Annotated in this window: 37 protein-coding genes, 5 tRNA genes and 14 pseudogenes (2 of these 56 only partly in view); 16 read left to right on the forward strand and 40 right to left on the reverse strand. The window is 64.3% G+C overall.

The window, feature by feature from the left end; translation table 11 throughout:
* The 6 genes and pseudogenes from ACSJDS_RS15345 to hemA all read right to left on the reverse strand — a co-directional run.
* Positions 1 to 40: the beginning of an NAD(P)/FAD-dependent oxidoreductase gene (locus ACSJDS_RS15345; protein WP_473034026.1), read on the reverse strand. Its footprint begins 1,253 nt before the window's first position; the window shows 40 of its 1,293 coding nt (coding positions 1–40); the start codon lies at positions 38 to 40; its stop codon lies off the left edge, out of view.
* 96 nt (positions 41 to 136) lie between these two features.
* Positions 137 to 891 (reverse strand): annotated as a pseudogene (locus tag ACSJDS_RS15350) (HesA/MoeB/ThiF family protein).
* Positions 892 to 896: 5 nt separating this feature from the next.
* Positions 897 to 1,396 (reverse strand): annotated as a pseudogene (locus tag ACSJDS_RS15355) (Lrp/AsnC ligand binding domain-containing protein).
* A gap of 439 nt (positions 1,397 to 1,835) precedes the next feature.
* Positions 1,836 to 2,680, reverse strand: a pseudogene (gene prmC / locus ACSJDS_RS15360) (peptide chain release factor N(5)-glutamine methyltransferase).
* Positions 2,680 to 3,770: pseudogene (gene prfA, locus ACSJDS_RS15365) on the reverse strand (peptide chain release factor 1). Before prfA ends, prmC begins: the two co-directional pseudogenes overlap by 1 nt.
* An 11-nt stretch (positions 3,771 to 3,781) precedes the next feature.
* Positions 3,782 to 5,046, reverse strand: a pseudogene (gene hemA, locus ACSJDS_RS15370) (glutamyl-tRNA reductase).
* Positions 5,047 to 5,544: 498 nt separating this feature from the next.
* Between hemA and ACSJDS_RS15375 the strand changes: the two are divergent.
* The 8 genes and pseudogenes from ACSJDS_RS15375 (at position 5,545) to ACSJDS_RS15410 (ending at position 12,603) form a co-directional block, all read left to right on the forward strand.
* Positions 5,545 to 7,053, forward strand: a complete 1,509-nt coding sequence (locus ACSJDS_RS15375; RefSeq protein ID WP_473034027.1) for a tetratricopeptide repeat protein — start codon at positions 5,545 to 5,547, stop codon at positions 7,051 to 7,053.
* 41 nt (positions 7,054 to 7,094) lie between these two features.
* Complete coding sequence (gene lolB, locus ACSJDS_RS15380; protein WP_473034028.1) at positions 7,095 to 7,715, forward strand: lipoprotein insertase outer membrane protein LolB; 621 nt, start codon at positions 7,095 to 7,097, stop codon at positions 7,713 to 7,715.
* 73 nt (positions 7,716 to 7,788) lie between these two features.
* Positions 7,789 to 8,593: pseudogene (gene ispE / locus ACSJDS_RS15385) on the forward strand (4-(cytidine 5'-diphospho)-2-C-methyl-D-erythritol kinase).
* A 91-nt stretch (positions 8,594 to 8,684) separates the two neighbouring features.
* Entirely contained in the window at positions 8,685 to 9,626 is a 942-nt protein-coding gene (locus ACSJDS_RS15390; protein ID WP_473034029.1) for a ribose-phosphate pyrophosphokinase, read from the forward strand.
* Positions 9,627 to 9,724: 98 nt separating this feature from the next.
* On the forward strand, positions 9,725 to 10,363 hold the full coding sequence (locus ACSJDS_RS15395) for a 50S ribosomal protein L25/general stress protein Ctc (RefSeq protein ID WP_473034030.1): 639 nt from the start codon (positions 9,725 to 9,727) through the stop codon (positions 10,361 to 10,363).
* Positions 10,364 to 10,634: 271 nt separating this feature from the next.
* The gene (gene pth / locus ACSJDS_RS15400) at positions 10,635 to 11,252 is read left to right on the forward strand and encodes an aminoacyl-tRNA hydrolase (RefSeq protein ID WP_473034031.1); all 618 of its coding nucleotides are present in this window, start codon (positions 10,635 to 10,637) and stop codon (positions 11,250 to 11,252) included.
* A gap of 126 nt (positions 11,253 to 11,378) precedes the next feature.
* Positions 11,379 to 12,470, forward strand: a complete 1,092-nt coding sequence (gene ychF, locus ACSJDS_RS15405) for a redox-regulated ATPase YchF (RefSeq protein ID WP_473034032.1) — start codon at positions 11,379 to 11,381, stop codon at positions 12,468 to 12,470.
* A gap of 56 nt (positions 12,471 to 12,526) precedes the next feature.
* A tRNA-Met gene (locus ACSJDS_RS15410) sits at positions 12,527 to 12,603 on the forward strand.
* 229 nt (positions 12,604 to 12,832) lie between these two features.
* Here the strand turns inward: ACSJDS_RS15410 and ACSJDS_RS15415 are convergent.
* Positions 12,833 to 14,052 (reverse strand): annotated as a pseudogene (locus ACSJDS_RS15415) (M18 family aminopeptidase).
* Positions 14,053 to 14,256: 204 nt separating this feature from the next.
* Here ACSJDS_RS15415 and ACSJDS_RS15420 point away from each other — a divergent pair.
* Positions 14,257 to 16,311 carry a carboxy terminal-processing peptidase gene (locus ACSJDS_RS15420; RefSeq protein ID WP_473034033.1) on the forward strand — a complete coding sequence of 685 codons (2,055 nt, stop codon included), beginning with the start codon at positions 14,257 to 14,259 and terminating at the stop codon, positions 16,309 to 16,311.
* Positions 16,312 to 16,545: 234 nt separating this feature from the next.
* Here the strand turns inward: ACSJDS_RS15420 and ACSJDS_RS15425 are convergent.
* From ACSJDS_RS15425 to ACSJDS_RS15440, 4 genes are all read right to left on the reverse strand, one after another.
* Positions 16,546 to 16,621 (reverse strand) — tRNA-Asn (locus ACSJDS_RS15425).
* Between the two features lie 52 nt (positions 16,622 to 16,673).
* A tRNA-Asn gene (locus ACSJDS_RS15430) sits at positions 16,674 to 16,749 on the reverse strand.
* Positions 16,750 to 16,779: 30 nt separating this feature from the next.
* A tRNA-Asn gene (locus ACSJDS_RS15435) sits at positions 16,780 to 16,855 on the reverse strand.
* Positions 16,856 to 17,010: 155 nt separating this feature from the next.
* Positions 17,011 to 17,087 (reverse strand) — tRNA-Met (locus ACSJDS_RS15440).
* A gap of 188 nt (positions 17,088 to 17,275) precedes the next feature.
* Between ACSJDS_RS15440 and betI the strand changes: the two genes are divergently transcribed.
* From betI to ACSJDS_RS15460, 4 genes and pseudogenes are all read left to right on the forward strand, one after another.
* Positions 17,276 to 17,881 carry a transcriptional regulator BetI gene (gene betI / locus ACSJDS_RS15445; protein WP_473034034.1) on the forward strand — a complete coding sequence of 202 codons (606 nt, stop codon included), beginning with the start codon at positions 17,276 to 17,278 and terminating at the stop codon, positions 17,879 to 17,881.
* A 12-nt stretch (positions 17,882 to 17,893) separates the two neighbouring features.
* Positions 17,894 to 19,362 (forward strand): annotated as a pseudogene (gene betB, locus ACSJDS_RS15450) (betaine-aldehyde dehydrogenase).
* A 242-nt stretch (positions 19,363 to 19,604) separates the two neighbouring features.
* Complete coding sequence (betA, locus tag ACSJDS_RS15455) at positions 19,605 to 21,296, forward strand: choline dehydrogenase (protein WP_473034035.1); 1,692 nt, start codon at positions 19,605 to 19,607, stop codon at positions 21,294 to 21,296.
* Positions 21,297 to 21,715: 419 nt separating this feature from the next.
* Positions 21,716 to 24,111, forward strand: a pseudogene (locus ACSJDS_RS15460) (acyl-CoA dehydrogenase).
* A gap of 618 nt (positions 24,112 to 24,729) precedes the next feature.
* On the opposite strand, the gene ACSJDS_RS15465 reads toward ACSJDS_RS15460, so the two are convergent.
* From ACSJDS_RS15465 to ACSJDS_RS15505, 9 genes and pseudogenes are all read right to left on the reverse strand, one after another.
* Positions 24,730 to 25,527, reverse strand: a complete 798-nt coding sequence (locus ACSJDS_RS15465) for a PoNe immunity protein domain-containing protein (protein ID WP_473034036.1) — start codon at positions 25,525 to 25,527, stop codon at positions 24,730 to 24,732.
* 2 nt (positions 25,528 to 25,529) lie between these two features.
* Entirely contained in the window at positions 25,530 to 26,282 is a 753-nt protein-coding gene (locus ACSJDS_RS15470) for a PoNe immunity protein domain-containing protein (protein WP_473034037.1), read from the reverse strand.
* 1,103 nt (positions 26,283 to 27,385) lie between these two features.
* Positions 27,386 to 29,390: pseudogene (locus ACSJDS_RS15475) on the reverse strand (type VI secretion system Vgr family protein); the annotation flags it as partial.
* Between the two features lie 156 nt (positions 29,391 to 29,546).
* The gene (locus ACSJDS_RS15480; protein WP_473034038.1) at positions 29,547 to 30,065 is read right to left on the reverse strand and encodes an Hcp family type VI secretion system effector; all 519 of its coding nucleotides are present in this window, start codon (positions 30,063 to 30,065) and stop codon (positions 29,547 to 29,549) included.
* A gap of 310 nt (positions 30,066 to 30,375) precedes the next feature.
* Positions 30,376 to 32,285 (reverse strand): annotated as a pseudogene (locus tag ACSJDS_RS15485) (SLC13 family permease).
* A gap of 356 nt (positions 32,286 to 32,641) precedes the next feature.
* Positions 32,642 to 33,460, reverse strand: coding sequence for an enoyl-CoA hydratase-related protein (locus ACSJDS_RS15490; RefSeq protein ID WP_473034039.1), 819 nt, complete (start codon positions 33,458 to 33,460; stop codon positions 32,642 to 32,644).
* Complete coding sequence (locus ACSJDS_RS15495; protein ID WP_473034040.1) at positions 33,457 to 35,646, reverse strand: acetate--CoA ligase family protein; 2,190 nt, start codon at positions 35,644 to 35,646, stop codon at positions 33,457 to 33,459. The genes ACSJDS_RS15490 and ACSJDS_RS15495 overlap by 4 nt, the downstream gene beginning before the upstream one ends.
* Positions 35,647 to 35,733: 87 nt before the next feature.
* On the reverse strand, positions 35,734 to 36,528 hold the full coding sequence (locus tag ACSJDS_RS15500) for an enoyl-CoA hydratase/isomerase family protein (RefSeq protein WP_473034041.1): 795 nt from the start codon (positions 36,526 to 36,528) through the stop codon (positions 35,734 to 35,736).
* Positions 36,529 to 36,821: 293 nt separating this feature from the next.
* Positions 36,822 to 36,983, reverse strand: coding sequence for a hypothetical protein (locus ACSJDS_RS15505; RefSeq protein ID WP_473034042.1), 162 nt, complete (start codon positions 36,981 to 36,983; stop codon positions 36,822 to 36,824).
* Between ACSJDS_RS15505 and ACSJDS_RS15510 the strand changes: the two genes are divergently transcribed.
* Positions 36,972 to 37,418 carry a MurR/RpiR family transcriptional regulator gene (locus ACSJDS_RS15510; protein ID WP_473034043.1) on the forward strand — a complete coding sequence of 149 codons (447 nt, stop codon included), beginning with the start codon at positions 36,972 to 36,974 and terminating at the stop codon, positions 37,416 to 37,418. The genes ACSJDS_RS15505 and ACSJDS_RS15510 overlap by 12 nt on opposite strands.
* Positions 37,415 to 37,759, forward strand: coding sequence for a MurR/RpiR family transcriptional regulator (locus tag ACSJDS_RS15515; RefSeq protein WP_473034044.1), 345 nt, complete (start codon positions 37,415 to 37,417; stop codon positions 37,757 to 37,759). The genes ACSJDS_RS15510 and ACSJDS_RS15515 overlap by 4 nt, the downstream gene beginning before the upstream one ends.
* A gap of 337 nt (positions 37,760 to 38,096) precedes the next feature.
* Here the strand turns inward: ACSJDS_RS15515 and ACSJDS_RS15520 are convergent, their stop codons facing one another.
* Positions 38,097 to 39,074 carry an NADPH:quinone reductase gene (locus ACSJDS_RS15520; protein WP_473034045.1) on the reverse strand — a complete coding sequence of 326 codons (978 nt, stop codon included), beginning with the start codon at positions 39,072 to 39,074 and terminating at the stop codon, positions 38,097 to 38,099.
* Positions 39,075 to 39,190: 116 nt separating this feature from the next.
* Complete coding sequence (locus ACSJDS_RS15525; protein WP_473034046.1) at positions 39,191 to 39,724, reverse strand: hypothetical protein; 534 nt, start codon at positions 39,722 to 39,724, stop codon at positions 39,191 to 39,193.
* Between the two features lie 175 nt (positions 39,725 to 39,899).
* On the opposite strand from ACSJDS_RS15525, the pseudogene ACSJDS_RS15530 reads away from it, so the two are divergent.
* Positions 39,900 to 40,633 (forward strand): annotated as a pseudogene (locus ACSJDS_RS15530) (glycerophosphodiester phosphodiesterase family protein); the annotation flags it as partial.
* A 91-nt stretch (positions 40,634 to 40,724) separates the two neighbouring features.
* On the opposite strand, the gene ACSJDS_RS15535 reads toward ACSJDS_RS15530, so the two are convergent.
* From ACSJDS_RS15535 to ACSJDS_RS15620, 18 genes and pseudogenes are all read right to left on the reverse strand, one after another.
* Entirely contained in the window at positions 40,725 to 42,170 is a 1,446-nt protein-coding gene (locus ACSJDS_RS15535) for a xanthine/uracil/vitamin C permease (RefSeq protein WP_473034047.1), read from the reverse strand.
* 586 nt (positions 42,171 to 42,756) lie between these two features.
* A pseudogene (locus ACSJDS_RS15540) lies at positions 42,757 to 44,222 on the reverse strand (cobyric acid synthase).
* Between the two features lie 1,015 nt (positions 44,223 to 45,237).
* Entirely contained in the window at positions 45,238 to 46,596 is a 1,359-nt protein-coding gene (locus tag ACSJDS_RS15545) for an IS1380 family transposase (RefSeq protein ID WP_473034048.1), read from the reverse strand.
* A gap of 83 nt (positions 46,597 to 46,679) precedes the next feature.
* On the reverse strand, positions 46,680 to 47,504 hold the full coding sequence (locus ACSJDS_RS15550; protein ID WP_473034049.1) for a hypothetical protein: 825 nt from the start codon (positions 47,502 to 47,504) through the stop codon (positions 46,680 to 46,682).
* Positions 47,505 to 47,548: 44 nt separating this feature from the next.
* A complete protein-coding gene (locus ACSJDS_RS15555) occupies positions 47,549 to 48,586 on the reverse strand; it encodes a hypothetical protein (protein ID WP_473034050.1) in 1,038 nt (345 codons plus the stop codon).
* A gap of 103 nt (positions 48,587 to 48,689) precedes the next feature.
* A complete protein-coding gene (locus ACSJDS_RS15560) occupies positions 48,690 to 48,923 on the reverse strand; it encodes a DUF2326 domain-containing protein (RefSeq protein ID WP_473035046.1) in 234 nt (77 codons plus the stop codon).
* Between the two features lie 20 nt (positions 48,924 to 48,943).
* A complete protein-coding gene (locus ACSJDS_RS15565) occupies positions 48,944 to 50,386 on the reverse strand; it encodes a hypothetical protein (RefSeq protein ID WP_473034051.1) in 1,443 nt (480 codons plus the stop codon).
* Positions 50,373 to 50,606, reverse strand: coding sequence for an ABC-three component system middle component 6 (locus ACSJDS_RS15570; RefSeq protein WP_027854179.1), 234 nt, complete (start codon positions 50,604 to 50,606; stop codon positions 50,373 to 50,375). Before ACSJDS_RS15570 ends, ACSJDS_RS15565 begins: the two co-directional genes overlap by 14 nt.
* Complete coding sequence (locus ACSJDS_RS15575; protein ID WP_473034052.1) at positions 50,593 to 51,141, reverse strand: hypothetical protein; 549 nt, start codon at positions 51,139 to 51,141, stop codon at positions 50,593 to 50,595. The genes ACSJDS_RS15570 and ACSJDS_RS15575 overlap by 14 nt, the downstream gene beginning before the upstream one ends.
* 4 nt (positions 51,142 to 51,145) lie before the next feature.
* Positions 51,146 to 51,400 (reverse strand): hypothetical protein, encoded by a 255-nt coding sequence (locus ACSJDS_RS15580; protein WP_473034053.1) that lies wholly within the window; start codon positions 51,398 to 51,400, stop codon positions 51,146 to 51,148.
* A 124-nt stretch (positions 51,401 to 51,524) separates the two neighbouring features.
* Entirely contained in the window at positions 51,525 to 52,037 is a 513-nt protein-coding gene (locus ACSJDS_RS15585) for a DUF4145 domain-containing protein (protein WP_473034054.1), read from the reverse strand.
* 295 nt (positions 52,038 to 52,332) lie between these two features.
* Entirely contained in the window at positions 52,333 to 52,566 is a 234-nt protein-coding gene (locus ACSJDS_RS15590) for a hypothetical protein (RefSeq protein WP_473034055.1), read from the reverse strand.
* Between the two features lie 460 nt (positions 52,567 to 53,026).
* The gene (locus ACSJDS_RS15595; protein WP_473034056.1) at positions 53,027 to 53,278 is read right to left on the reverse strand and encodes a hypothetical protein; all 252 of its coding nucleotides are present in this window, start codon (positions 53,276 to 53,278) and stop codon (positions 53,027 to 53,029) included.
* Between the two features lie 75 nt (positions 53,279 to 53,353).
* A complete protein-coding gene (gene cobO, locus ACSJDS_RS15600; RefSeq protein ID WP_473034057.1) occupies positions 53,354 to 53,965 on the reverse strand; it encodes a cob(I)yrinic acid a,c-diamide adenosyltransferase in 612 nt (203 codons plus the stop codon).
* Positions 53,966 to 53,975: 10 nt separating this feature from the next.
* Positions 53,976 to 55,307, reverse strand: coding sequence for a cobyrinate a,c-diamide synthase (locus ACSJDS_RS15605; RefSeq protein WP_473034058.1), 1,332 nt, complete (start codon positions 55,305 to 55,307; stop codon positions 53,976 to 53,978).
* A 1-nt stretch (position 55,308) separates the two neighbouring features.
* A complete protein-coding gene (locus ACSJDS_RS15610) occupies positions 55,309 to 56,076 on the reverse strand; it encodes an ABC transporter ATP-binding protein (RefSeq protein ID WP_473034059.1) in 768 nt (255 codons plus the stop codon).
* 82 nt (positions 56,077 to 56,158) lie between these two features.
* Positions 56,159 to 57,165 (reverse strand): annotated as a pseudogene (locus ACSJDS_RS15615) (FecCD family ABC transporter permease).
* Positions 57,146 to 57,671: the 3' portion of a cobalamin-binding protein gene (locus ACSJDS_RS15620; protein WP_473034060.1), read on the reverse strand. It continues 170 nt past the right edge of the window; only the last 526 of its 696 coding nucleotides appear in the window; its start codon lies off the right edge, out of view; it ends in the stop codon at positions 57,146 to 57,148. The pseudogene ACSJDS_RS15615 and the gene ACSJDS_RS15620 overlap by 20 nt, the downstream one beginning before the upstream one ends.

Genomic DNA, 57,671 nt, shown 5'->3' on the forward strand with positions numbered 1-57,671 from the left:
AATAGGACGCCGCGGACGCAAAGGGTGACGTGACGGTCATGAGCCCATCCTAACCGCGACGGGTCGCCCCCGCCCACGGGTAGTATGGCTCAGCGAGGCGATCGCGCAGCGCGACGGCATGCCGGCCATGGCGGGCTCAGGACGTGGCGCAGACCGGGCAGCCCGGATCCCGCGGCACCTTGAAGTGGCGCCACTGGCCGGAGAGGCCATCGAAGCTCGACAATCCCCGGTGGGGCGTGCCGGCACCGCTGAGCAGCTTGATCGCCTCCAGGGCCTGGAAGCTGCCGATCAGCCCCACCAGCGGCGCCACCACGCCGCTCTCGGCGCAGGAGAGCGCCTCGTCGCTCTCGCCGTGCTCCCCGGGGGATAGAGACAGGCGTAGCAGGGACTCTCGCTGTCGCGGGGATCGAAGACCGCCAGCTGGCCGGAGAAGCGAATAGCCGCCCCGGAGATCAGCGGTGTGCCTGTCGCCAGGCAGGCGCGGTTGATGGCGTAGCGGCTGGAGAAGCGGTCGGTGCAGTCGAGCACCAGGTCCGCCGCTGCCGCCGCCACTTCCAGCGCCGCAACGTCCAGGTGTTCACCGAGCACCTGGATCTCACAGCCGGGATTGAGCGCCAGCGCCGCTTCCCGGGCCGACTCGGCCTTGTTGCGCCCCAGATCGGCCATGCCATGGGCGATCTGGCGCTGCAGGTTGGAGAGCTCCACCGCATCGGCATCGGCCAGGGTCAGATGGCCCACCCCGGCGGCGGCGAGGTAGAGCGCCACCGGCGAGCCCAGGCCGCCGGCTCCCACCACCAGGGCACGCGAGGCCAGCAAGCGCTCCTGGCCGGCGATGTCGATCGGCTCGAGCATGATCTGCCGGCTGTAACGCAGCAGCGCCTCATCGTTCATGGTGATCACTTGCCTTCCAGCTCCTCGATATCGGGCACATAGAGGGAGAACTCCTCCTTGACCTCCTCCATGACCACATAGCTCTTGGATTCCTTGACGCCCGGCAGGGTCAACACCACGTCGCCGAGCAGCTGACGGTAGGCCGACATCTCGGGGATGCGGCACTTGAGAATGTAGTCGAACTGCCCCGAGACCAGGTGGCACTCCTGGATCTGCGGCAGCCGGGCCACGGCACGACGAAACTCATCGAACACCGCCGGCGACTGGGTCTCCAGGCTGATCTCCACGAACACCAGCAGGTTGGCCTTCAAGGCCCGGGGATCGAGCACCGCCTTGTAGCCGCGGATGACTCCGCCCGCTCGAGTCGCTTGACGCGCTCCAGGCAGGGAGTGGTGGAGAGGCCCACCTGCGCGGCCAGATCCACGTAGGAGATGCGGGCGTTCTCCTGCAGGGAGCGCAGGATCTTGAGGTCGATACGGTCGAGGGAGCGGGTCTTGGCTTTCATTATCGTATTGGGCAAACCGATCAGGATGAACGAAAGATGTCGACATGGCAGCAAATCGAACTGAAAAACAGCGGCAATCATCCTTGCTGCTGGTGTTCGGTCTCACAAAGCCGGCGACTATCGGAATTATTTCCTGAATAGGTGTACCACAGCGAGCGCCACGGCCTCCAGTCAAGCGCCCTCAACGCGAGGACTATCGCAGATAGCTTGCGTCGCTCGGGGCTGACCTGTCGGCAAGCCTGCGCGGAGGCGCTGTGAACCCCTCCCTGGGCGCTACCGGCGCCCAGCTGCGCTCCCGCATCCTGCTCCGCTTGCTGGACCGGGGCTGGCCATCCATGGCCAGCCCGTTCGGAGCAGTGCTCCTCACCCCTGGCGCAGGACCTCCTCTTCGACTTGCCCCCAGCGCCCCTCGCTTTTCGTGACTGTGCTAGCCCTTCCCTCAACGCGGCGCTGGCATCCGCCCCAGGGTTACCCGCTCATGCCAGGCCAGGTCGCGCCGGCTCGCCACCTCGCGATAGCCGGCCGAGCGCAGCAGCGCCCTCACGGCGTCCGCCTGGTCATGGCCATGCTCCATGGCCAGCCAGCCGCCGGGCACCAGGTAAGCCGGCGCGGCTGAGACCAGGTGGCGAAGATCGGCCAGGCCGCCGCCATCGGCCACCAGGGCGCTGCGCGGCTCGAACCGCACGTCGCCCCGGGTCAGATGAGGGTCGCGCCCGTCGATATAGGCGGATTGGCCACGATCAGCTCGAAGGCCTCACCGGCAAGCGCCGAGAACCAGTCGCTCTCGATGAACCGCACATGGGACATCGCCAGGCGTCGGGCATTGGCCGCGGCAAGCGCCACCGCACGGGGCTCCCGGTCGACCCCGGTCACCGCCCAGCCGGGTCGCTCGCTGGCAAAGGCCAGGGCGATGGCGCCGGTACCGGTCCCCAGGTCGAGCAGGCGGCCGTGAGGCGCCTCGGCCAGGGCCAGGGCCGCTTCCACCAGCGTTTCGGTATCGGGTCGCGGTATCAGGGTGCTGGGGTCGGTGGCAAGGCCAAGCCCCCAGAACTCCCGCTCGCCGCAGAGATAGGCCACCGGATGGCCGGCCGCGCGCGCCGCCACCAGCGCCTCGAACCGCGCCCGGGCGTATCGCGGCGCCTGCCGGTCCCCCCAGGTATAGAGCCAGGTGCGATCGCGGCCGAGCACGTGGCACAGCAGTACCTCGGCGTCCAGCCGGGCGCTCGGCGAGCCCGCCTGCGTCAGCCGCTCGGCGGCCCGCGCCAGCAGCCGGTCCAGGCGCATCAGGCGCTCTGCTGCAGGGCCGCGAGCTGTTCGGCCTGATGCTCGTGGATCAGCGGCTCGATCACCTCGTCAAGCTGCTCGCCGCTGACCACCTCGCCGAGCTTGTAGAGGGTCAGGTTGATGCGGTGGTCGGTGAGCCGCCCCTGGGGAAAGTTGTAGGTGCGGATGCGCTCGCTGCGATCCCCCGACCCCACCAGGGAGCGCCGGGTATCGGCCTGCTGCTGACGCTGACTATCCACCGCGCCCTGCTTGAGGCGCGCGGCCAGCAGCGACATCGCCTTGGCGCGGTTCTTGTGCTGGCTGCGCTCCTCCTGGCACTCCACCACCGTGCCGCTGGGCAGGTGGGTGATGCGAATGGCCGAGTCGGTGGTGTTGACGTGCTGGCCACCGGCACCGCTGGAGCGAAGGTGTCCACCCGCAGGTCGGCGGAATTGATCTCGATGTCGCCCACGGCGTCGGCCTCGGGCATCACCGCCACGGTGCAGGCCGAGGTGTGGATGCGCCCCTGGGATTCGGTGGCGGGAACACGCTGGACGCGATGCGCCCCGGACTCGAACTTGAGCCGCGCATAGACGCCTTCGCCCTTGATCCGGGAGATGATCTCCTTGTAGCCGCCCTGCTCGCCGTGGCTGGCGCTGACCACCTCGACCCTCCAGCCGCGCTTCTCGGCATAGCGGGAGTACATGCGGAACAGGTCGCCGGCGAACAGCGCCGCCTCGTCGCCGCCGGTTCCCGCCCGGATCTCGAGAAAGACGTTGCGATGATCGTCGGGGTCCTTGGGCACCAGCAGCTGCTTGAGCCGCACCTCGAGCTCGGCGAGCCGGGCGTGGCTCTCATCGCGTTCCAGCTCGGCCAGCTCGCGCATGTCGGCGTCGCTGTCGGAGGCCAGCTGTTCGGCGGTCTCCAGATCGCCTTCGGTGGCGCGATAGTCGCGCCAGGCCTCAACCAGCGGCTCGAGCTCGGCATATTCACGGGAGTAGTCGCGGAAGCGGGCCTGATCGGCGATCACCTCGGGCTCGGCCAGCAGAGCGGCAAGCTCCTCGAAGCGCTCGACGAAGGCATCGAGACGCTGGCGCAGGGTCGCTTTCATGGCGTGTCCTGTCAGGGTTTCGTTAACGGGGGGTCGAGCAGCAGCGTTTCGGCGGCGGTCAGCAGATCGCGACGCTCGCCGCCGGATGCCTCGCGCATCGCCACCGTGGGGCGATGCAGCAGGCGGTTGGTCAGCTGATGCGCCAGCAGCCGAATCACCGTTTCCGGGTCTTCGCCGCGCGCCAGCCGGGCCAGGGCCTGGCGTTCGGAGAGCGCGCGCAGGCTCTCGGCCTGGCCACGATAGCGGCGAATCAGCTCGCCGCCGCTGCGGATGCGACGCTCCTGGAGCCAGACGCCGACGCCGTACTCGATCAGGGATTCGGCCTGGTCGGCCGCCGCCTGGCGATGCCGGCGGTTCTCCTGGATCACCTCGTGGAGGTCATCGACGGTGTAGAGGAAGACGTCGTCCAGGTCGCCGACCTCCGGCTCGATATCCCGCGGCACGGCGATATCCACCATGAAGATCGGCCGATGGCGGCGCTTCTTCAACGCCCGCTCGGCCATCCCCTTGCCGAGGATCGGCAGCGGCGCCGCGGTGGAGGAGATGACGATGTCCGAACGCTCCAGGGCGGTGGGAATCTCGTTGAGCGAGATGGCCTCGGCGTTGAACTCGCCGGCCAGCAGCTCGGCCCGCTCCCGGGTGCGGTTGGCGACGATCATCTCGCGCACTCCGGCCTCGCGCAGGTGGCGCGCGACCAGCTCGATGGTCTCGCCGGCGCCGATCAGCAGCGCGCGCGAGCGGCCGAAATCGTCGAAGATACGGCTTGCCAGACTCACCGCCGCATAGGCCACCGACACCGGATTCTGGCCGATGCCGGTACGCGTACGCACCTGTTTGGCCACCGAGAAGGTATGCTGGAAGAGCAGCTCGAGCTCGCCGCCGAGCCCGCGCGCCTCGCGCGCTGACTGATAGGCCTCCTTGAGCTGGCCCAGTATCTGCGGCTCGCCCAGCACCATGGAGTCGAGCCCCACGGCCACCCGCATCAGGTGGCGGGCGGCGTCATTATCGAGATAGTGGTAGGCGCAGGAGGTCAGATCATCCACCGGCAGGCCATGAAAATGGCTCAGCCAGTCGAGAATCACCCGCTCACCGCTGGACTCGGTCACGCAATAGAGTTCGGTCCGGTTACAGGTCGACAGCACCGCGGCCTCCTGCACCTGGGGATATGGCGCAGTTCGCCCAGCGCCGACTCCAGCTGAGCAGGCGTGAAGGCGACCCGTTCGCGCACCGCGACGGTCGCGGTCTTGTGATTGATTCCGAGGGCAAGCAGCGTCATGCGTTAGGCGTCTTCGCGTGATGTCGTCAGGCGGCACCGAAATAAAGCCCGCCTCTGCGGCGCCAGATTCTACCACAGCCTTGCCCCCCGGCGCCATGTGCATGACAGGCCACACTATTGACGCACGACAAGAGACAGCGCCTTGGCCTTGCCCGCCCCCGGGCCGTCGACACAGCAGGCGATCCCTTTGCCCGCCGGCCGCGAGCCGGTATGCTGGCGACTTGGCATTCCTGACGAGATTCGCATGCCCTCACCCCTCCGCTGTCGCCTCCTGACTCCTCATCCTCGCCATGGGCTGGCAGGCCTTGGCCTGGTGCTGCTGCTGGCCGGCTGTCAGACGCTGTCCCCCGGGCCGAGCCTGCGACCGTCGAGGATCCTCTCGACTCGGCCCCCGCCATCGTCCAGGGCCTGGACGCCGGGGGGCTGGCCACCCTGCTGACCGCCGAGCTGGCCGGTCAGCGCGGCGACTATCGCCGTGCCGCCAGCGGCTACCAGGAGATGGCCGAACGGTATCGCTCTGCCGAGCTGGCCGAGCGGGCCACCCTGGCCGCACGCTTCAGCAGCGACCCGCTGCTGCTCGAGGAGGTCGTGCAGCAGTGGCAGCGGCTGGCCCCGCAGTCGGAGGCGCCCAGTCGCCTGCTGGCCAGCCTGGCCATGCAGCGCGGCGACTGGATCTCCGCACTGGAGCAGCGCCTGCAGCTGGCCGCGCGCGGTGGCCAGGGCGATCTGGCCGGCTTCGTGGAGAGGGCCCTGGAGGCCAATGCCGACCCCCTACCCCTGCGCGAACGTCTTGGCGAACATCTGGCCCGATCCACCGACGGCGCCCACCGGCACGACGCCGAGCTGGCCATGGCCATGCTCGAGGCCGCCACCGGACAGACGCGGCGCGCCGAAGCGCGACTCGACGCCCTGGCCCGTGAGCACGCGGAGCTGCCGGCCCTGTGGCTGACGCGGGCCCAGCTGGCGCTGGACGCCGGCCGGGCGGCGCGCGCCCGTGACGATGCCCGCCGCGGGCTGGAAGTCGCCCCCCAGGATCCACGTTTCATCCTGCTGCTGGCCCAGGCCGAGCTGGCGCTGGGCAACGTGGCCGCCGCCGAAGCCGGCACCGACGCGCTGCTGGAGCGCCACGAAGGCGGCCACGAACTGCGCATGGCGCTCGCCAATCTCTACCTGGAGAGCCACCACCCGGAACCGGCGCGGCGCCTCCTGGTGCCGCTGGTCAGCGAGGAAGAGACGCCCGCCATGGCCTACTTCCTGCTCGGCGCCATCGCCGAACAGGAAGGCGAGGTCGACAACGCCCTGCTCTACTATCGCCAGGTCGCACCGGGTGGCGAATTCCTGATGGCCCGGCTGCGTGCCGCCCGCATGCTGATCGAGGACGATCGGCTGCTGGACGCCCGAGCTTTCCTGCGCATCGAGCGCCTGCGCCACGACGAGCAGATCAGCGAGCTGGTCGCCCTCGAGGTGGAGTTGCTCGACGAGCTTGGGCTGGACGGGGAAGCCGAGGACCTGCTCGACCGCCAACTCGAGCGCACCCCCAACGACGAGCGACTGCTCTATCAGCGGGGCATGCGGGCCTGGCAAAGCGGCGACGTCGAGGCCATGGAGCGCGATCTGCGTCGCATTATCGAGCACAACCCGGATAGCGCCATGGCGCTCAATGCCCTGGGCTATACGCTGGCCGACCTCAATATCGAGGGGCGACTCGAGGAGGCACGCGAACTGATCGAGCGCGCTCACGCACTCGATCCCGGCAACGCCGCCATCATGGACAGCCTGGGCTGGGTCTACTTCCGGCTCGGCGAGCCCGAGCGCGCCCTGCCCTGGCTGGAGCGCGCCTACGCCGCTATGCCCGACCCGGAGATCGCCGCCCATCTCGCCGAGGTACTCTGGGCGCTGGATCGCCCCGACGAAGCCCGGGCCAGGGTCGAGCTGGCCCTCGAGCGCTACGAGGACCGTACTCACCTGGACGAACTGCTCGAACGCATCCCTGAACTGGCTCCCTGAGCCGAAGTCCAACCTCCCTGCACACCCGACGAGACGCCGCCATGATGCCCCACGCCACCGCCCTGCGCCTGCTCCTGATCGGCCTGATCCTGGCCCTGCTCGCCGGCTGCGCCCCCCGCCTGCCGACCCCCGACGGGGAGCGGCAGGCGGGCCAGTGGGAGGCCCAGCAGGAGCGCCTGGCGGAGCTGCAGACCTGGATGCTGGCCGGCAAGGCCGGGCTGCGCACTCCCCAAGAGTCGACCAGCGCCAACCTCGACTGGAGCCAGCACCCCCACTACTACCGGCTGCTGATCAGTGGCCCGTTCGGCAGCGGCCGTAGCACCCTCGAGGGTCGCGAGGGGCGCTTTTCGCTGACCACCTCGGAGGGCCGCTTCGAGGCCGAAACTCCCGAGGCCCTGATGCAGCAGCAGCTCGGCTGGTCGCTGCCGGTCAGCGCCCTCGCCGACTGGATTCGCGGCCTGCCCGCCGACGACAGCGCCCACCGGCTGGAAAGCGACGAGCTGGGCTTCCCGCAGCGCCTCGAACAGGATGGCTGGGAGATCGCCTATCGCGACTGGACCCAGGTCGAATCGCTGTGGCTGCCGCGACGCCTGATCATGAACTACGACGACCTGCGCGTGACCCTGGTGGTCACCGAGTGGCGCCCCCAGCTCGACGACTGACGACGCGACATGCCCGACACATTCCCCCCGCTCCGACACGCTGTCGCTGCCGGCGCCGGCCAAGCTCAACCGCATGCTGCATATCGTCGGCCGTCGTAGCGACGGCTACCATGAGCTGCAGACGCTGTTCCAGTTCCTCGACCACGGCGACAGCCTGGAGGTCACCCTTCGCCAGGATGGCGAGATCCGCCTGACTCCGTCCATTGCCGGCCTAGCCACCGAGGACAATCTGGTGATCCGCGCCGCTCGGCTGCTGCAGGCCGCCACCGGCTGTCGGCTCGGCGCCGACATTCGCCTGACCAAGCGCCTGCCCATGGGCGGCGGACTCGGCGGCGGCAGTTCCAATGCCGCCACCGCGCTGCTCGGCCTCGACCGGCTGTGGGGGCTCGAGCTCGGGCTCGATGCCCACGCCGAGCTCGGCCTGCAGCTAGGCGCCGACGTGCCGGTCTTCGTCCACGGCCGGGCCGCCTGGGCGGAGGGCGTCGGCGAGCGCTTGATCCCGGTGACGCTCGACACCCCCTGGTTCCTGGTGGTGCACCCCGGTGTCTCGGTGGCCACCCCCGCGGTGTTCGGGGCGGCACAATTGACACGCAACACCCCCCGATTACCATGGCGCGCGCACTGCAGGGGGAGCGCCCAGCTGGCGCAACGACTGCGAAGCCACGGTCAGGTCACTCTATCCGCAGGTCGCCGAGGCACTCGACTGGCTTGGCGCCCGGGCACCGAGCAGGCTGACCGGCACCGGCGCCTGTATCTTTGCCTGGACCGCCACGCGCGCCGAAGCGCAGCGAATCGCGGCCGATCTGCCCGGGCATTTCACGGCCTTTACGGCCCGCGGCGTCAATGCCTCCCCGCTACATGCCGCCCTGGGTCGATGACGCTGGCGCCCCACCGGGCCGCAAGCATGACGGCCTTTCGGCCAGGAGCCGGACCCCCGAATGACCCCCAACACTGCATAGGTGGATGCGCGTGTCGAAATTGATGGTTTTTGCCGGGAATGCCAATCCCGAACTCGCCCAGAAGGTCGCCGACAGCCTGGATAGCCGCATGGGCAACGCCACGGTTGGCCAGTTCAGCGACGGCGAGATCGCGGTCGAGATCAACGAGAACGTTCGCGGCAAGGACGTCTTCATCCTGCAATCCACCTGTGCGCCGACCAACGACAACCTGCTCGAGCTGATCCTGATGGTGGACGCCCTGCGCCGGGCCTCCGCCACGCGAATCACCGCCGTGGTGCCCTACTTCGGCTATGCCCGCCAGGATCGCCGGGTGCGCTCCGCCCGGGTGCCCATCTCGGCCAAGGTGGTGGCCGACATGATGGTCAAGGCCGGCGTCGACCGGGTGATGACCATGGACCTGCACGCTGACCAGATCCAGGGCTTCTTCGACGTGCCGGTGGATAACGTCTACGGCTCACCGATCCTGCTCGACGACATCGAGCGCCAGAACTATGACGACCTGGTGGTGGTCTCGCCGGACGTCGGCGGCGTGGTGCGGGCACGCGCCATTGCCAAGCAGCTCAACGCCGACCTGGCGATCATCGACAAGCGCCGCCCCCAGGCCAACCAGGCCCAGGTGATGCACATTATCGGCGAGATCGAGAATCGTACCTGCGTGGTAGTGGACGACATGATCGATACCGCCGGCACGCTGTGCAAGGCCGGCGACGCGCTCAAGGCCCACGGCGCGCGCCGCGTGGTCGCCTACGCCACCCACCCGATCCTGTCCGGCCCGGCGGTGGACAACATCACCAACTCGGTGCTCGACGAGGTGGTCGTCGCCGACACCATTCCGCTGTCCGACCTGGCCCGCCGCAGCGGCAAGATTCGCCAGCTCAGCGTAGCGGGCCTGATCGCCGAAGCGATCCGCCGGGTCAGCAACGAAGAATCCGTCAGCGCCATGTTCCACTAAGAGCAGGCGCCGGAAAACCGCCCTGCGGGGCTTCCGGAAACGTCACGGTCAGGTCGCGGGCCGTGGCGCTTTCCTTACTTCAAGCAAGAGGCAACATCATGTCCGATTTTACCCTTAACGCCAGCGTTCGTAACGACCTGGGGAAAGGTGCGAGCCGCCGCCTGCGTCGTGCGAACCTCGAGGTGCCGGCCATCGTCTACGGTGGCGAGTCTGCGCCGCAGCCGATCTCGCTGGAGAAGTCCGCCTTCTACAAGGCCATCGAGAGCGAATCCTTCTTCTCTTCCGTGATCGAGCTGGTCATCGACGGCAAGCGTGAGAAGGTCGTGGTGCGCGACCTGCAGCGCCACCCCTACAAGCCGCTGGTGACCCATGCCGACTTCATGCGCGTGGATGCCACCCACGAGATCACCATCAACGTGCCGCTGCACGTGGTGGGCGAAGAGAAGTCCAAGGGCGTCAAGGACCAGGGCGGTGAGCTGCACGTGCTCTCCAACGAGATCCAGATCAGCTGCCTGCCCAAGGACCTGCCCGACTTCCTCGAGGTCGACATCACCGACGTCGAGCTGGGCACCACCCTTCACCTCTCCGACCTCAAGTTGCCGGCCGGCGTGACCCTGGTCGACCTGACCCACGGCGAGGATCACGACAACGCCATTCTGAGCATCTCCAAGCCCAAGGTCCGCGGCGGCGAGGAAAGCGAAGAAGGTGGCGAGGAAGGCGAAGAGAGCGCCGAATAATCGCGCCCGCTTCGGGGCCGTGCCTGGCACGGCCCTCCCGGTTCCGATCAAGCGCCCCGGCGCTTGATTTTTTTTGGGTTCTTCGCACTTTAGCGTGAACATGTTTGGCAGGTTTTATGGTGGGAGGCCGGCTCTGCCGGCGGTTCGACGCTTCGACGAAGGCGCCGCAGGCGCCCCATGGGTAGCGCTGCGCGCTACTTCGCGAGCTGAAGCTCCCTCCCACAGGGCAAGTTCACACCAGTCTGCGATGAACCTTTTTATGGAGGCACCCATGAGCCAGCTCAAGGCGATCATCGGACTGGGCAACCCCGGTCCCGACTACGCAGCGACGCGCCACAATGCCGGCGCCTGGATGGTGGAAGCGCTGGCGCGCCGCTCGGGCACCGAGCTGCGCCCGGAGAAGAAGTTTCTCGGCCTCTACGCCAAGGTTCAGCTCGACGGCCATGACCTCCACCTGCTCGAGCCCACCACCTTCATGAATCGCAGCGGCGCTGCCGTAGCGGCCCTGTGCCAGTTCTTCAAGCTGACCCCAAGCGAGCTGCTGGTGGCCCACGACGAGCTGGACATCGCCCCGGGCACCGCCCGCTACAAGACCGGCGGCGGCCACGGCGGCCACAATGGGCTGCGCGACACCATCAGCGCCCTGGGCAACGACAAGGGCTTCCACCGGCTGCGCATCGGCATCGGCCATCCCGGCGAGGCCCGCCAGGTGACGCACTATGTACTGAGCCGTCCCGGCAAGACCGAACTCACCGCCATCGAGGCGGCCATCGACGAGTGCCTGGCCACCCTGCCCCTGGCCGTTACCGGCAACTGGGCGCAGGCCATGAACCGGCTGCACAGCTTTCTGCCTCCGGCTGAAAAGCCAGCCATAAGCTTGAAGCTATAAGCTGTAAGTCACCCCCACTGCTGGCCGGGATGGGTTTTCTTACGGCTTACGGCTTATGGCTTACAGCTCGGTCGAGTAGAATACCGGCCAATCGCCATTCTCGAACTCGCTTTCCAGGAAGATCCCATGGGTTTCAACTGCGGTATCGTCGGCCTGCCCAACGTCGGCAAGTCCACGCTTTTCAATGCACTGACCAAGTCCGGCATCGACGCCGAGAACTTCCCCTTCTGCACCATCGAGCCCAATGTCGGCATCGTACCGATGCCCGACCCGCGCCTCGACAAGCTGGCCGAGATCGTCAAGCCCCAGAAGGTCCTGCCCACCACCATGGAGTTCGTGGACATCGCCGGGCTAGTGGCCGGTGCCTCCAAGGGCGAGGGCCTGGGCAACAAATTCCTGGCCAATATCCGCGAAACCCAGGCCATTGCCCACGTGGTACGCTGCTTCGACAACGACAACGTCATCCACGTGGCCAACCAGGTCGACCCGCGCACGGATATCGAGACCATCAACCTGGAGCTGGCGCTGGCCGACCTCGACACCGTCGAGCGCGCCATCCAGCGCCTGGTGCGGGTAGCCAAGGGCGGTGACAAGGAGGCCATCGCCACCAAGGCGATCCTGGAGCGCATTCAGCCGCACCTGGCCGAGGGCCTGCCGCTGAGAAGCTTCGGCCTCGACGACGATGAGAAGAAGCAGCTCAAGAGCTTCGGCTTCTTGACGCTCAAGCCGACCATGTACATCGCCAACGTCAATGAGGACGGCTTCGAGGACAACCCCTACCTGGAGGTGGTCAATGAGATCGCCGCCGAGGAGGGCGCCGTGGTGGTGCCAGTATGCAACCAGATCGAGGCCGAGATCGCCGAACTCGATGACGAGGAGCGCGCCATGTTCCTTGAAGAGATGGGCATGGCCGAGCCGGGGCTCGACCGGGTGATCCGCGCCGGCTACGCCCTGCTCGACCTGCAGACCTACTTCACCGCCGGGGTCAAGGAAGTGCGCGCCTGGACGGTCAAGGTGGGCGCCACCGCCCCCGAGGCCGCCGGGGTGATCCACACCGACTTCCAGAAGGGCTTCATCCGAGCGGAAGTCATCGCCTATGACGACTTCGTGACCCTGGGCGGCGAGCAGGGCGCCAAGGACGCCGGCAAGTGGCGGCTGGAAGGCAAGGACTACGTCGTTCAGGACGGCGACGTTATCCACTTCCGCTTCAACGTTTGATGCCCAGGCCACTTGACGCGACCCCGGCAAGTCCGTAAACTTCGCCCCCGTTGCACGGCTACGTAGCTCAGCTGGTTAGAGCACATCACTCATAATGATGGGGTCCCCTGTTCGAATCAGGGCGTAGCCACCAGAGATCGAAAAAAAAACCCGTCGCCTCTGGCGCCGGGTTTTTTATTGGTTCATCGCAGACTGGCGTGAACTTACCCTGTGGGAGGGAGCTTCAGCTCGCGAAGTAGCGCGCAGCGCTACCGATGGGGCGCCTGCGGCGCCTTCGCCCGGCAGAGCCGGCCTCCCACCATAAAACCTGCCAAACATGTTCACGCTAAAGTGCGAAGAACTTTTTATGCCCGCCGGGTGGCTCAGGCCAGCTCGGCGCGGTTGACGAAGGCCGCCAGCGCGCGGGTCAGGTGGTCGACGTCCCCGGCGCCCGCAGTCTCGCGAATCGAGTGCATGGCCCACTGGGGACCCCCACGTCCAGGGTTGGCACGCCGAGCTCGGTGGCGGTGATCGGCCCGATGGTGCTACCGCAGGCCATGTCGGCCCGGGTCACGAAGGTCTGCACCGGCGCCCCGGCCTCCTGGCACAGGTCGCGGAACAGGGCCGCGGTGGCACTGTTGGTGGCGTAGCGCTGATTGGCGTTGACCTTGATCACCGGCCCGCCGTTGAGCGCCGGACCATGGGCCGCATCGTGCTTGTCTGGGAAGTTGGGATGCAGCGCATGGGCGTTGTCGCAGGAGATCATGCGCGATGCCTGAACCAGGCGCACCACGCCCTCCTCCCCTTCGGCGCCCAGCTGCTCGGCGACCCGCCGCAGCACGTCGCCGAGGAAGGGTCCCTGAGCGCCGCAGGCGCTCGCGCTGCCGACCTCCTCGTGGTCGTTGGCCACCAGCAGCGCCCCCTGGCGCCCATCGCTTTCCAGCAGCGCCTCGAGCCCGATGAAGCAGGAGAGCAGATTGTCCAGCCGCGCGCTGGCGATCAGCTCCCCCGCGACGCCGAGACGCGCCGGAGGCTGGGTATCATGGAAGGCCAGCTCGAAATCGAGGATCTCGACACCCTCCAGACCGTGCTGCTCCGCCAACCAGCCGGCGAGCAGGCGCTGCAGATCGGGCGCCTCACCGCCCTGAAGGAGCACCGGCGCCATCTCCGTCTGGGCGTTGATGGCACGGCCGTTGTTGGCCTCCCGATCCAGATGGATCGCCAGGCTCGGCACGATCGCCACCGGCCGATCGACGTTGAGCAGGACGCCCTCCAGGCGCCCGTCGGGATGGCGCACGTGGACCCGACCGGCGATCCCCAGGTCGCGATCGAACCAGGGAGCCAGCAGCACACCGCCATAGACCTCCACCCCCAGCTGCAGCCAGCCGGCCGCGGTCTGCGCCGCATTGGGCTTGAGCCGCAGCCCGGGGCTATCGGTGTGAGCGCCAATCATGCGCAGCGCCTCCAGCCCCTCTGCAGGTAGCTGAAGGGCGATGATCGAGGAATCGTTGCGGGTCACATAGACCCGCTCACCCGGGGTCAGCTGCCAGGGGTGCGTCTCTTCGAGACGCCGGAAGCCGGCGGCCTCCAGGCGTTCGACCATGACGGCCACGGCGTGCCAGGGGGTGGGAGATCGCTTCAAAACTCGAGCAGTCGCTCGATACGGGCTTCCCGGGACATGAGGATCCTCTTCAAGGGGCTGTGGATAACGTAACAGCTGCTACAATGCGCCATCGGCCTTCGCAACTCGCCAGCCTTGCGCGTGTCTAGGGAAGGAAGTGTACACGAAACCGGGAGTGCTTCATTGATGAGCCTGTTAGCCGTTGTTCGGCGCTCGGCCCTGCTGCTGGTACTGCTGATGCTGACCTGCACCGTGGCCCTGGCGCAGATTCACCCCAGCGAAGCCCAGCGTCAGGTCGCGGCGGAAGTCGCCGAATCCCTGCGCTATGGCCACTACGCCGACATCGACCTCGACGATGAGTGGTCAAAGATCGCCTTCGAGCGCTACCTGGATGTGCTCGACGGCCAGCGTGCCTTCCTGCTCGACCGCGACGTCGAGGCCTATCGTCACCTGGAGACGCGCTTCGACGACATCCTCTTTGACGGCGACCTGGAACCGGCTTACGCGCTCTATCGCCGCTATCACGAGCGTGCCGAGGCGCGCTACGAGTGGCTACTCGAGCATCTCGACGCCGGGCTGGACTTCCAATACGACAACCAGAAGCGGCTCGAGCTGGACCGTAAGGAGAGCCCCTGGGCCAGCAGCGAGAGCGAGCTGGACGAGCTGTGGCACAAGCGGCTCAAGAATGCCGCCCTGACGCTGGACATCAGCGGCCAGGACAGCGAGCAGATCGAGGCCAACCTGCGCCAGCGCTACGAAGGCCAGCTCACTCGGCTGCGGCAAACCAACGGCGAGGACGTGTTCGGCCTGTTCATGGCGGCAGTGACCAGCAGCATCGACCCGCACACGGAATACCTCTCGCCGCGCCAGGGCGAATCCTTCGACATCCAGATGCGCCTGTCGCTGGAAGGCATCGGCGCCATGCTGCAGTCGGACGGCGAATACGTGAAGGTGGTCAGCCTTGTGCCCGGCGGACCGGCAGACCGCGCGGGCGTGCTGGAACCCGCCGACCGCATCGTCGGCGTCGGCCAGGAAGAGGGTGAGATGGTCAACGTGGTGGGCATGCGCCTGGATGAAGTGGTCGAGCTGATTCGCGGCCCCAAGGGCTCCACGGTTCGCCTCGATGTGGTGCCGGCCGAAGCCGTGGACATGACCCGCTCCCGGGAGGTCGCGATCACCCGCGACACCGTGGATCTGGAGGAGCAGGCCGCACGCAGCGAGGTCATCGAGATCGACCGCAGCGAAGGGACCAAGCGTATCGGCGTGATCACCATCCCCACCTTCTATGTCGATTTCGATGCCTGGCAGGCCGGCGAAGAGGAGTTCCGCAGCACCACCCGCGACGTCGCCCGCCAGGTGGAACAGCTCAAGGAAGAGGGGATCGACGGCATCATGCTCGACTTGCGCAACAACGGCGGCGGCGCCCTGCAGGAGGCCAACTCGCTGATCGGCCTGTTCATCGACCGCGGCCCCACCGTCCAGGTGCGCGACGCCCGCGGCCGCATCAGCCTGTATGGCGACACCGAGACCGGCACCCTCTATGACGGCCCCCTGGCGGTGCTGGTCAACCGGCTATCAGCCTCCGCCTCGGAAATCTTTGCCGGCGCCATTCAGGACTATGGCCGCGGGCTCGTGCTGGGCAACGCCACCTTCGGCAAGGGGACGGTGCAGACCCTAAGCGATCTCAGCCATGGGCAGATCAAGCTCACTCGCGCCAAGTTCTACCGCATCTCCGGCGACAGCACCCAGCACCGCGGCGTCGAGCCCGACATCCTTTTCCCCAACCTGGTGGACCCCGAGCGGATCGGTGAGAGCAGCCTGGATAACGCCCTGGAATGGGATACCGTCCAGGAAGTGCAGTACCGCCACTACGGCGAGCCCTGGGAGTACATGGAAACCCTTAGGTCACGTCACCGCGAGCGGGCCGACACGCGCCCCAACTTCGTCTACCTGGAGCGCCGCGCCGACCTGGCTCGCCAGCTGCGTGAGGAACATACCAGCGTCAGTCTCGACCGTGAGCAGCGCCAGCAAGAGGCCGAAGCGCAGGAGGCCGAACAGCTGGCCCTGGAGAACCAGCGACGCGAGGCCCTCGGCCTCGAGCTGCTCGAGGAGTGGATCGATGCCCGCGGCGAGGATGCCGACGAGGAGGAGCCCGTCGAGCGGGTGCAGGTCATCGAGGCGGCTGAGATCCTCGCTGACTACGCGGAACTCAGCCAGCAGCGGCTGGCCGCACGCCGCTAACCCCTCTCGCCACCACCGGCCCTTGCTTCGGCAGGGGCCGGCTTCGTGGCGCTGCCACTCAGGCGCGCAACAGGCCGGGCACGCAAGCAAGCGGCGCCGTCGTCACACTCGAAGCACGGACAAATCACGCGGGAAAACTGCTAGACCTGTGGAGGCAGTCTGCCGGAACGGATCTCAGCATCACATCGGAGCAGAAGAAAGAAGCCGATGCGAAAGGACGGAATCGCAGGAAGATGGCTCCCGGAGCAGGACTCGAACCTGCGACCCAGTGATTAACAGTCACTTGCTCTACCAACTGAGCTATCCGGGAACAAGGTGGCACAACGGCACGAGACCGATGCTGCCTGGCAGGGGGATGCCGATGGCTCCTCGAGCAGGACTCGAACCTGCGACCCAGTGATTAACAGTCACTTGCTCTACCAACTGAGCTATCGAGGAATGGCACCGAAAATCAGCATCCGCGTTGTTTGGCTCCCCGAGCAGGACTCGAACCTGCGACCCAATGATTAACAGTCATTTGCTCTACCAACTGAGCTATCGGGGAACGACCGCGAACACGGGGCGTAGTATACGTAACGCGGCGACAAGGTCAAGTCCCGGGAGCCACAACCTAGCCCTACCGCCCCTGCGCTCGACCACCTCACCCCGCAACGCAAGGCGCCCACCCGGTTGGACCGAGTGGGCGCCTTGTTGCGAGTCTGGTGGCTACGCCCTGATTCGAACAGGGGACCCCATCATTATGAGTGATGTGCTCTAACCAGCTGAGCTACGTAGCCTTTATCGAAGCGGTCACAGCCTGTGTGAGCGTCGACGGAGCGAGATTATGCCCGAGGCATGCCTCACTGGCAAGTCGGCGACGGCAGCGAGTTTTTATTGATTGAACGTTCAATAAAAAAATGGCATTCTGGTCGCCATCGATCCGGCAACGCCGGAACAGGGCCAAGCATGCACAGGAGTCTTCACGGTGCCCAAGGTTGGAATGGAACCGATTCGCCGCCAGCAGCTGATCCGGGCCACCATGGCCGCCATCGACGAGGTCGGCCTCGCCGATGCCACGGTAGCGCGCATCGCGCGTCACGCCGGCGTCTCCGCCGGCATCATCAGCCACTACTTCGGCGGCAAGGACGGACTGCTCGAGGCCACCATGCGACAGATCCTAACCGATCTTGGCGATGCCGTGGCGGTGCGGCGACGCGCCTTGGCCCATGGCTCGCCGCGGGCCCACCTTGGCGCCATCATCGACGGCAACTTCGACAGCAGCCAGGTGACCGGGCCCGTGGCTAAGACCTGGCTGGCGTTCTGGGCCAGCAGCATGCACGCACCACAGCTGGCCCGCCTGCAGCAGGTCAATGATCGCCGCCTCTACGCCAATCTCTGCCATCAGTTCCGCCGCCTGATGCCACGCGAGGATGCGCGGGACGCCGCCCGCGGCCTGGCGGCAATGATCGATGGCCTATGGTTGCGCGGCGCTCTCACTCCCGAGGGGCTGGATGCCGACCGGGCAAGACGCCTGGCCCACAACTACCTCAACCAGCTGCTGGCCGCTTACGAACCCCTACCCACTTCTTGACAGGAGATCCCCATGGCAACCTGCGATGCACAGCCTCTCTATATCGACGGCCGCCACGTAGCGGCAAGCTCCGGCGAGACCTTCGACGTCATCAACCCCTTCAACGGTCGCCGACTGGCCAAGGTCCAGCACGCCTCGGCCTGCGACGTGGATCGCGCCGTGGCCGCCGCCGAAGCGGCCCAGAAGGTCTGGGCTGCCATGACCGGCATGCAGCGCGGGCGCATCCTGCAGCGCGCTGCGGCGCTGCTGAGAGAGCGCAACGATGAGCTGGCCGAGCTCGAGACCCGCAACACCGGCAAGCCGATCAGCGAGACCGCCGCCGTGGACATCGCCACCGGAGCCGACACCATCGAGTACTATGCCGGCCTGGCGCCCGCCATCGAGGGAGCCCAGATTCCGCTGCGTGAATCCTCCTTCGTCTACACCCGCCGCGAGCCCCTGGGGGTGATCGGCGCTATCGGGGCCTGGAACTATCCGCTCCAGATCGCCTGCTGGAAGGCCGCCCCGGCGCTGGCGGCCGGCAATGCCGTGGTCTTCAAGCCCAGCGAAGTGACCCCGCTGACCGCCGCGAAGCTGGCCGAGATCTTCACCGAGGCGGGCCTGCCCGACGGCGTCTTCAACGTCGTGCACGGCGACGGTCGCGTAGGCGCCATGCTCACCGAGCACGACGGCATTGCCAAGGTGTCGTTCACCGGCGAAGTGGGTACCGGCAAGCAGGTGATGGCCGCAGCCGGTGGCTCCACCCTCAAGGAGGTGACCATGGAGCTGGGCGGCAAGTCGCCGCTGATCGTCTTCGCCGATGCCGACCTCGACCGCGCTGCCGACGCCGCCATGATGGCCAACTTCTACTCCAGCGGCCAGATCTGCACCAACGGCACCCGGGTGTTCGTCGAGGCGACGGTGAAGGCCGACTTCGAGGCGAAGATCGTAGAGCGCGTGGGGCGCATCCGCGCCGGTGACCCGCTCGATCACAGCGTCAACTTCGGCCCGCTGGTGAGCTTCGAACACCAGGCCAAGGTGCTCACCTATCTCGAGTACGGCAAGCAGGACGGCGCGGCGGTGCTGATCGGCGGCGAGCCGCTTGCCGAGGGCGACTTCGCCGGCGGCGCCTGGGCGCCGGCCACCGTCTTTACCGACTGCACCGATGATATGCGCATCGTGCGCGAGGAGATCTTCGGCCCGGTGATGGCGATCCTCAGCTTCGACGAGGAAGAGGAGGTGATTCGCCGCGCCAACGACACCCACTACGGCCTGGCGGCCGGCGTCTTCACCGAGAGCCTCGCCCGGGCACACCGCACCATTCATCGCCTCGAGGCGGGCATCTGCTGGATCAACACCTGGGGCGAGTCGCCGGCCGAGATGCCGGTGGGGGCTACAAGCAGTCCGGCATCGGCCGCGAGAACGGCGTCGAGACGCTGGCCCACTACACCCAGACCAAGTCGGTACAGGTGGAGATGGGACCGTTCGAGTCGGTGTTCTGACAGGAAAAATACGCCCCCGGCCATCCCAGCGAGCGGGTACCGCTCGGGCTGATCCGTCGACAAGCCTTTGAGGAGGCGCTATGAACCCTTCCCTGGGCGCTACCTACGCCATCCATGGCGTAGGACCTCCTCTTCGGCTTGTCCCCGGCGCCCCTCGCTGCAGCCAGCAGCACTCGCCTCAGACCGGCACTCCTTGCATATGGCAGCAGGCCACTTCCCTCGCGTTCTAGTTGAGAGATGTTATGTCCCAGATTCGTGAATTCGACTATGTCATCATCGGCGCCGGCTCCGCCGGCAACGTGCTGGCCGCCCGGCTCACCGAAGATGCCGATACCACCGTCCTGCTGCTGGAGGCCGGCGGCCCCGACCACCGCTTCGACTTCCGCACCCAGATGCCGGCGGCGCTCGCCTTCCCGCTGCAGGGCAAGCGCTACAACTGGGCCTTCGAGACCGACCCCGAGCCCCACATGGACGATCGGCGCATGGAGTGCGGCCGCGGCAAGGGGCTGGGCGGCTCCTCGCTGATCAACGGCATGTGCTATATCCGCGGCAACGCCCTGGACTACGACGGCTGGGCCAAGGCGCCCGGGCTCGAGGACTGGACCTACGCCGACTGCCTGCCCTACTTCAAGAAGGCCGAGAGCCGCGATATCGGCGCCAACGCCTACCACGGCGACGATGGCCCGATCAGCGTGACCACCCCCAAGGCGGGCAACAACCCCCTCTATCGCACCTTTATCGAGGCGGGTAAGCAGGCCGGCTACCCGGAGACCGAGGACGTCAACGGCTACCAGCAGGAGGGCTTCGGCCCCATGGACCGCTTCGTGACCCCCGAGGGCCGGCGCGCCTCCACGGCACGGGGCTATCTCGACATGGCCAAGGGGCGCGACAATCTCACCATCGAGACCCGCGCCACCACCGACGTTATCGAGTTCGAGGGCAAGCGAGCCACAGGGGTGCGCTATCTGCGGCGCGGCAAGACGCAGCAAGTGCATGCCCGCCGCGAGGTGCTGCTCTGCGCCGGCGCCATCGCCTCGCCGCAGATCCTGCAGCGCTCCGGGGTGGGGCCAGCCGAGGTGCTAGAGGAGTTCGGCATCGAGGCAGTGCAGGTCAACGACAGCGTCGGCGCCCACCTCCAGGATCACCTGGAGATGTACATCCAGTACGAGTGCAAGCAGCCGATCTCCCTCTACCCGGCACTCAAGTGGTACAACCAGCCGAAGATCGGCGCCGAGTGGCTGCTGCTGGGCAAGGGCATCGGGGCCAGCAACCAGTTCGAGGCGGCAGGCTTTATCCGCAGCAACGACCAGGAGGCGTGGCCCAACCTGCAGTACCATTTCCTGCCCATCGCCATCAGCTACAACGGCAAGAGCGCGGTGCAGGCCCATGGTTTCCAGGCCCACGTCGGCTCCATGCGCTCGGAGAGCCGCGGTCGCATCCGCCTCACCTCCCGAGACCCAAATGCGGCGCCCAGCATCCTGTTCAACTACATGTCCACCGAGAAGGACTGGCAGGAGTTTCGCGACGCCATTCGCCTGACTCGCGAGATCATCAATCAGCCCGCCTTCGATCCCTACCGCGGCCGGGAGATCTCGCCGGGGCCGGACGTCCAGTCCGATGCCGAGCTGGACGCCTTCGTGCGCGCCCACGCCGAGACCGCCTACCACCCCTGCGGCAGCTGCCGGATGGGCGAAGGCGACGACGCCGTGGTGGACGGCCAGGGCCGCGTGCACGGCCTGGAGGGGCTGCGGGTGGTGGACGCCTCGCTCTTCCCGCTGATCCCCACCGGCAACCTCAACGCCCCGACCATCATGCTGGCCGAGAAGATCGCCGACCGGATCCGCGGCCGCGAACCGCTGCCGCCAAGCGACGCCCCCTACTACGTGGCGGATGGCGCCCCGGCCCGGGAAGAGCCCCAGCGCCGCCTCGACTGAGAAAGCCGGTCAAGCATTACCACTGCGCCCCGCCCTGCCCTGCAGCGCGGGGCATTTTTGGGTTCTTCGCAGACTGGCGTGAACTCGCTTTGTGGGAGGGACGGTTCGACGCCTCGACTTCAGCTCCGGTTCGACGCTTCGACGAAGTAGCGCGCAGCGCTACCCAAGGGGCGCCTGCGGCGCCTTCGTCGAAGCGTCGCACCGCCGGCAGAGCCGGCCTCCCACCATAAAGCCTGCCAAACATGTTCACGCTAAAGTGCGAAGAGTCCGTTTTTGTGATGCTGGCCGGTTGCATTAAAGTGAGCTAACCTGCAAGCATTCAAACATCTGTTCGAATGCTTGCGTTCCACCACCACCGGAGTCGTTTCATGCTCACCCTGATCCTGCTGATCGTGGCCCTTGGCGGCCTGCTCACCGTGATGCGCCGCGAGGCGGGCGCCCTTCCCGCCCTGGGCGTGCTGGCCGTCACCGGCCTGGCCAGCCTGCTCGTCGCCTCCACGCTGCTGGGCTTGCTGCTGCTGCTCGGCGCAGCGGCTGTGGCCGCGGCCGGGCTGCCGGCGCTGCGCGGCAAGTGGCTGACCCCGCGGCTGTTCGCCATGTTCAAGAAAGTCTCGCCCAAGGTCTCCGACACCGAGCGGGTCGCCCTGGAAGCCGGCAGCGTGGCCTGGGACGGTGAGCTGTTCACCGGCAAGCCCAACTGGCAGGCCCTGCTCGATTACAAGGACGAGGGGCTGACCGACGAAGAGCGTGCCTTCCTCGACAACCAGTGCGCCGTGGCCGCCGGCATGTGCAACGCCTGGGACATCGCCAAGGAGCGTGCCGACCTGCCCCAGCCGCTTTGGGACCACCTCAAGCAGGAGCGCTACTTCGGCATGATCATCCCGAAGGCGTACGGGGGCCTGGGCTTCTCTGCCAAGGCGCAGTCCCTGGTACTGCAGAAGCTCTCGGTCAACGAGACCCTGATGGTCACCGTGGGCGTGCCCAACTCGCTGGGTCCGGGCGAGCTGCTGCTCAAGTACGGCACCGATGAGCAGAAGAACCACGATCTGCCGCGCCTGGCCGACGGCCGCGAGATCCCCTGCTTCGGTCTCACCGGTCCCCGTGCCGGCAGTGACGCCACCTCGCTGCCCGACACCGGCGTGGTCTGCAAGCAGGTGATCGACGGCAAGGAAGTGCTCGGCGTGCGTCTCAACTTCGAGAAGCGCTGGATCACCCTGGCGCCCATCGCCACGGTGGTGGGCCTGGCGTTTCGCCTGTTCGACCCCGAGCACCTGCTCGGCGAGGAAGAAGACCGCGGTATCACTCTGGCGCTGGTGCCACGTAATACCCAGGGCATGGAGATCGGCCGCCGCCACCACCCCATTGGCAGTCCCTTCCTGAATGGCCCGATCAAGGGCAAGGACGTCTTCGTGCCGCTCGACACCATTATCGGCGGCACCGAGATGATCGGCCAGGGCTGGCGCATGCTGGTGGAGTGCCTCTCCATCGGCCGCTGCATCACCCTACCCTCCGGCGCCACCGGCACCGCCCGCTACGCCATCGGCTGGAGCGGGGGCTTTGCCCGCATCCGTCGCCAGTTCAACGTACCGGTGGCCGAGATGGAAGGCATTCAGGAGCCGCTGGCGCGCATGAGCGCGCTGGGCTATATCGCTCAGGCCGCGGTCTACCAAACCGCCAACACCATCGACCGTGGCGAGAAGCCGGCGGTGCCTTCGGCGATCCTCAAGAGCCAGCTCACCGAGTACCAGCGGGTGGTCCTCGCCGATGCCATGGATATCCACGGCGGCAAGGCGGTGACCCTGGGGCCGCGCAACTACCTGGGGATAGGCTACAGCGCCAACCCGGTGGCGATCACCGTGGAAGGCGCCAATATCATGACCCGCAACCTGATGATCTTCGGTCAGGGGGCGATTCGCTGTCACCCCTACGTGCTGGAGGAGCTGGCCGCCAAGGACGCCGATGACCTCCAGGCCTTCGACAAGGCGTTCTTCGGGCATGCCGGCCTGATCTTCGGCAACGCCGCCCGCGCCCTCACCCAGGGGCTGGGGCTTGGCAAGTCCGATGTCCCCTTCGACGCCACCGCTGCTCCCTATGCCAAGGAGGTCGCCCGGCTCTCCGCCGGCTTCGGTCTCTGTGCCGACGCCGCCATGGCCAGCCTCGGCTCGACCCTCAAGCAGCGCGAAATGCTCTCGGCGCGCCTCGGCGACGTGCTCTCCAACCTCTACCTGGCCTCTATGGTGATCAAGCAGTGGCACGAAGGCGACAAGGTCGAGGACGAGGCGGCGCTCTTCCACTACGCCTGTCAGCTGCTGCTGGGCCGCGCCGAGCAGGCACTGGACGAACTGTTCGACAACCTGCCAAACCGGGCCCTCGCCCGGGTGCTGCGCGTGGTGGTCATGCCGCGGGGCAAGCGCTTCAAGCGCCCCACGACGACCTGGCCCGTACCATTGCCCAGGCCGTCTCCCGCGATACCGCCCTGCGCACGAAACTGCTGCGTGAGACGTGGGACGGCAACGATGGCGCCGAGGATAACCCCCTGGCCCACTACAACGCCCTGCTGGCGACTCAGGAGCGCGCCGAGGCGCTCTACCGCACGGTCAACAAGGCCTATGCCAAGGGTGAGATCCCGGTGGAGGCGCTGCATCCGGAGCAGCGTGTCGAGGAGGCCCTCAAGGCCGGCCTGATCAGCGAAGACGATGCCGTCTTCATGCGCCAGCGCGAAGCGGAGGTGCTGGAGCTGCTCACGGTGGACGACTTCGAGTACGACGCCTTCGTCATCGACAAAAGCAAGGTGCTGCGCCACCACGCCGCCTGACGCTGCCACTCCCCACGCCCCGGCCCAGCGCCGGGGCACCGGCGTTTCTGCGGTCGGTCACTCAACCGAGAGAGGCTCGCCGAGCCTGAGGCCGAGCAGCCGCGAGGCGGCATCCAGGCCAGTGGCCTGGAGCCCGCGACTCTCCAGCGTCTCCGCCGGCAGCGCTCCTCGATCCACAGCCCGTCGATAAGGCCGTTGACGGCCACGGCGAGGCGACGCAACTCGACCTCTCCAGAAGGGTGGGCTCGATATCACCGCTGCGCAGGCTGAAGCTGCTTTTGGCCAGAGATATCGCACTCTGCCCTGACAGGGTGCGCAGCCCCTGGTAGGCGTCTTGGGTACCTTGCACGACACGGCCTCGGGCGGCTTTCGTGGAGTCGTCGTCGCTGGTGAATGGCAGCGCCTCCCAGGCGGTCCTGGTGGCTGCCTTGGCGTTATCCCAATGGCTGCTGACCACACGGCCCGCTTCCTCACCGGGGTTGTAGCTGACCATCTCATCGTCGATCAGGGCCTGCTGATGCGCCTTGAGCGTCACGTCGTCGCTGCGTTCGGGGATGGCCTCGCCGGGCCGCCGCGGCGTCTCCGGGCGACCCGAACGCGCTCGGGCTGCCGCCGGCGTTAAGGTTGCTGGCTCAGATCCCCCGGATAATGCTCATGGTCGCGTAGCGCCTGGTCGTCTACTCCCAGCAGCCGGGCGACCAGCAGCGCCTCGAAGCTCCAGTAGCCGACGTAATAGTCGGTGTAGACGAACTCGCAATCGCACAGGTGGTTGTCGTACCAGTCGGCCTCCTGGCACTGCACATACCACTGATCGAGGAACACCCCGAGCAGCGTCTGCTGTGTGGCGGGCTCGGCATCGAAGGCGGCCAGCAGGGGACGATAGAGGGCGGGATAGCGCAGCTCCTCGGCAGGCGTCTCGGGCGGGCGGCCCAGCCGGGCGGCGATGCGGTCCAGCAGTGCATCGCGTCCGGTGTTGCCGATACAGGCCAGCGCCTGCTGAAGATGCGCCTCGTCGGCGTCGGTGGCGACCAGCAGGCCCAGCCACCACAGGGCGTAGATATAGCGGTTGATATTGGCCGAGCCACAGGCCTTGCCCTGGCCGCCGAAGACCTCGAAGGGCTGGCGGTAGACCTGCTGGCCGGCCGGCAACCGATCCGCCACCGCCGAGAGCTGTTGGCGCAGCGGCAGGATCTCGGCCACCAACGGCGCCAGTTCGGCCGGGCTGGCACCGCTGGAGTAGTGAGCCACCGCCCGCAGGATGGCCAGCTCATAGAGCTGATGGGCAGCGTCCACCTGTTCATCGGGCAGCACGAAATTGCCGGCATCCAGCGCCTGCTGGGTCTCTTCGATGCCCTCGTCGAACTCGGGTAACAGCTCGTCGAAGTACGCGGCCGAGCGGCGGGTATCACGCAGCATGCTCAGTCTCCATGCACCAGGGCGGCGGGGTAGTAGCGGTGGTCACGGAAAGAACTGTCATCGATATCGAACAGCTTGACCACCAGGGCAGCTTCGAAGCACCAGTAGCCGTAGTAGCCATCAGGGCTACAAAGATGCAAGTCATAGCCAGGAAGGCCCTTGCGGTTATCGTACCAGTTATCCAGGAAGGCCTTCATCAAGGCTGGCCGCTCAGCCGGTTCGGCATCCAGCACCTTCAACAACGGTGCATAGTGCTTCTTGTAGAGCAGCGTATCCGCCACCGGACGGTTGATATCGCCCAATTGAACGCAGATACGATCGAATAGCGCATCCAGCCCGGCGTTATCCATCAGCGCCAGGGTCTCCTGGAAATAGGCCTGCTCCATGCCCACGCTCACCGCAAAGGCCAGCCAATTCATAAATACTTCGTAACGGCCTTGCGTAACCCGCTCCCACATCACCCGATCCGGCTGCTCTACATCGGGCAGCGCATCGGCGAACTCCTTCTGCAGCTTACGGTAGGTCAGTAGTTGCTGTACCTCGCCACGCATCTCGGTAATCGCATCACCTCGGGAGTAGCGAAGAATCAGCAGGCTTAGGGTCTGATCAACAATACCAATCGCTAGATTCATACGTACAGATGGTTTGAATTTTTCAAGATTGGCAAGTCGACCAACATCCTCCTCAAGGCACTCCTGCTTAAAGGCAATTCGTTCATCAAAGTACGTTTTTGGCTTAAGCGGATCTCTAATCATTAGTACCTCCATTAAATCCCAGTAGGTGTGCCGGATACATAGCCGCCTTTGTCCAGCGTTCTAACCTGCATACTACCGTCCGGCAGATTACGGATCAGCTGTTTCTCGACGACGCTGGGTCCTCCAGTCGGAGTCCATCTTGTATCCGGCGCACTTCCGATTCGCTGAGGCCTGCACTGCGCAGGCGCTGACTGTCATTCTCCAAGATCCAATCGTTGCTCGCCTGCCGATGGCCAGTAGCAGTCTTGCCCAAGCGCGCCCGATTATACTTGGCCTCGGTAATCACGAATTCCGGCGGTGGGTTGGTGTTACGGTATACCCCATCGATACCTTGGGCGCCGGGCGTGTACCGGCCGTTGGTACTGCCCACCGGCGTAAACTCTCTCTTGCATCAGCAGGTGGGCATTGTGCTCGCCCGCCGCCGCCCGGCGATGATTGAGGCCGGCGTACTGCGAGAAGTCGTCCGGGGTGAGCGCCCCCTGGGGCGCTGGCAATCGCCCAGGGCGCATGCCTGCACTGTCCGATCTGCGGGTGCCGCTGCGCACACCGTCGCCGGCTTCGCCCACTTTGCGCACGGCCCGGACCCCGGGCACGACCGATACCGCCGTGAGCGCGGCCATGCCCGTCGCGGCGCCATAACGCCCCTCGCCCCATAGCTGATAGGTATCCTGGGCGTCCACCGCGGTGCCGTAGGGCGTGAAGACCTCGGCGGCGAACGTCCCTACCGCCCGAGTCGCCTGACCAGACGAGGAAGCGTAACGCACCTGCCGCTCGGCTTCCTGACGCAGGTCATTGGCACGCTGTGCCGCTTCGTCGACGAGGAAATGGCTGTCGAGGAGGTCGTTGCCGCCGAGGCGTCCTTCCCTGGCGGCATCCATCAGGGCGTCTCTCTGCCCCCGGGTTTCGCCGATCAGTCGCTCAACCTCGGCATACAGCGCTTCGGCGTCGTCCAGCGATCTGTCGTTGGGGTCGTCATTCAGGGCCTCACGCAGCCGGTCGGCTTGCGCCAGGTGGGTGTTGGCTTGCTGTTGCAGCCGCTCGGCGGCACTGAGCGCTTCGCTGACGTCATCATCGAGCAGGGCCTGCTGATGCGCCTTGAGCGTCACGTCGTCGCTGCGTTCGGGGATGGCCTCGCCGGGCAAGCGCGGCGGCTCAGCCTGTTGGCCGCTGCCCGTGCCGGGGCTGCCGCCGGCGTTGACCTTGATCCAGGGGCCAACGATGGTCACCCCGGAGGCATCGAGCTTGATAAAGCTGCCGCCAGCCTTGAGGGTGATCTCGCGGCCGGCATTGAGCACGACCTTCTGGCCGGCCTTGATATGCAGTTCGCGGCCGCTCTCGGTCAGCCAGGCCTGGCCGGCCTCAAGGTGCAGGCTGCCGTGCACGGTGAGGTGCTGACCGCCCTCGCCCTTCACCTGGGTGTGACGCTGACCGTGCACGGTGAGGTGGTCGTCGCCGTGGATCTCGCCGAGGCGGTGGCGCTCGACGGTGAGGCGGCTGTCGCGGCGGATGGTCTCGGTGCGGTCGTTGAGGGTCAGCAGCTCCAGGTCCTTCTGGGCGTGCAGCCAGATCTGCTCGGCGTCGGTCGCATCCTCGAAGCGCAGCTCGTTGAAGCCTTCCGCCTTGTGGCTCTGGGTGCGCAGCACGGTGCGGGTCTTGTGCGCGGGCAACGCATAGGGCGGGGTGTTGACCGCGTGATAGGTGCGCCCGGTGATGATCGGCTGGTCCGGGTCGCCCTCCAGGAAGGAGACGATCACCTCGTGGCCGATGCGCGGGATGGCCATGGCGCCGTAGCCGCCGCCGGCCCAGCCCTGGCTGACCCGAATCCAGGCACTGGCCCCTCTTTCAGCGGCTTCGCCGCCAGCCCCGGCGGTATCGGGGTCGGCGTAGCGGTCCAGGGAAACTGCACCTTGACCCGGCCGTGTTCGTCGCAGTGGATCTCCTCGCCCTCGGGCCCCACCACGACGGCCACCTGGGGGCCGTCGACCCGGGGCCGGACGGGGGCTCGGGGCGCCAGGCGCGGTCGGCGGGGGCCAGCACCAGCTCGTTATAATAGCGGGTTATCTGGCCCAGGCCAGCCGCCTCCCCCTGGGCGACGCCATCCTCCTCCAGGGCCTGGGGCTGCTCGCCATGATGCACCACCTCGACTACCTGCCAGTCGCGGTTGAGGGCGTCGATATCGTGGTCGGTGAGGGTGAAGCACATTCCCGGGGCCAGTTCCGGCAGGTCGCTCTCGGCCTGGGCGGTATGGGCCTCGGCGCGCAGCGCCTCCAGGCGCACCCGGGTGAAGGGCACCCCCGAGGCATCGGCCTTGTAGCGGCCGGGGTAGTCGAAGTGCTCGTAGTCCTCCCGCTGGGCGTGCTCGCCGAGGTCCGGCGCCGGGTGCTCGTGAAGCTGGTCGTAGGCCGGGTTCTTGAAGGTGTAGTCCTTGAGCATCGCCGACGCCGGGCGCACCCGTGACACCTGGCGCAGCTTGCGGATATGGCGCCGCGGCGGGGTACCGCCGGCCCGGCCGTGGTAGGTGCGCTCCCCCACCCTGGGCAGCAGCTGGGTGGCATCGATGAACACCAGCCGGTGGGCGCCGCCTTCGGCATTCTCGAACTCATGGAGGTAGACGAGCCCTTCCTCGGCGGCCAGGCGCTCGACGAAGGCCAGGTCGGTCTCGCGGTACTGCACGCAGAACTCGCGCTCGGCGGGCTCGCGGGTCAGGGCGAAGGCCACATCACGCAGGCCGCGCTCATCGCACAGGGTGGCGAGGATATCCTGGGGCGGGGTGTCCTGGAAGATCCGCGAGTTGTGGCGCAGGTCGAGGCGCCACAGCGCCGGGCGGATGACCAGAGTGTAGAAGGTGCGGCGGTGGCCGCGATCGCCGCGGCCGAACTCACTGACGATGCCGTGGACGCGGCGTAGCGGCTCGCCGTCCTGCCAGACCGTCAGGGTAGCGTTGCGATCGAGCGTGTCGGCGGGGGCGATCTCCGGGTCGCGGCTGGCCAGGGTCACCCTGAGCTCGAAGGGGGCGGAGAGGGCCTCGCGATAGATGAAGTCGATGACCGCCACATCCTCGCCCCCGGGCAGGGTCAAGGTGAACTGCAGTCCGCTTGCATGGGCCATGCGGCGTCTTCCCTCCTGGAAGTCGGTACGGCTGCCGCACGATGTGGGCGCGGCGTGTCCAATGGGGTCACTCGAGCCGCTGATGCCAGGGCGCGGCGAGGTGCCCTGGCATCAACGGCCAAGACGATGGCCGCCCACAGGCGGCCATCTGGGCGCTTATGATTCCAGCGGGGCGCGCCAGTCGTCGGACCCGGAGGTACCCGCCACGGTGTGCTCCCAGTCGATCTTGCGGTAGGCCAGGGAAACATCCATCAGCTGCGTGAACTCAGCCTTGGTCAGGTCCTGGGCATGGGGCATGTGCAGGTTGATGTCGACGATGGTGGCGTCGGTCAGGGTGGTGGTGAAGAAGTGCTCCTGACGGCCCTCCACGGAGGTGCGGTACCACCTCAGCTCGACATTCGGCAGCATCTCGCCGGAGGCCAGGGCGTTGTAGAGCAGCGGCACGGCCTTGTTGAGGGCCACGGTGAAGATGAACGGCTTGTGGGCACGCTGGCCGGAAGGCTGGCCGGACTGCGGGTCGGTGGGCACGGTGACGATGTGCTTGAACTCCTGCACCAGCATCTCATCTTCGTGGCCTTCCACGTAGATATTGCCCACGGAGTCCGGGGTGAAGGCGCCCGCAGTGATATGGCCCTGGGTCTGACCGTGGATGCTGATATAGCAAGGTGTCGGCATGAGTCTGCTCCTTGACGGTATGAAAGAGAGTGTCCTGTGGACACCCAACAAGGGGCAGGGACCATGCCAATATCAGTAAAATACAAAATAATCAAATACCTACGAAAACCCTCCGTGCTCACAGGCCTTCTTCCAGGCAATACATTGCCTGAAAATCGGGTCATTTCTTGCCTGCGGGCAAGAAATGGCCCGGCGATTTGTTGCTACAGAGTTAATAAATGTTATCAGAGTTACGAAGACCCACCCGGGGCTTGCCGGCCCGCCATAGTTCGCGCACGGAGGCCGCCAGGTCGTTGGCCCAGGCCAGGCGTCACAACGGCCAGACCAGCAGGATCATGGGAATGGCCACTGCCAGTACCACCAGGGAGAGCGGCAGTCCGAGCTTCCAGTAGTCGCCGAATCGGTAGCCGCCGGGGCCCATCACCAGCGTGTTGGATTGATGTCCGATGGGGGTCAGGAAGGCGCAGGAGGCACTCACCGCCACCACCATCAGGAAGGGATCCAGGGAGGCATCGAAGCCGCGTGCCAGGCTTGCCGCAATGGGCGCCATCAGCAGCGCCGCCGCGGCATTGTTGACGATATTGGAAAGCACCATGGAGAGCACGAAGAGTCCCACCAGGGTCGCTATCACCGGCCACTCGCTCCCCCACGCAAGCATCGCCTCGGCGATCAGCGCCGCGCCGCCGCTGGTCTCCAGCGCCTGGCCCACCGGAATCATGGCCCCCAGCAGCACGATCACCGGCCCGTCGATGGCCTGATAGCCCTCGCGCAGGGGCAATACCCCACCAGCAGCGCCAGCAGGGCCGCGCTGGAAAGCGCCACCGCCGCCGGCAGCAGCCCCAACATGATGGCGAGAATGGCCGCGGCGAAGATGCCCAGAGACGCCAGCAGCATGCGCGGCTGGCCCAGGGTCAGGTTTCGGCTGGCGAGCGGCAGGCAGCCCAGCAGAGCGAAGCTCTCGGTAAGCTCACTCTCTCCCCCTGCAGCAGCAGCACATCGCCGGGGCGAAAGCGGATCTCGCGCAGGCGCTGCTTGAGGCGGCCGCCGTCCCGAGCCACCGCCACCAGATGCAGCCCGAACTGGTTGTGCAGGCGCAGCTGAGTGACGGTGCGGTTGACCATCATGGAGTCGTTGCGCACCACCGCCTCCGCCAGCTGGAGCCCTTCGGTGTCCACGCCGCTCTTCCTGTCTTCCTTGTCTTTCTTGTCCTTCTCCCCCTGCTCTGGGCTTTCTCCGCCACCAGGCGCTCACTGGGCGGCTGATGCACGGCCTTCTCGCTCCTCTTCGCCTCATCCTCGGTCTTCTTATCCTTGGCCTCCTGCTCCTCGTCGTCGGCCTCCTTGCCCAGGCGCAGGCCTGCCTTGCCCTCCAGCAGCTTCATCTCCTCGGGGCCCGCCTCCATCAGCAGGATGTCACCCTCCTGGAGGGTGCCGAAGAAGGTATGGCCGGCGCGGCGCTTGTCGTCGCGCACCACCGCCAGCACCGGGATGGTCTCCTCGAGTTCCCGCTGCAGCTCGCGCAGGGTCAGGCCCTTGGCCTTGGACTCCTCGCCGACCCGCAGCTCCACCAGGTAGTTGGCGGTATCGAACATCGCCTCCGTGGAGGCCTTGCCGGCGCGCTGGGGGACCAGGCGCCAGCCGATCAGCAGGATAAAGGCGAGCCCCGCCAGGGCCACCGCGACCCCGACCGGCGTAAAGGAGAACATGCCGAAATTCTCGCCGGTCACCGAGCCGCGGTAGCTGGCGATGATGATATTGGGCGGGGTACCGATCAGGGTGGTCAGCCCCCCAGCAGCGAGCCGAAGGCCAGCGGCATCAGCAGGACCGAGGGGGAGGCGTCGTGCTCCCGGGCCAGGCGCATGGCCACCGGCAGCAGCAGCGCCAGCGCGCCGACGTTGTTCATGAAACCGGATAGCACCACCACGGTGCCGGTCAGCGCGGCCAGCTGCAGGAAGAGCCGGTCCCCCACCTTGAGCACCTGCTCGGCGATGACGTCCACCACCCCGGAGCGCTCGAAGCCGCGGCTGAGCACCAGCACCGCCGCCACGGTGATCACCGCCGGATGCCCGAAGCCCAGGAAGGCCTCCTCCCCCGGCACCAGCCCCAGCATCACCGAGCCCAACAGCGCGGCCAGCGCCACCAGATCGTAGCGAAAGCGCCCCCAGACGAAGGCGGCAAGGGTCAGCCCGAGCACGATGAAGACCAGGGTGCTGTCGGCCATGGAGTCACGTCCCTGTATGAATGGATGCCTTCAGCATCGCCAGCCGGGCCGCTCGTCGACAAGTCTTTTCTTCCCGAACGACGACGCCCGGCGGAAGCCGGGCGCCTTGGTGCCTGATACAAAGCCGCGATAAAAAGACTCTTCGCAGACTGGCGTGAACGAGATCTGTGTGGAGGGACGGTTCGACGCTTCGACTTCAGCTCGCGAAGTAGCGCGCAGCGCTACCCATGGGCGCCTGCGGCGCCTTCGTCGAAGCGTCGCACCGCCGGCAGAGCCGAGACGTCGAACCGCGGCCTCCCACCATCAAACCTGCCAAACATGTTCACGCTAAAGTGCGATGAACCGATCAAAAGCCGCTATTTCGCCATCTTCTCCAGCATGGCGCTGACCGCCTCCAGGTGCTCGGGCTCGTTGTGGCACATGCCCTGGAAGACCGCGCAGAGATCCAGGAAGTCCTTGAGCTCGGTGCGCTGGGCCATCTTCATCAGCCGCTTGGTGAGGCGCGTCGCCTTGGGCGGCTGGGCGGCGATGCGGGCGGCGAGCTCGCCCACGGTCTCCATCAGCGCCTCGGGCTCGGTCACTTCCAGCACGATGCCGTACGCCTTCGCCTCCTCGGCGTCGATCACCCGGCCGCTCAAGGTCAGCTCGAAGGCGCGCTGGTAGCCGATCAGGCGCTGCATGAACCAGGCGCCGCCGTCGCCGGGGATGATCCCCAGGTTGAGGAAGGTCTCGCCGAACTTGGCCTTCCGGGAAGCGATGCGGATATCGGCCATGTTGGCCAGGTCGAAGCCGGCGCCGATGGCCGGGCCGTTGACCGCGGCGATGATCGGCACCTCCACCTCGGCCAGCGCCAGCGGGATGCGCTGGATGCCGCGCCGGTAGCGCGCCGAGACCTCGGCCACGTCGCCGGCGAAGTCGCCGCCGCGGTTGGCCATGTCCTTGACGTTGCCACCGGCGGAGAAGGCGCTGCCCTCGCCGGTGATCACCAGCACCGAGACGGCCTCGCAGGCGTTGACCCACTGGGCCACGGTGACGATGTCATCGACCAGGGCGGTGCCGGTCAGGGCGTTGCGCACGTCGTGGCGGTCCAGGGTCAGCGTTGCCACCCGCCCCTCCAGGGAGAGGCGGGCGTCGGTGAGCTGGGGAAGGCTCGGTTGGGTCGCTGTCTGGCTCATGAGAGGGCTTCCTTGTCGGATGAGGCGTCACGTCCCACGATAACCCGAGCGTCCACCACCGCATAGCCGTCGGCGTTGACGATCACCGGATTGAGATCGAGCTCGGAGAGCGCCGGGTAGGCCTCGACGATGCGCGATACCTTGAGCAGCAGGTCCACCAGTGCGGCCTTGTCCACCGCCTTCTCGCCGCGCACGCCGCCGAGAATCTTCTTCGCCTTGATCTGCTCCACCATATCTTCGGCGTCGCGTCGCGACAGCGGAATGGCGCGGAAGGCCACGTCCTCGAGGATCTCGACAAAGATGCCACCGAGCCCGAACATCAGCACCGGACCGAAGATGGGATCGCGGATCACCCCGAGGATCACCTCGACGCCCTTCTTGGCCATGGGCGTGACCAGCACCCCTTCGATCTCGGCGCTGGCATCATACGCCCGGCAGGACTCGAGAATCGCCTGGCGGGCCTGGCGCATGGCGGCCTCACCCACCACGTTGAGCTTGACGCCGCCAGCGTCGGACTTGTGCAGAATATCCTTGGAGACCACCTTCATGGCCAGTGGCGTCTCGCCGAACCGAGCCGCGGCCTCCGCCAGCTCCGTCTCACTTCTCACCACAAGCTCCAGGGGCACCTCGATGCCGTGGTCGCGCAGCAGCCGCTTGGCCTCGTACTCGAAGAGGTCGCGGCCCTCGCGCTGAGCCTGCTGGAACATGGCGGAGAGCTCGGGCTGCGGCTCGACGCTGCGTTCGCGGCTCTGGCGCTCCTCCTGGGCCAGATACTGGCCGCGCTCGCCCAGGGCCGAGAGTACCCGTACCGCATGCTCGATGGAGGCGTAGATGGGTAGCCCCGCCTCGTGCAGGCGGCGCAGCGCCGGCGGCTTGATGGGGGTATAGAGGCTGTAGACCACCAGCGGCTTGGTGGTCGCCTTGGAGAGGTCCACCATCGCCTCGGCGCCGCGCATCTCGTCACCCAGCAGCGACTCGGCGAAGCGGATGCTGTAGCCGCCGAACATGCCCACCAGGAAGACGCTGTCGACGTTGTCGTCGGCGGCGACGATCTCCATGCAGGTGGCCAGCAGCGACGGATTGGCGTCGGTGGAGCCGGCCACGTCCACCGGGTTGACGGTGGAGGCCTGGGGGAAGAGCACATCGCGCAGCTTCTGACGGGTCGCCTCGGAGAGCTCGGCGAGCTCGAGGCCCGCCTCGGTCAGGCGGTCGGAGGCGATGGTGGCCTGACCGCCGCCGTCGGAGATCACCGCCACCCGCTTGCCGCGAGCCTTCTGCAAGAGACCAAGCCCCTCGGCCACCGGCAGGATCTCGTCGGAGTGCTGCACCACGCTGACGCCGGACTGCTTGAGCAGGTCCACGGTCATGGCGTAGCTGCCGGCCAGCGCCCCGGTGTGGGAGCTCGCCGCCTTCTGGCCCGCCTCGGTGGAGCCGGACTTGTAGACCACCACCGGTTTCATGGCGGTCACCTCGCGGGCTACGTCGAGGAACTTGCGCCCGTCGCGGAAGCCCTCCACGTAGAGCGTCGCCACCCGGGTGTTCTCGTCCTCGCCGAGGTAGCGCAGGTAGTCGTTGAAGCCGATGTCGCTCTGGTTCCCGGGCCCCGCGTAGGTGGAGAAGCCCACGTTGCCGTTGTACTGGGCCTCGAGTGCCAGCGACAGCAGCATGTTGCCGGACTGGGAGATGATGCCCACGCCGCCGGGCTTGACGTTGTCCAGGGCCAGCAGGTTGACCCGATGGTGAAGATTAAAGAGGCCCGAGGTATTGGGGCCGATCAGGCGCACGCCGTGGGCGCGGGCCTTCTCCAGCATCTCGCGCTCAAGCGCAGCCCCCTCATCGCCCACCTCGGCGAAGCCGCTCGCCAGAATCACCGCCCCCTTGATCCCGCGCCGACCACACTCGGCGATCAGCCCGGGCACCGTGGCCGCCGGGGTGCAGATCAGCGCCAGCGCCGGGTTGCCGGGAATGGCGGTGACCGAGGGCCACGCCTTGACCCCGAGAATCATGTCGGCCTTGGGGTTGACCGGATAGATGTCGCCCCGATAGCCGTCCTTGATCAGCCCGACCATGGCCTTGTAGCCCCGCTTGGTGGGATCGGCCGAGGCGCCGATCACGGCGATGCCGCCGGGTGCCAGGATGTCGTGGAGCGGGCTGCGGGTGGGGAGATGTCCTTCGATGGGATTCATGTGCTAACTGACCTTGACCTCTGGGGTCGTTGAAAGGGGGGTCAAAGGCCCAGCCGTGGCCGGGCGGGTATCGTCCAGGGGTCGGGATCACTCGCCCCGGAAACGGGGCGAACGCTTCTCGGCGAAGGCATCGACGCCTTCCTGCCAGTCGGCGGTGGTCGAACAGGTGAACACCGCATCCAGCTCCTGCTGCAACTGGCTCTCGAGCCCGGTGTCGCTGCCCTGATTGACCAGTCGCTTGAGCATGGCGATGGAGACTGGCGCCTGCTTGCTCAGCGTCTCCGCCAGCCGATGCGCCTCGGGCATGAGCGACTCCGCCGGCCAGCTGGAGGCGGCAAGGCCGATACGCGCCGCTTCCTCGCCGTCGATCCGACGCCCGGTGAAGAGCAGTTCGCGGGCCTTGTTGAGCCCCACCAGCTGCGGCAGCAGCTTGGAGACACCGCCTCCCACACAGGTGCCGATGCTGGTCTCGGGGAAGCCGATCTGGGCCTCATCGGCCATCACGATAAAGTCGCAGGCGACCGCCATCTCGGCGCCGGCCCCTAGGGCGTAGCCGTTCACCGCGGCGATGACCGGTTTCTTGTGCCGCAGGATGGCCTCGCAGACATCGTTGCCCAGCTGCAGGTACTGACGACGCTGGAACAGGGTGCGCTTGGCGCCGCCATGCTCCTTCATGTCCGCGCCGACGCAGAAGGCGCGCCCCTCTCCGGTGAGGATCACCGCCCGCACGTCGACATCCGCCTCGGCGTCGGCCAGTGCCGACAGCAGGTCGGTATACAGGGTTTCCACCACCGCATTGAGACGCTGCGGACGGTTGAAGCGAATCTCCATCACCGGGCCGTGGCGGGCGATGATCAGGGTTTCGGGACTGGCTTGGCTCATGGACGGTTCGGACACTCTCTCAAACACTCGCGAAGTCGAAGGGAAACGGCCAGGGCAGGCGCTATAACGCCCCGGGAGGCATTCCCCACCAGGAAACAAACGTATCGTTATCTTCAAACTTACGACACGCTTGTTCTGAGGCGCATCCTAGCCAAGCGCGACAGCGCCGTCAACACGGCCGTGTCGAAATAATGGAACATGAGAAACGATTGTGTCATTCATAATGCGGTGGCATGCGTTACAATGGCGCCGCCTTACGACACCGCGCCACCGAGGTGGCGACGCGACAGCCTTCAGGAGAGCGCCGTGCTGGACGACCAACCGCGCCGTGACGACACCCCCAGCGACGATTCGCTGCCCCCGCGGGGCTGGATGCCGTCAATCAGCAGCTGGCCGAGGCCTATCCCGAACTCAGCCCTCAGCTGAAGCTCGCCGCCGGCTACGTGCTGGAGCATCCTGTCGAGATCGCCTTTCAGTCGATTCGCAAGTCGGCCGCCGCCGCCCAGGTCACCGCCTCCACCCTGGTGCGCTTGGCCAAGCGGCTGGGTTTCGAGAGCTATGAGCAGTTCCGCGAGGTGTTCCAGTCGGCGGTACAGGCGGGCCCAGTGGAGCTCTCCGGCCGCGCCAGCCAGCTACGCACCCTGGCCAGCCAGACCGACGACCAGGTGTTTCTCGACGTGGGCGATGCGGCCTTCGACAACATCGGGCGCCTTTTCACCGCCGACAACCAGAAACGGGTCCGCGATGCCGCCAAGCTGCTGCTAAGCGCCAACAAGATTGCCGTGGTGGGGTTTCGCGACACCTTCGCCTGCGCTTACCACTTCGCCTATGTGGGGCGCATCGCCATGCCCAATATCCAGCTGATCCGCGGCCAGGAGGGGGGCTTTTGACCGAGCTCTCCACCTTCGGCGAGGGGGACGTGGTGGTGGCCTTCGGCTTCGAGCCCTACTGCGCCGAGACCATGCGGGCGCTGGAGATCGCCCGGGCCAGCGGCCTCAGCCCCATCGTGGTGACCGATACCCTGCGCTCGCCGCTGGTGCCCGGTTCCACCATCACCTTCACCGTGGCCAACGCCACGCCGCACTTCTTCCCGTCGATCCTCTCGGCGATCACCCTGATCGAGGTGCTGCTGGCGGAGTGCGTGGCCTTCGGCCCCGATGAGCTGGTGGACAACGTGGCGAGCTTCGAGTCACGGATGCGCCAGATGGGCGCCTATGTGGAGAATTCGTGAGGGGTGAGGAACGAGGTGCGAGGGGTGAGGAACGAGGGGCGCAGAGTAGATTGGAAGGTCGGCTTTGCCGGCGGTTCGACGCATCGACGAATGGAGGCCGGAGGCCTCCTCGGCGGAAGACAGTATCGCTAGCAACACCGCCGGGGCGTCTATCGACGCCATTCGCCCGGGGGACCCGGCCTCCCACAACTGCCTTGCAGCTGGGCGCTGGCCGAAGGCCCGGGGTTTTCCTCGCCCCTCGTGCCTCGCTCCTCGTCCCTGCCCGGAGGGCCTGCCCGAAGGGCCTGCCCGAAGGGCCTGCCCGAAGGGCCTGCCCGAAGGGCCTACCCGAAGGGCTTTAGGGCAGCAGAACGGTCGAGCCGGTGGTCTGGCGGCCCTGCAGGGCGTCCTGGGCCTTGCCGGCCTCGCTCAGGGGGAAGCGATTGGCGATATCCACCTTGAGCTTGCCGCTTTCGAGCATCTCGAACAGCTCGCCGGCCATCCACTCCAGGCGCTCGCGGGTGTCGGCATAGCCGTTGAGGCTCGGGCGGGTGACGAACAGCGAGCCCTTCTGGTTGAGGATGCCGATGTTGACGCCCTCCACCGCCCCAGAGGCGTTGCCGAAGCTGACCATCAGCGAGCGCGGCTTGAGGCAGTCCAGCGAGGTCTCCCAGGTATCCTTGCCCACCGAGTCGTAGACCACATCGCACATGGCGCCATCGGTGAGCTCGCGCACCCGCTCCACCACGTCTTCCTTGGTGTAGTCGATGGTCGCCCAGGCGCCGTTGGACTGGGCCAGCGCCGCCTTCTCCGGGGAGCTGACGGTACCGATCAGCTTCACCCCCAGGGCCCTGGCCCACTGGCAGGCAATGGAGCCGACGCCGCCGGCCGCGGCGTGCCAGAGGATGGTCTCGCCGCCCTTCAGCTCGAAGGTCTGGCGCATCAGGTACTGCACCGTGAGGCCCTTGAGCATGCAGCCGGCGGCGGTCTCGAAGTCGATGGCCTCAGGCAGCGTCACCACCTTGTCGGCGGGCAGGGTATGCTGCTCGGCATAGGCGCCCAGCGGCCCCTGGGCATAGGCGACACGATCGCCGACCTGGAGGTGGGTGACCCCTTCCCCCACGGCATCCACGACCCCGGCCCCTTCGGTGCCGAGCCCGGAGGGCAGCGACGGCGCCGGGTAGAGGCCGGTACGAAAATAGATATCGATGAAGTTGAGCCCCACCGCGCGGTTATTAACGCGAACCTCACCGGGGCCGGGTGACGTTGGCGTCACCTCGACGAGTTCGAGAACCTCCGAGCCACCGGTGCGGGCAAACTGGATGCGCTTGGCCATATCGTCGAGTCCTTGTCATGAGGAGTGTCGCGCTATCCAACCGCCCTTTGCCCCTGCGGTCAAGGGCGTTAGGCTCGCCCACCGCGCGTCTCAGCCGGGAAAGGCTGCCAGAGCCCTCACGAAGCCCTCTTCTCGTCCTCGAAGAAGCGCGCATCATGCTTGAAGCGGCGCAGGATGGCCGCCTCGTCGAAGTGCATCGGCTCGGCAAGCTCGCCGGCAGCCTGCGCCGGATGCCCCTCGGCCAGGCCGAGCCGACGTCCGCCGGGGGCGGCAAACCAGCGGGTGATGCCGCAGCGACGGTAGAAGTCCTCCGCCTGCTGATCCGTGGCCTCCACCCGCAGCGGCGCCTTGAGCGCCAGCTCGCGAACCAGGCGCCGCAGGCTCTCGCGATCGCCGCCGGGCGAGGCGCTCAGCCACAGGTTCATCCCCTTGCCGGATTCGTCGAGGACCAGCAGGGCCAGCGCCCCGGGGCGCCCCTGGTTATCCACCAGCGCCCAGAGCCGCGCCGCCTCCTGGGCGAAGAGCACCTGCCGGGTCCCGCTGAAGGTGACCAGCGGGGCGAGCCCGGCTTCCCTGCCATAGATATCGGCACACAGCCGTGCCAACCAGGCGTCGCGCTGCTCGCCGTGTTCCGGGGTCGTCACCCTCATTGCTTGCCTCGTCACATGATCGAAAACGCGCAAGACTAGCATACCCTCTCCCTCTTGCGCCCGTGTCACGGCGCGCCGGAGTCGCTATGCTGACGCCTCGGCCTGCCGAACTGCTGCCAGCGCGGGCCCGACGCCGTGACCGACGCTTTCACCATCCTCGCGACACGAGTTGCCTATGTCCAGCCCCCACCCCGCTATCGCCCTGCCCCGCCTGATCGCCCATCGCGGCCTGTCCGCCCACGCCCCGGAGAACACCCTGGCCGCCGTGCGTGCCGCCCAGCGGGCCGGCTGCCACTGGGTGGAACTCGATGTCCAGCTGCTCGGCGACGGCACCCCGGTGATCTGGCACGACGCCACGCTCAGGCGCTGCTCGGACAGCGGCGGCAAGCTGGTCGATCTGGATCTCCCCAGCGCTCGCCGGCTCGATGTCGGCGCCTGGTTCGGCGATACGTTCTGCGGCGAGCGCATGGCCACCCTGCGGGAGATGCTGACGTTGATCGAGGCACTGGAGATGGGCCTGAACCTCGAGCTCAAGGTCAACAAGGGCCGCAGCGCCGCGGCACTGGTGGAGTGTGTCGTCCCCATGCTGCTCGAGGCGCTGCCGCCTCAGCGGCTGATTCTCTCCTCGTTCAACGATACCGCCCTCGCCCGCTCCCGTGAGATCGCCCCTGCCGAACGCCTCGCCCTGGGCGTGCTCTTCGAGGGGATTCCTCGCCACTGGCGTCGGCGCTGCGAGGCACTGCAGGCCTTCAGCGTGCACTGCGACTGGACGCGGCTCACCAAATCCCAGGCGCGGGCGATTACGGCCGAGTACCGCCTGCTCTGCTACACCGCCAACGATCCCACCGCCTTCGCCCCCGCTGGGGCTGGGGGGTCAAAAGCGTGATCACCGACGACCCCGAGCGCTTCGTCGGCCACCTGCCTGTCGACGCGAGCCCCCATAGCAAAACGGGCCGCCCCCAAGGGAGCGGCCCGCCATGGTGCCGAAGGGTGCGGCTATTCAGGTACGCGGCTGCGGCGCGAGCCCCTCGTCGCCGCTACGCGCGGCTTCTTCGTCTTCCGCAGTCTTCTCCACCACCATGTCGTCCTCGACCTGAATCGGCTCCTGCTCCTCGAGCTCCCGGGCGCCTCGGGCGCGATGCTCGATCAGGAAGTAGAGGATCAGGCCGATGCCCAGGCCCCAGGCGGCGCCGTGAGTGGCCAGCACCACGCCCATGATGCCCGCCACGCCCATGGCGGTGGCGTTCTTGATCTGCTCCACTGCCACCGCGATGCACAGATAGCCGGTGATCAGCAGGGTGATGGAGAGCGCGACCGGCAGCACCGGGCGGAAGGCCGTCACCAGCGGCAGCAGGAACAATGCCAGGAAGCCCACAATCCAGAACACAGCAGTGCCGGAGTAGATGGTCTCCATCGCCTTGCGGCCATAGCGGTAGCGCTCGGTGACGGTGGCCATCGCGCCGGTGAACAGCGGCCCGGCCAGCCCCGGATAGGGCGCCAGCAGCGAGTGCATCAGGTTGCGCAGGCCGGTGATCAGGTGAACACGGTCGACGTCCACCTCGATCTTCTCGTCGGGGCGCAGGTGATCGACCCGCTTGAGCAGCGTCTGACCGACGACGATATCGCCGAAGGCGATGATGTAGGCGATGATCGCCGTGGGAATCGCCGCCACCATCAGCTCGATACCCGGCGCCCCGATATTGAACGGCAGGTAGGCCCAGATGCCGGCAAAATCGGGAACCGCGATGCCCCACTCGACCTCAGGCAGCGGGTATTCGCCGACGCCCCAGCCGATGGCCATGGTGATCAGCATGCCCGGTACCATGCCAAAGGCGACGATATTGCGCGCCCAGCGATACTTCTCGGCCAGGTCGCGGAAGGAGAGCGAGAACAGCACATAGAGGGTGATCAAACCGCCGATGCCCAGCGAGATCGGCGTATTGTAGAGTCGGCCGCCCTCGACGATCTCACCGCTGATGGCGGCGATACCCGCCCCCAGCAGAATCCCCGCCTTGATCGACGCCGGCACGTTGTTGACCAGCTTGGTGCCCAGGCGTGTCACCGCCATAAATAAAAAGATCGCCGACACCATCAGCTGCAGTGCGACCATCGCCTTGAGTGCCTCGGGGCCAGGCTCAAAGTCACCGATGAACAGCAGGACGACCGGAATCGCCGGCGTGATCCAGCCAGCGATGAAGGGAATGCCCAGCAGCGGCGGCAGAATGAAGCCGATACCGCAGACCACCACGAAGGCCAGTGCCACCTCGTAGGGCAGGCCCAGATACTGTTCCAGTAGCGGAATCATCCCGAGTGAGATGACGAACATCACCAGGGCCTGGATGGTCTCCGGGATAGCCCAGGGGAAGTGGATGAAGGGAAGGCGAACTTTGAAGGGTCCCAGCGGCCAGTAGGGTTGCTCCTGGCCATAGTCACGTTTGAGCAGCACGTCGATACCTCAGCGGTTCTGTTTATTCATGGGCGATCCTTGGTCTGTTGTTGTTGTTGGCATGGTCGAGAAGAGGTTGTACGCGTGCGGCGCCGAAGCGAACATTCGACCTTGGGCGAAGGGGGCTTGGCAGGGCCGGCGGCGAAGTTGTCGACACAGCGCTGCCTCGCTGGCGAAAGGCTCGCGCTCCAGGCGGGATAAACCGGAGAATTCGCCAATATTGTCGACAAGAAAGCGGGAGTTTTTAAGACGTTTACGTCAACGTCAACTTTCTTGCCGACGCCGCCCGGCCAGGTGAGAGGCGCCCGCATTAAGGCGCCCACATCGACGAAAGAATGAGAGGAAAATCGGTTCATCGCAGACTGGCGTGAACAGGCTATGTGGGAGGGACGGTTCGACGCCTCGACTTCAGCTCGCGAAGTAGCGCACAGCGCTACCCATGGGGCGCCTGCGGCGCCTTCGTCGAAGCGTCGCACCGCCGGCAGAGCCGGCCTCCCACCATAGAACCTGGCAAACATGTTCACTCTAAAGTGCGAAGAGCCGGAAAATCGCCGTCAGATACCTCCCGGGTGTCTCCTCAGGGGCGTCAGCGCTCCAGCAGCGCCAGGAGGGCGTTGAGATCGAGCTGCGCTTCCAGGCAGTCGGCCAGCCGGTCGAGTTCCCGCTGGCGGTGGGCGTCGTAATCCACCGCCGCCTCTGCCCCTCCAACCCGCAGCGGGCGAGCAGCGCCGCGCAGGCCTCGGGCCGGTCGAACAGGCCGTGCAGGTAGGTGCCCATGACCCGACCGTCGGCGCTGACGGCGCCGTCGGGCCGGCCTTCCAGCTCGCAAAGCGGCCGCGCCAGGGCAGCCCCCTCGCTCACCCCGTTATGGATCTCGTAGCCGGCGATCGACACGCCCTCGGTGAGCAAGCGCCCACTCACGTTGCGCAACTGCTTGCCGGCGACCATGCGGGTCTCGAACTCGAGCAGCCCCAGCCCCTCGCTGGAGCCCGCCGGCCCCTCCAGGCCCTCGGGGTCGTGAATCGCGTGACCGAGCATCTGGAAGCCGCCGCAGATGCCGAGCACCCGGCCCCCGTAGCGCAGGTGGCGCATGATCGCTTCCTCCCAGCCCTGGGCGCGCAGCCAGGCGAGATCGCTACGCGTGCTCTTGCTGCCGGGCAGGATGATCAGATCGGCGGGCGGAATCTCCCGGCCGGGGCCGATCTGATTTGGCCCGACGAAGGTCAAGTCGACCTGGGGGTGCAGACGCAGCGGATCGAGGTCGTTGTGGTTGCTGATGCGCGGCAGCGCCGGCACCAGGACCTTCAGCGTGGCGCCCTGCCCCACCCGGCCGTCGCGGCCGATGCTGTCCTCGGCATCGAGCAACAGCCCTTGCAGGTAGGGCAGCGTGCCGAACACCGGCCTGCCGGTGCGCTCGGTGAGCCAGTCGAGCCCCGGTTCGAGCAGGGCGATATCGCCGCGAAAGCGATTGACGATAAAGCCACGGGTACGTGAGCGCTCGCTCTCGCTGAGCAGCGCCAGGGTGCCCACCAGCTGGGCGAAGACGCCGCCGCGGTCGATGTCGCCCACCAGCACCACCGGGCAGTCGACCATTTCGGCGAAGCCCATGTTGGCGATATCGCCCTCGCGCAGGTTGATCTCCGCCGGGCTGCCCGCCCCCTCGGCGACGATCACCTCGAAGCGCGACGACAGCGCCTGCCAGGCCGCCAGCACGCTCTCTCGGGCGGTGCGCTTGTAGGCGTGATAGTCCAGGGCGTCCATGTGGCCGTGTACCCGGCCGCGCAGGATCACCTGGGCGCCGCGGTCGCTCTCGGGCTTGAGCAGCACCGGGTTCATGTCGCTATGCGCGTCCACCCCCGCCGCCAGCGCCTGCAGCGCCGTGGAGCGGCCGATCTCGCCGCCGTCCACCGTCACCGCGCTGTTGAGCGCCATGTTCTGCGGCTTGAACGGCGCCACCGACACCCCGCGCCGCGCCAATACCCGGCACAGCCCGGCCACCACCGTGCTCTTGCCCGCATCCGAGGTGGTGCCCTGGATCATCAGTGTCGCCATGCTAGTCGCCGTCCCTCGCTGTTGGTGGAATGCCTGTGCCCCGAAAGCGTTGGTCAGGGCCAAGGCCGATGGTATCAGCGTCGGCGGCATCGCCTTGGTGATAGTTTCAGGGTAACGCCCGCATTTGCGGCTGGTTTGGAGCGCAGCGGAAAGCCAGTCCGACAACATGCGCTTGTTAGGCTCCGTTGCGCCATATGCCTCGAATTTAGCTTGCTGTATTAAATAGATATTTTCTGACATTCTCGACATAACCACGTTGCAACCACTCATCCCTTCCAGAGTGCAATTCGTCGCCGGAAATTTCGAGCCCAAGAATACAGTGTACTAGTCGCTCGTTTAAAAGAGACAAGTGGAGGGTCGCAACAGCTAGCCCTTGGTGATGAACCTTCCCAGGACCTCGGTGAGCTAACTTATTTCTGATATTTACAAGGCCTTTGTCTCCCCTGACCTCCCAAAGATCAGAGCTATTAACAGCATATTTTTCAAACAAGTTACAAATGTTCTCGGTTACAGGCGGAACGCCTACCTCCACTTTTCTAGCAAAGCCGTAGATACGCTCCGACATATCTGAACAATCCTCTTTAAAAGAGGCTGCAACGCTGCGTAACTCATCTACCGCTCTAGTTTCGTCTTCACTAAGTGGTTTCGGGGTTGAGGACTTAACAGCGATCGATTCGAGGTCTCTGAACATCGCCATAAACCACTCACTATCACCGATTTTTGTGACTGGACGAAGGCTATAGCACAAAGCATCTACAAATTTCCTCTCCTGATCATCTAGGTCGTGCCTGATTCCGTGAAGCCAGCGCCGACACTTCCCCTATCACCGCCAGTGCGCATTTTTTGACCTCCGATTCCGTCTCAACTGCCCAATGCATGCCGGTGATGGCCGACCAGGGCGGCGTTGACCGGCGACGGCAGCCCGTTTTGACATGCATAGCTACCCGCCGGGCACGGTGATGCTGGCTGCCGGTGACCGTCAGCCCTCTACGTGATGTCGTTGTCCGACAGACGATCAGCATGGTGTGCCTCGGGGATAGCGAAGGCGGCATCGCAGGGTGTTCAACACCGTCATGCGCCCGATGTCCTGCCCGAAGTCGAGGATGACCTGCCGTGCCTTGTGGATCACGAGAGCCGCGCGATGTACCAACTCTTGGAGCACGGTGCGGATCCGGCGCCGCTTGGCGGGATGGCGCACCGGGCTCAGCTCGCCGGTCATGCCCATCTGGCCCATCAGCCGCAGGATGTTGTAGGCCAGCTGGGCGAGGTGCAGAATCAGATCATTGGTGGCGAACTTTCCCGACGGCAGCCGCTCCAGGTCGAGATCGGTCTTGATCTCGCTGTGAAACTGCTCATGAGTGGCATGCGCCTGGTAGCGTTTGATCACCGCCTCCGGCGCCTCGTCCAGGCTGGTCCACCAGCCTTCCAGCTCATACTCCGGTTCGAGCAGTAACTGGCCATCGTGATCGGCGGTGCGCTCCACCAGGCGCATCACGCGCTTGAGCTCGTACTCAGACCGACCATCGCGGATCGAGACGGTCTGCGTCCATAGTGCCTGGCGCTTTCCGGGGCGCAATTCTTCCCAATAGTCCGCCGCCACGGCCAGCCAGGTGTCCTGATCGGCCGTGGCCGAGTCCCGCGGGTTCCATTTGACGAGGTAGTCCAGCCGGCGGCCCTCCTCGGCAAAGGCCAGCCGCTGCCGTTCGAGAAGGGCCAGGTGCGCTTGGCTGTCGAAGCCGCTGTCCTCGCGCAGCAAGATAGGTCGCTCGGTCAGGCCTTGGGCGCGGGGCAGCACCCGCTCCAGGAAGGCGTTGCTCTCCTTCATGGTGTGCTGCTTGCCGGGACGCAGTTCCAGGCCCAGACACCAGCCTTCGTTGCCCAGGTAGGCGGCGATTGGGGTGTAGCCGTCGACCTTCTTGTAGGTCCGCGAGACGCCTTCCTTCTTCGAGTTGCTGTTGTCCATGACGAAGGTGTCGATGTCGAGGCAGACATGTGTCGTCTCGGCGGTGATCGGTGCCTCCACCAGCGACAGCAGGATGGTGGACCAGGTGGCGGTGCGTGCCTGCAGGTCGTTGGCGGCAAGCTTCTCCAGCCGCTGTCGCAGCGTCGCCGTGCTGGGCACCTTCTGCAGGGTCAGCAGTTGCTGGAAGGGCTTGTCGCGGCGGAAGTTTTCGATGGCATCATAGTCGCTCATGCCCAGGCACAGCAGGCCCAGGTAGCTCTTGACCACGTCGCTGGTGCGCATGCCCAGCGTGGTGGGGAAACGGCCGTCGATGCTGTCGACGCCGGCGATCTCGAAGCACTGCCCGATGATGGATAGCCCGGCGTGGCTGGTAAGGGTGCGGCGACTGGCGCGGAATTTGACGTTGGGCATGGATGGAACTGTCTGGGTGAACGGAGATATCCGCTATATTGCCATTCAGGTCAGTGAGTTAGAAGCATTTCGGGTGGCTGACCTCACGGATTCAGGTCGTGGTAAGCCTCGAGTGCATCCTCCATACGCTCGGATAGTGAGTGGATGCTAACCAAGTACCGTTTTGGCTCAACGCTTACGTAATTCGTTCGAGACGGCTCCAATGGATATTGCCAAAATCGCTCGTGCGCCCCCTCGTGAAAGGCTTCCCACCCAAGAACCATGATTTTCTGGCGGAAAAACAAAGACATCAATCTTAAGACGGAATCGATACCTTCCAACATTTCGTGCGGACCTATTTTGCCATTTGACGGCGTAGCCTCAAGCAAAAAACCCGTTCTCGATAATAAGCCTTCTGTGCCCTTAAGACCGGCTGATGCCCAATAGCGTTTTAATCGGATAAGCCCAAGCTTCGGGCATCGAAAAACCGCTAATTCTTCGAGCATTTCCTCACTGGGCTTCCAACTACCAACATTTTTCAACATGTCCGGACTAGAGATGTAAATGTTGAAAAGGCTAGTGGATTTTAAAAATTCTCTCACAACCCGCATGCTCGAAATATGAGTCAGTTCGATTGGTGCTGCCCCGTGAAGCCTTGTGGGATATATCGAAGTGGGAAAATTCCGATACCAGATATCACAGAGTTTGAATCGGAACGCAGGGTCACTGCAAACTAGGTTTAATTCACAGGGGTTCTCAAAACTTCTGATTGGCATCACGGAATGAGGGATGGATACTTCAATATCAGCCTTATCTCCCCATATCGTTGAAAGCACAACCTTGCAGTCAACAGATAATTTTCTGCCAACCGAATCCGTCATTTCAGCATCGAAAGAATACGCTTCTTTGTGGTGGTTTAGGTCTTTCATTGATTTTGGGTCCGGATCCTAACGCTTGCAGCAGGGGCGCGACGTCAGGAGCGTCCCTTGCCTGCACTTGTTAAATGTTCTCCCCACCCCTTCATCGAGCCATCCTGCCATACATATTGGCTATAATTCAGCGGAATATTGTATTGCGTCCTGAGGAAATCAAGATAGCACTGATCATTCCGCGTCATCGGAGCATCCCCCATAATAACGAATTCACAATTTTTCTTAACCTTTGGATAATGAGCATACTCCAACAATTGCCCTATCGCGTCCCGCATGCAGCGTTTCGCGGTAGGCTCGGTCTTTATCTCGATCAGAGTAGTACTACTATCGGTGTCAACAGAGAGATCGACGTAGTTCCGTTCGTAAAATACATTTCCCGCCCCGAAATAGCCGACAAGAAGATCATAAACCCGATTCTGTAGTCTTACATGGGTTGGATCATACTCGCTGCCCTCTTGCGCCGCTCGCTTCCGGGATTTTTCTGACCGTTTCTTCTTGCTATTCGACGCACCTGCCGCAGTATCGCTGATGGATGGGAGCACCCCATCCCAGTTGAAAGGATGGTATCGGGAATTCCTTGAAATCGTATGCGTCGGGTCAGCAACTAACATAGGATCGAATAACTCGACATCTTCCGGTCTGAACCGAATGTTAATCACACCGCCTTCATTTAATCCATCGGCATTAAACGGTCCGACACCAAGGGCTCGGCAATCTTTCTCCATTTGCTTGATCCAACCACGCTTCTTAAACTCACGAAATATATCCTTGGTTTCGGACAAGTTTGGAATATATACCTCACGGATCACACCCACCACTAGGCGATCTTTGTCTGGGGTTACCGTGTAAAGACAAAGAGAAGTAGTGTCGCCAGCGTATTTCGCGTGGAACTTCCCTATTGGCTGGACGAATCCGTATCTGTAACCGTTAATCATCCATTCATAGTTAAAGAGCCATTCTTCGTGCCCATATCCATTCTGGGCCACATAACTATCACCTGTTTCCAGTTCTGCTGCTTCCCCTGTAGGTCGCCTCCATCCGGCGGTATTCCAGCAGATTCGGCACAGCTTCATTTCCATGGATTACTCCATTTAACGCCCGCATTTGCGGCTGGTTTGTAGCGCAGCGGAAAGCCAGTCCGACAACATGCGCTTGTTATAAACCAGCTGCGATTAACTTCACCTAAATCCTAAAAAATTTGTCGTTTTCGGAAAGTTCAAGAATAGTAGATTCTTCTTTAAATATATCAAACCTTGTGTCAGCTAGTTTGTCGCTTAAAAGCGCTACAACGTATTGTCCATCCAAACTATCAGCCTGTTTAAAAATATCAAAAACTTGGTTAACATCTACATCCTCGATACTATCGTGAACCACAAAAGAGGGACGCTTAATATGAGTCGAGCTTACAAATTTAATGTAAGCAAGGTCGAATGCGCTTAACTCTCCTTTCTTTTTCCTCCGGTTGGATTTGGCGAAATATTAGCTATATCAAACCTGCATTTCTCAGTATCTAGATCAAACTCTAAATCAAAAACATACCTGTCGCCATAAAAATATTTGCTAAGCTCTCCAAAGTACTCATTAAATATCTCTACATTACTATCAAGATTTTCAGTATTTTTTGATATTTCTTGAACAACCTTAAGTTTGCTATCTTCAAGTGAATTAATTTCGGAATTCGCATCTTCAATTTTATCCAGCAATGCCGATATGCCAGCAATTTTCTCCTTAATCTTCGTCAAGTCGTTGTACAGTATTCCAATAGACTTAAGCGTGTCTGGTTCCTTTATGTGTTTAAAAATTCCAGACTCAATCCTATGGAGAGAATCAATCTCGTTCCTTAACCTTTCTTCCTCTTCCTGGTATCTCGACATATCGTTTTCCAGGAGGTTCAATTTATTAGAGATGACTTTGTTGTGAAATACTACAAGATCTTCAAATGAACGCTTTAGCCCATCGCTGATAGCAACTCCTGCCTCAGCGTAAATAGTCGCCAGCTCTTTACCATCGACACTAGTCGCACTTTCTCTGACCTTAACAACAGACTTATTCAGGTAGTTTAATCGGGTTTTGATCTTGGAATAACTAATAGTTAGATCAGATATTTGATTTTGAATGCCCACGAGTTCCCTTACGCTCGAGTCTTGACTCCCTGAAAAATCGAACTCGTTAATCTTCTTTTTAATCTCGTCTTCTTCAACCTTTAATGGCGCAATCATTCTTTGTAATGCGCTTTCTCTATATGGGTTCCTATAAGCAGCCAAATGTTTTTTCTTGGTTCTAATTCTATTATTCAAGCTGGCCTTTTCCTTCAATAGATCCAACCCAGAAAAACCGAATAGAAATAGATATACCTGGTCATAAACATCAGGCTTCGTATTGCCATGCAGAAACCTTGTAGTGTTCTGCATCTTATCATTAGTGTTTCTTATAAACTTATGAGAAATGTTTCTTATCGAAGGCTTATCATCTGTTTGACCAAAAATTTGTTTCGCCACAAGGTCTATATAATCACTCTTTTCACAAATTCTAGAGTCAATATAATAAATTGAAGCTTTTGGATCAGTTGTTAACGTTCTGGCTATCTTATGACTTTTCTGATCGAAACCTTCAAATTCAAGCTCAACGTATATCGTATTATCGTTTATAAACCTAAACACAACCGGGATTGGTTTGCCGAATTCGGCTTCGGTATAAATATCCTCACCTGAAGAAAGAAACAAATAGTCTAGTAATCTTGAAGGTGTAGACTTACCAACACTATTACCGGTACCTCCTGAACTAGAAGCCGAATTCAAGATTAAATTTAACCCCTTTTTAAATGGCACAGATCTAATCAGCTCGCCATTTTTATAGACAGACAGCCTAACTAACTTCATACGTAATATTTCCTTTTTCGCTCAGGCGAATAGCCCCAGCGACAAATAGCCAATCCAGTGTATATACAAAAACGTCATAGGACGCGTAAAACTCTGCCCTAACATCTTCAAACAAATTTTCTATCTCAATTTCTGTATAGTCATGTTCGGCCATCCTGTTTAGGATAAAGGCGCCGATATTTATAGGATTTAGTTTTGGGTCGGAGTCAATTGTGATCATTTGGGTTTTCCAAAACTATACATTCGATAATACTATAACTTGTTATCAAACTTACGCCGTAATCAATATCTTCTTCAAAGTAGCCATTTTTCAAATCTGATGAATTTTTAACGAATATTTTAGTCAACAAAATCACTTCATCCACGACTTGGTCAGAATTAGCCTTAAGCTTTTCCAAATCAAAGGGCTTAGTGTTGATTGAGTATTTCTCCAATACTCGATTATAGAAGATTTTCATTTGCCTTTTTAATTTTGCACTGCCATTTAGAATGGTCTGATTCAATGCTTCAATTGATTCATCAATTAGCAAAGATGATTGTATATACTCTTCTATAATCCATTTATGGCCTGTTAGATCATTGAAGTCGACCTTCACATCTATTTCAGCTGGGTCTCTATCTAAATTTATATCTGATTGATCACTTGTTGCTATAATTTCAATCAGCTTTCCTAAGATTGAGGGGCGAGCAGAAGCGCTTTCATCGAAAATCGTAACAGGCCCATGATTGTCATTAAACGTTACGCCTTTTGACATTCCTTTAGCCTCTATTGTCAATGTTTACTGGGCCAGAATTTTCCTGAAAGTACTGTGACTTTTCGCCCTGACTAACCTTGTTCTCATTTCTCGTATTTGCCTGAAGGTTCGTGACTTCAATCTGCAAATTCTTTACCTTCTCTTCAGCCTTAGACCTGCCCAAATATTGAACAATTGCAATTATTGCAGCCAAGAAAGAGAGCAAATATCCAATTATTCCGACAATTGGATTTGATAGAAATGAAGAAATTAGGTTCATACTTTCTATTCCTATTTCATAGCCGACATTCTACGGTCGACTTGGTTTATAACGCTTGCAGCATGCGCGCCCACGAAATGGAGCCGAAGGCGCAATGTAGTGGGCGTCGCCGTGCCTGCACTGGTTAGGACTTTGTACCATTTAAGTCCTCAATCTTGTCGTGTAGCTCTTCGATTCTTGCTGGCAGCACGAAAAAGTATTCGATCAATTCCTCTGCCAAATCCAGCATCAATTGAGAGACCTCCTGTGTCGGCTCGGCTTCCAAATCGAAATGCGCACCCAGGTTCCCTCCCTTTCGAATAGCATCTGCAATCTTCAGTATCGGTTCCGAAAGATCCTTCGTTTCGGGAAGCTTTGCTACTTGCTTAGCTAGCGGAAGGGACTGGTATTCCGTTGGAAGTAAGGATTTTGTTACCCCCTCCAGAAGCCTGCGAGTTAGTACAGCTGTCGCCCCCCACTCTTGGGTATTGAATACATTTACCGCTGAGACATAAGCTCGTTTGAGCGGGTCATCCAAACCCTCACCATCAACAATTTCAGGGAGTGCCTCTCGTCCTGGCGGTTTTGCATGTATGTAAAGCTGCTCGTCACTGGCAAGGGTTCCCGCTTCCCCTTTATGATTCAGCAAGAAGAACATGGCAGGTGTTTGACATGCCGGGCATCGAACTACCGCTGTTCTTGTGTTCTGTGGCGCAGGACTCCATTTCGCTGTCGCGAATGAGACTAGGCGCCCGCAGTCCGGACACTGAGAGTCGATCGACGACGGCAGAAAAACGGAAGATTCCTTTTTCCACCTTGGGATCTGATCATTCGACAGCCGATACATAGATAGTCCTAACGCCCGAGCACAGCGGCACGAACAGCGTGAGTGTCCAGCACCGCAGGTGCGTGCTGATGCGACTGGTTATGTGAACGATTCAAATGAACCCGCCTCATCCAATTAAACTGTCGATGCCATCAGCTTCAATGGTTCGCTTCACTTCATCTAGCGCGGCTGCATCAGTCTCAAACTCGTCATCCCAGACCAGTGAGCTATTTGACTCATCGATAACTTCCAGCATCCAGCCACCCTTGTCACCGCGATAAATATCAACCTGGACGGTTTTACCATCCACGGTGATTGGCTGCGACAACGGGCTCATCTCAAATTCAAACTCTTCTGTCATGACTTAACCTGTATACGATAAATAGTTCACATAACAGCTGTATTATATAGCGTCTCGATATTCCACTTGAACGCGCACGCACGTTCAACAATGTTATGCTGCGCGATCGAACGCATTCCATCCTATTGAAAACACTAGACATTAAGTATAGCTCGGCAGTATAGCACCAATCATCGTGCATGCTGTATATCCCCGATGAACCTGACTGCTGCCTTTGCCACCACGACCGCTCTGAGTCGATATCTGCCAATCGCAAGCTCCCTGCCCTGCTCGGTATGGATTTTCCGATCTGTGGGCACGCTACCGCCAGGCAGTACCGTTTGGCACCGCCATCTCGCTACGGGCCGCCAGAATCGCCTGGTAGAAACAGCAACCCCCTGCCCGGATACACCCTGTAACGCCCAGCCTACTAAAGATGACTTCGGCATGCCCACTGGAATCTTGAGCTTTCTGCGGCATGCTATGGCTGCTTGAAGACTCGGGGATTGTAGGTCGCCGGGATCGACTCGATGAGCTGCAGGCGCATGATTTCCTCATGCCGAGGGTTCACGACGGCGATCGGCTCCAGCCCGCCGGGCACGGCGCAGCTCGGCACCTTCAGGATCAAGCCGCTTGCGGCGCGGAGCCGCTCGGAGCCGAGGGTCTGGGTCGCCACCGGATAGGGGAACGCCGCCCAGCCCTTGGGCAGGGAGGCCAGCCCCCAGGTGTCCATCGAGACATCCTCTGCCTCGTAGACCCCCAGACGGCAGGCGACAGCAAACGGGCTACTTCCTGATGATGTCCCACCCTACAGCTCGATCCCCTTCTGCGCCTTGACGCCCTGCTCCTTGAAGGCGTGCTTGACCACCTTCATCTCGGTGACGGTGTCGGCCAGCTCGATCAGCTGCTCGGGGGCGTAGCGGCCGGTGACCACCACGTGCTGCATGGCCGGCCGCGCCTGCAGGTCGTCGAGCACCCGGTCGAGGTCCAGGTACTCATGGCGCAGGGCGATATTGAGCTCGTCGAGCAGCACCAGGTCGAAGCTCGAGTCAGCGAGCATCCGCTGGGCCACCTCCCAGGCCGCCTCGGAGGCGCGGGTATCGCGCTCGCGGTCCTGGGTGTCCCAGGTGAAGCCTTCGCCCATCACGTGATACTCGACGCCCGGCACCTGGCGGAAGAAGGCCTCCTCGCCGGTCTCCCGCGTGCCCTTGATGAACTGCACCACGCCCACCTTCATGCCGTGGCCGAGCGCACGGGCCAGCATGCCGAAGCCGGAGCTGCTCTTGCCCTTGCCGGGGCCGGTGAGCACCAGCAGCAGGCCCTGCTCCTTCTGGGCGCCGGCGATGCGCGCCTGCATGATCTTCTGCTTGGCCGCCATGCGCCGGGCATGGCGCTGGGGATCCTTGGCTCTGTCGCGCATGGGGGTCTCCTCAGTCCTTGTCCTGGGTGAAGCGCAGCGGTTCGCCGCGGAAGATGGCGGCGGCCAGGGCCGGCGCCGAGGGGAAGTAGCCGTGGAAGTAGCTGGCCACCAGCCTGCCCTCCACGAAGACCGGCTCGGCGGGGCTGCCGGCCAGGCGGCGGGCATGGGCGGCCGGCGTTAGCGGCGTCTCCAGCCGCGAGTGGTGGTAGGTGTGGCCGCGCAGCTCGCCGGCGTCCGTCGTCAGGCTCTGCAGGCCCAGGGCGCTGAGCTTGCCGGCCATGCGGGCGGTGCCGGGCATCAGCCCCAGCATGGCGTGCTCGTGCCCTTCACCGTCCACCAGGGTGTCCATGCACGCCATCAGCCCGCCGCACTCGGCCAGGATCGGCCGGCCGGCGCCGTGATGGGCGCGAATCGCGGCGAGCATCGGCGCGTTGGCGGCGAACGTTTCGCCGTGCAGCTCCGGGTAGCCGCCGGGCAGCCACAGGGCGTCGCAGCCGGGCAGCTCGCTGTCGGCCAGCGGCGAGAAGAAGCGCAGCTCGGCGCCCATCCGGGTGAGCAGGTCGAGATTGGCGCGGTAGAGAAAGGCGAAGGCGTCGTCGCGGGCCACGCCGATGCGCACCCCCTCGAGCCGCCGCGGCGGCGGCTCGGGGGCCTCGGCCTCGAGCGTCACCCTGGCCGGCAGGCGGTCGAGGCCCGCCTCCTTGAGCACCTCCGCGGCGGCGTCGAGCTGGGCGTCGAGCCCTGCCAGCTCGCCGGCCTGCACCAGCCCCAGGTGGCGGTCGGGAATCTTCATCGCCTCGTGGCGGGGAATGGCGCCGAGCAGCGAGAGCCCCGCCGGCATGCTCTCGGCCAGCAGCCGGCCGTGGCCGGGGCTGCCCACGCGGTTGGCGATCACCTCGTGGATGGCGAGCTCGGGATGGTAGTTGGCCAGCCCCTGGGCCACGGCGCCGAAGGTCTGGGCCATGCCCCAGGCGTCGATCACCGGCAGCGCCGGCAGCCCGGCCAGGATGGCCAGGTCGGCGCTGGAGGGGTCGCCGTCGAAGAGCCCCATGGAGCCCTCCACCAGGATCAGGTCGGCGTCACGGGCCGCCTCGGCCAGGCGCCAGCGGCACTCGGCCTCGCCGGTCATCCAGGGGTGAAGCTGGTAGACCGGCTGGCCCGAGGCCACCTCCTGGACCATGGGGTCGAGGTAGTCGGGGCCGTGCTTGAACACCCTCACCCTGCGTCCGGCATTGCGATGCAGCCGCGCCAGCGCCGCGGTGACCATGGATTTGCCCTGGCCGGAGCCGGGGGCGGTGATCAGGGCGGCATGGGCCTCGCCGCGAATCGTCGAAGTCGTCATATCACCTCACGGGTACGAAAACGGGGGCGCCGTCGATCTCGGCGGTGGCCAGGCGCTGGCCGTAGAGCCGCTCCAGGGCGGCGGGCACCAGCATCTGCTTTGCCGGCCCCCAGCACGCCTCGCCGTCGGGATAGAGCAGCAGCAGGTGGTCGCACCAGCGCGCCGCCAGGTTGAGATCGTGCAGGCACATCATCACCGCGCGGCCCTCGGCGGCCTCACCGGCGAGCAGGGCCATCACCGCGGTCTGGTGGTGCAGGTCGAGATGGTTGGTGGGTTCGTCGGCGAGCCAGATCTGCGGCGCCTGGGTCAGCACCGTGGCGACGGCCAGGCGCTGGCGCTCACCGCCCGAGAGGGTGCTGACCAGCCGCTCGGCCAGGTGCGCCACGTCGAGCCGCTCGAGGGCCCCCTCGGCCAGGCGCAGGTCCTCGCCGCCCTCCATCTGCCAGGCCGAGAGCCACGGATGTCGGCCGATCAGCGCGGTCTCGCGCACCGTGGCGGGAAAGCCGTCGTGGCGCTCCTGGAACACCAGGCCCAGGGTGCGCGCCACCTGGCGCCGGCCCAGCGCCGCCAGCGGGCTGCCGTCGACCAGCACCTGGCCACGGCGAGGGGCACGCAGCCCGGCCAGGGTGTGCAGCAGCGTGGTCTTGCCGGCACCGTTGGGACCCAGCACGCCCCACACCTGCCCCGGCTCGACGCTAAGCGTCAGCGCCCGGCCGTCGCGCCGCCCCGGCACGTCGATCACCAGCTCGCGGATCTCGAGGCGGTTCATCGGCGGCCCCCATGGCGCGGGTAGCGCAACAGGGCGCTGGGCGCGCCAGTCGTGACCCGATCCCGATTCGGTGCAGGTCGCATCAGCGGCTCCGGTAGAGCAGGTAGAGGAAGGTGGGGACGCCGAGCAGCGCGGTGATCACCCCCACCGGCAGCTGCTCCGGCGCGATCATCGTGCGCGCCAGGGCGTCGGCCAGCACCAGCAGGGTGCCGCCGGCCAGGGCGCAGGCCGGCAGGATCAGGCGCTGGTCGTTGCCCAGCACCAGGCGCAGCATATGCGGCACCACCAGGCCGACGAAGCCGATGCTGCCGGCCGTGGTCACCGCGGTGGCGGTGAGCACGCTGGCGACGAGGTAGATGGTCCACTCCAGCGGACGCACCCTGACCCCCAGGGCCGCCGCCTGCAGCGGGCCGCGGGCCATGACGTTGAGGCTGCGCCCCAGCGGCAGCAGCAGCAGGCAGATCAGCAACAACAGCGCCAGCGGCGGCCAGGGCGTGCGGGAGTAGGAGAGATCGCCCATCAGCCAGTAGAGCATGCCGGGCAGCCGCTCGGCGGGGCTAATCGCCAGCATCAGGGTGATCACCGCGCCCCAGCCGGCGGCCACCACCACGCCGGTGAGCAGCAGCCGCGAGGGTGTCCAGCTGCCGGTGCCGTGGGCCAGGCCGAAGACCAGCAGCGTGGAGAGAAAGGCCCCGGCGAAGGCGGAGCCGGTGATCACCGCCCCGCCGAGCCCCGCCAGCATCGCCGCCAGCGCCCCCACCGAGGCGCCGCCGGAGAGCCCCAGCACGTAGGGGTCGGCCAGGGGATTGCGCAGCAGCACCTGCATCAGCGCCCCGGCCACGGCGAGCAGGCCACCCACGGCGAAGGCCGAGAGCGAGCGCGGCACGCGCAGGTCGAGGATCAGGGTGCGGGCCAGGGGCTCCCCTCGCCGCGGGCGACCGCCCATACGTCGGAGAGCGACAGGGCGGCGCTGCCCACCGTGACCGAGAGCAGCAGCGCCGCCAGCCCCAGCAGGGCCAGCACGACCAGCGGCGACCACAGCGAGCGTCGGGGCATGGCCATGCCGGCCTCAGCGCTTGTCGCGGGCATGGTCGAGACGCTCGCAGAACAGGCGGCTGCCTTCCAGCAGTCGCGGCGTGGGACGCTGAATCAGCGACGGCGGCACAAAGTAGAGGTTGTCGCGTTCGATGGCGGTCAGGCTGGGGTACTGCTCCCAGTGGGTCAGCCAGCCGCGGTTCTCCTCGCCCATGCCGCCGGCGAGTATCGCCTCGGGGTCTGCGGCCAGCACTGACTCGTCGTCGATGCGTGGCACCAGCCGCGACAGCTCGCCGAAGACGTTAACGCCGCCGCACATCGCCACCACCTGGCCGATCAGGTGCTCGTCGTTGATGGTCATCAGCGGCTCGTCCCACACCTGGTAGAAGACCGAGACCGGCTCGGCGTCGGCGTAGCGCTCGGCCAGCGCCGCCATGCCGTCGCGGAACTCGGCGGCGACACGCTCCCCCTCCTCGCGGGTATCGGCCAGCCGCGCCAGGCGCTCGATGGCGCTGGACACGCCCTCGAAGTCGCGTGGTTCGATGTAGAACACCGGCATG

This window comes from Halomonas sp. SL18_1 (genome assembly GCF_055755715.1).

What these genes read in the sequence shown, in the direction of transcription:
- ACSJDS_RS15500 (WP_473034041.1), bottom strand. Translation starts at nt 36,528, where the DNA reads ATGAGCCAAGCCAGTCCCGAAACCCTGATCATCGCCCGCCACGGCCCG.
- ACSJDS_RS15585 (WP_473034054.1), bottom strand. Translation starts at nt 52,037, where the DNA reads ATGTTCTTCTTGCTGAATCATAAAGGGGAAGCGGGAACCCTTGCCAGT.
- pth (WP_473034031.1), top strand. Translation starts at nt 10,635, where the DNA reads ATGAGCCAGCTCAAGGCGATCATCGGACTGGGCAACCCCGGTCCCGAC.
- ACSJDS_RS15570 (WP_027854179.1), bottom strand. Translation starts at nt 50,606, where the DNA reads ATGATCACAATTGACTCCGACCCAAAACTAAATCCTATAAATATCGGC.
- ACSJDS_RS15555 (WP_473034050.1), bottom strand. Translation starts at nt 48,586, where the DNA reads ATGGAAATGAAGCTGTGCCGAATCTGCTGGAATACCGCCGGATGGAGG.
- ACSJDS_RS15520 (WP_473034045.1), bottom strand. Translation starts at nt 39,074, where the DNA reads ATGGCCAAGCGCATCCAGTTTGCCCGCACCGGTGGCTCGGAGGTTCTC.
- ACSJDS_RS15480 (WP_473034038.1), bottom strand. Translation starts at nt 30,065, where the DNA reads ATGCCGACACCTTGCTATATCAGCATCCACGGTCAGACCCAGGGCCAT.
- ACSJDS_RS15605 (WP_473034058.1), bottom strand. Translation starts at nt 55,307, where the DNA reads ATGACGACTTCGACGATTCGCGGCGAGGCCCATGCCGCCCTGATCACC.
- ACSJDS_RS15595 (WP_473034056.1), bottom strand. Translation starts at nt 53,278, where the DNA reads ATGGACACCTGGGGGCTGGCCTCCCTGCCCAAGGGCTGGGCGGCGTTC.
- ACSJDS_RS15545 (WP_473034048.1), bottom strand. Translation starts at nt 46,596, where the DNA reads ATGCCCAACGTCAAATTCCGCGCCAGTCGCCGCACCCTTACCAGCCAC.
- betA (WP_473034035.1), top strand. Translation starts at nt 19,605, where the DNA reads ATGTCCCAGATTCGTGAATTCGACTATGTCATCATCGGCGCCGGCTCC.
- ACSJDS_RS15470 (WP_473034037.1), bottom strand. Translation starts at nt 26,282, where the DNA reads ATGATTAGAGATCCGCTTAAGCCAAAAACGTACTTTGATGAACGAATT.
- ACSJDS_RS15610 (WP_473034059.1), bottom strand. Translation starts at nt 56,076, where the DNA reads ATGAACCGCCTCGAGATCCGCGAGCTGGTGATCGACGTGCCGGGGCGG.
- ACSJDS_RS15590 (WP_473034055.1), bottom strand. Translation starts at nt 52,566, where the DNA reads ATGACAGAAGAGTTTGAATTTGAGATGAGCCCGTTGTCGCAGCCAATC.
- ychF (WP_473034032.1), top strand. Translation starts at nt 11,379, where the DNA reads ATGGGTTTCAACTGCGGTATCGTCGGCCTGCCCAACGTCGGCAAGTCC.
- cobO (WP_473034057.1), bottom strand. Translation starts at nt 53,965, where the DNA reads ATGCGCGACAGAGCCAAGGATCCCCAGCGCCATGCCCGGCGCATGGCG.
- ACSJDS_RS15565 (WP_473034051.1), bottom strand. Translation starts at nt 50,386, where the DNA reads ATGAAGTTAGTTAGGCTGTCTGTCTATAAAAATGGCGAGCTGATTAGA.
- ACSJDS_RS15525 (WP_473034046.1), bottom strand. Translation starts at nt 39,724, where the DNA reads ATGAGGGTGACGACCCCGGAACACGGCGAGCAGCGCGACGCCTGGTTG.
- ACSJDS_RS15420 (WP_473034033.1), top strand. Translation starts at nt 14,257, where the DNA reads ATGAGCCTGTTAGCCGTTGTTCGGCGCTCGGCCCTGCTGCTGGTACTG.
- lolB (WP_473034028.1), top strand. Translation starts at nt 7,095, where the DNA reads ATGATGCCCCACGCCACCGCCCTGCGCCTGCTCCTGATCGGCCTGATC.
- ACSJDS_RS15495 (WP_473034040.1), bottom strand. Translation starts at nt 35,646, where the DNA reads ATGAATCCCATCGAAGGACATCTCCCCACCCGCAGCCCGCTCCACGAC.
- ACSJDS_RS15375 (WP_473034027.1), top strand. Translation starts at nt 5,545, where the DNA reads ATGGCCGAACGGTATCGCTCTGCCGAGCTGGCCGAGCGGGCCACCCTG.
- ACSJDS_RS15505 (WP_473034042.1), bottom strand. Translation starts at nt 36,983, where the DNA reads ATGCTCCAGCACGTAGCCGGCGGCGAGCTTCAGCTGAGGGCTGAGTTC.
- ACSJDS_RS15490 (WP_473034039.1), bottom strand. Translation starts at nt 33,460, where the DNA reads ATGAGCCAGACAGCGACCCAACCGAGCCTTCCCCAGCTCACCGACGCC.
- ACSJDS_RS15580 (WP_473034053.1), bottom strand. Translation starts at nt 51,400, where the DNA reads ATGAACCTAATTTCTTCATTTCTATCAAATCCAATTGTCGGAATAATT.
- ACSJDS_RS15575 (WP_473034052.1), bottom strand. Translation starts at nt 51,141, where the DNA reads ATGTCAAAAGGCGTAACGTTTAATGACAATCATGGGCCTGTTACGATT.
- ACSJDS_RS15395 (WP_473034030.1), top strand. Translation starts at nt 9,725, where the DNA reads ATGTCCGATTTTACCCTTAACGCCAGCGTTCGTAACGACCTGGGGAAA.
- ACSJDS_RS15465 (WP_473034036.1), bottom strand. Translation starts at nt 25,527, where the DNA reads ATGCTGCGTGATACCCGCCGCTCGGCCGCGTACTTCGACGAGCTGTTA.
- ACSJDS_RS15550 (WP_473034049.1), bottom strand. Translation starts at nt 47,504, where the DNA reads ATGAAAGACCTAAACCACCACAAAGAAGCGTATTCTTTCGATGCTGAA.